This window comes from Hydrogenophaga intermedia, assembly GCF_023715105.1.
GTDB lineage: Bacteria > Pseudomonadota > Gammaproteobacteria > Burkholderiales > Burkholderiaceae_C > Hydrogenophaga > Hydrogenophaga intermedia_A.
This window is the reverse complement of the sequence record NZ_JAMBNO010000012.1, coordinates 1-56,220: the sequence shown is the minus strand read 5'-3', so window position 1 is coordinate 56,220 and position 56,220 is coordinate 1. Positions and strand designations below refer to the sequence as shown.

56 protein-coding genes (1 of these 56 only partly in view) are annotated in these 56,220 nt (G+C 66.9%); 31 read left to right on the top strand and 25 right to left on the bottom strand.

The features are described from left to right. Window positions 1–685: the 5' portion of an SAM-dependent methyltransferase gene (locus tag M3149_RS12730; RefSeq protein ID WP_251709913.1), read on the bottom strand. It extends 89 nt beyond the left edge of the window; the window shows 685 of its 774 coding nt (coding positions 1–685); it begins with the start codon at window positions 683–685; its stop codon lies beyond the left edge, outside the window. Continuing rightward, window positions 682–1,281, bottom strand: a complete 600-nt coding sequence (locus M3149_RS12725; protein ID WP_251709912.1) for a Maf family protein — start codon at window positions 1,279–1,281, stop codon at window positions 682–684. Before M3149_RS12725 ends, M3149_RS12730 begins: the two co-directional genes overlap by 4 nt. Before the next feature lie 37 nt (window positions 1,282–1,318). Here M3149_RS12725 and M3149_RS12720 point away from each other — a divergent pair, with 37 nt between their 5' ends. The 22 genes from M3149_RS12720 to nagZ all read left to right on the top strand — a co-directional run bounded on the left by M3149_RS12720 (window position 1,319) and on the right by nagZ (window position 20,596). After that, window positions 1,319–1,891: a YceD family protein gene (locus M3149_RS12720; RefSeq protein ID WP_251709911.1), complete on the top strand. Its 573-nt coding sequence runs from the start codon at window positions 1,319–1,321 to the stop codon at window positions 1,889–1,891. A gap of 99 nt (window positions 1,892–1,990) precedes the next feature. Further along, window positions 1,991–2,173, top strand: coding sequence for a 50S ribosomal protein L32 (gene rpmF, locus M3149_RS12715; RefSeq protein ID WP_251709910.1), 183 nt, complete (start codon window positions 1,991–1,993; stop codon window positions 2,171–2,173). A gap of 118 nt (window positions 2,174–2,291) precedes the next feature. Then, window positions 2,292–3,350 (top strand): phosphate acyltransferase PlsX, encoded by a 1,059-nt coding sequence (plsX, locus tag M3149_RS12710; protein ID WP_251709909.1) that lies wholly within the window; start codon window positions 2,292–2,294, stop codon window positions 3,348–3,350. A gap of 45 nt (window positions 3,351–3,395) precedes the next feature. Then, entirely contained in the window at window positions 3,396–4,373 is a 978-nt protein-coding gene (locus tag M3149_RS12705; protein ID WP_251709908.1) for a beta-ketoacyl-ACP synthase III, read from the top strand. A gap of 44 nt (window positions 4,374–4,417) precedes the next feature. Further along, a complete protein-coding gene (gene fabD / locus M3149_RS12700) occupies window positions 4,418–5,368 on the top strand; it encodes an ACP S-malonyltransferase (RefSeq protein WP_251709907.1) in 951 nt (316 codons plus the stop codon). A gap of 14 nt (window positions 5,369–5,382) precedes the next feature. Beyond that, the gene (fabG, locus tag M3149_RS12695) at window positions 5,383–6,144 is read left to right on the top strand and encodes a 3-oxoacyl-ACP reductase FabG (RefSeq protein WP_251709906.1); all 762 of its coding nucleotides are present in this window, start codon (window positions 5,383–5,385) and stop codon (window positions 6,142–6,144) included. Between the two features lie 85 nt (window positions 6,145–6,229). Continuing rightward, on the top strand, window positions 6,230–6,469 hold the full coding sequence (acpP, locus tag M3149_RS12690) for an acyl carrier protein (RefSeq protein ID WP_251709905.1): 240 nt from the start codon (window positions 6,230–6,232) through the stop codon (window positions 6,467–6,469). A gap of 7 nt (window positions 6,470–6,476) precedes the next feature. Further along, window positions 6,477–7,721, top strand: a complete 1,245-nt coding sequence (gene fabF, locus M3149_RS12685; protein WP_251709904.1) for a beta-ketoacyl-ACP synthase II — start codon at window positions 6,477–6,479, stop codon at window positions 7,719–7,721. Between the two features lie 18 nt (window positions 7,722–7,739). Then, complete coding sequence (locus M3149_RS12680; RefSeq protein ID WP_251709903.1) at window positions 7,740–8,192, top strand: hypothetical protein; 453 nt, start codon at window positions 7,740–7,742, stop codon at window positions 8,190–8,192. A 39-nt stretch (window positions 8,193–8,231) separates the two neighbouring features. Then, complete coding sequence (gene rpoE / locus M3149_RS12675; protein ID WP_251709902.1) at window positions 8,232–8,879, top strand: RNA polymerase sigma factor RpoE; 648 nt, start codon at window positions 8,232–8,234, stop codon at window positions 8,877–8,879. Window positions 8,880–8,905: 26 nt separating this feature from the next. Beyond that, window positions 8,906–9,571, top strand: a complete 666-nt coding sequence (locus M3149_RS12670; RefSeq protein WP_251709901.1) for a sigma-E factor negative regulatory protein — start codon at window positions 8,906–8,908, stop codon at window positions 9,569–9,571. Next, window positions 9,561–10,616, top strand: coding sequence for a MucB/RseB C-terminal domain-containing protein (locus M3149_RS12665; RefSeq protein ID WP_251709900.1), 1,056 nt, complete (start codon window positions 9,561–9,563; stop codon window positions 10,614–10,616). The genes M3149_RS12670 and M3149_RS12665 overlap by 11 nt, the downstream gene beginning before the upstream one ends. Before the next feature lie 85 nt (window positions 10,617–10,701). After that, window positions 10,702–12,189 (top strand): Do family serine endopeptidase, encoded by a 1,488-nt coding sequence (locus M3149_RS12660; RefSeq protein WP_251709899.1) that lies wholly within the window; start codon window positions 10,702–10,704, stop codon window positions 12,187–12,189. Between the two features lie 519 nt (window positions 12,190–12,708). Further along, window positions 12,709–14,517: a translation elongation factor 4 gene (lepA, locus tag M3149_RS12655; protein ID WP_251709898.1), complete on the top strand. Its 1,809-nt coding sequence runs from the start codon at window positions 12,709–12,711 to the stop codon at window positions 14,515–14,517. An 11-nt stretch (window positions 14,518–14,528) separates the two neighbouring features. Continuing rightward, window positions 14,529–15,494, top strand: coding sequence for a signal peptidase I (lepB, locus tag M3149_RS12650; protein WP_251709897.1), 966 nt, complete (start codon window positions 14,529–14,531; stop codon window positions 15,492–15,494). Window positions 15,495–15,519: 25 nt separating this feature from the next. Continuing rightward, entirely contained in the window at window positions 15,520–15,867 is a 348-nt protein-coding gene (locus M3149_RS12645; protein WP_251709896.1) for a DUF4845 domain-containing protein, read from the top strand. Between the two features lie 19 nt (window positions 15,868–15,886). After that, complete coding sequence (rnc, locus tag M3149_RS12640; protein WP_251709895.1) at window positions 15,887–16,570, top strand: ribonuclease III; 684 nt, start codon at window positions 15,887–15,889, stop codon at window positions 16,568–16,570. A 7-nt stretch (window positions 16,571–16,577) separates the two neighbouring features. Then, complete coding sequence (era, locus tag M3149_RS12635; RefSeq protein ID WP_251709894.1) at window positions 16,578–17,585, top strand: GTPase Era; 1,008 nt, start codon at window positions 16,578–16,580, stop codon at window positions 17,583–17,585. Continuing rightward, window positions 17,582–18,370 carry a DNA repair protein RecO gene (gene recO, locus M3149_RS12630; protein ID WP_251709893.1) on the top strand — a complete coding sequence of 263 codons (789 nt, stop codon included), beginning with the start codon at window positions 17,582–17,584 and terminating at the stop codon, window positions 18,368–18,370. The genes era and recO overlap by 4 nt, the downstream gene beginning before the upstream one ends. A 2-nt stretch (window positions 18,371–18,372) precedes the next feature. Continuing rightward, on the top strand, window positions 18,373–19,125 hold the full coding sequence (locus M3149_RS12625) for a pyridoxine 5'-phosphate synthase (RefSeq protein ID WP_251709892.1): 753 nt from the start codon (window positions 18,373–18,375) through the stop codon (window positions 19,123–19,125). Next, window positions 19,122–19,520 carry a holo-ACP synthase gene (gene acpS / locus M3149_RS12620; RefSeq protein WP_251709891.1) on the top strand — a complete coding sequence of 133 codons (399 nt, stop codon included), beginning with the start codon at window positions 19,122–19,124 and terminating at the stop codon, window positions 19,518–19,520. The genes M3149_RS12625 and acpS overlap by 4 nt, the downstream gene beginning before the upstream one ends. After that, window positions 19,517–20,596 (top strand): beta-N-acetylhexosaminidase, encoded by a 1,080-nt coding sequence (gene nagZ / locus M3149_RS12615; RefSeq protein WP_251709890.1) that lies wholly within the window; start codon window positions 19,517–19,519, stop codon window positions 20,594–20,596. Before acpS ends, nagZ begins: the two co-directional genes overlap by 4 nt. A gap of 25 nt (window positions 20,597–20,621) precedes the next feature. Here the strand turns inward: nagZ and M3149_RS12610 are convergent, their stop codons facing one another. The 19 genes from M3149_RS12610 to M3149_RS12520 all read right to left on the bottom strand — a co-directional run bounded on the left by M3149_RS12610 (window position 20,622) and on the right by M3149_RS12520 (window position 39,321). Further along, window positions 20,622–21,314, bottom strand: coding sequence for an LON peptidase substrate-binding domain-containing protein (locus tag M3149_RS12610; protein ID WP_251709889.1), 693 nt, complete (start codon window positions 21,312–21,314; stop codon window positions 20,622–20,624). Beyond that, on the bottom strand, window positions 21,311–22,189 hold the full coding sequence (accD, locus tag M3149_RS12605) for an acetyl-CoA carboxylase, carboxyltransferase subunit beta (protein ID WP_251709888.1): 879 nt from the start codon (window positions 22,187–22,189) through the stop codon (window positions 21,311–21,313). The genes M3149_RS12610 and accD overlap by 4 nt, the downstream gene beginning before the upstream one ends. A gap of 37 nt (window positions 22,190–22,226) precedes the next feature. Continuing rightward, window positions 22,227–23,036 carry a tryptophan synthase subunit alpha gene (gene trpA, locus M3149_RS12600; RefSeq protein ID WP_251709887.1) on the bottom strand — a complete coding sequence of 270 codons (810 nt, stop codon included), beginning with the start codon at window positions 23,034–23,036 and terminating at the stop codon, window positions 22,227–22,229. After that, on the bottom strand, window positions 23,033–24,319 hold the full coding sequence (trpB, locus tag M3149_RS12595) for a tryptophan synthase subunit beta (protein WP_251709886.1): 1,287 nt from the start codon (window positions 24,317–24,319) through the stop codon (window positions 23,033–23,035). Before trpB ends, trpA begins: the two co-directional genes overlap by 4 nt. 47 nt (window positions 24,320–24,366) lie before the next feature. Beyond that, on the bottom strand, window positions 24,367–25,056 hold the full coding sequence (locus tag M3149_RS12590) for a phosphoribosylanthranilate isomerase (protein ID WP_251709885.1): 690 nt from the start codon (window positions 25,054–25,056) through the stop codon (window positions 24,367–24,369). After that, window positions 25,053–25,841, bottom strand: a complete 789-nt coding sequence (truA, locus tag M3149_RS12585; protein ID WP_251710008.1) for a tRNA pseudouridine(38-40) synthase TruA — start codon at window positions 25,839–25,841, stop codon at window positions 25,053–25,055. Before truA ends, M3149_RS12590 begins: the two co-directional genes overlap by 4 nt. Window positions 25,842–25,892: 51 nt before the next feature. Continuing rightward, the gene (locus tag M3149_RS12580; protein ID WP_353056814.1) at window positions 25,893–28,499 is read right to left on the bottom strand and encodes a FimV/HubP family polar landmark protein; all 2,607 of its coding nucleotides are present in this window, start codon (window positions 28,497–28,499) and stop codon (window positions 25,893–25,895) included. Window positions 28,500–28,714: 215 nt separating this feature from the next. Next, a complete protein-coding gene (gene asd / locus M3149_RS12575) occupies window positions 28,715–29,845 on the bottom strand; it encodes an aspartate-semialdehyde dehydrogenase (protein WP_251709884.1) in 1,131 nt (376 codons plus the stop codon). An 80-nt stretch (window positions 29,846–29,925) separates the two neighbouring features. Further along, the gene (gene leuB / locus M3149_RS12570; RefSeq protein WP_251709883.1) at window positions 29,926–31,014 is read right to left on the bottom strand and encodes a 3-isopropylmalate dehydrogenase; all 1,089 of its coding nucleotides are present in this window, start codon (window positions 31,012–31,014) and stop codon (window positions 29,926–29,928) included. Window positions 31,015–31,030: 16 nt separating this feature from the next. Next, a complete protein-coding gene (gene leuD, locus M3149_RS12565; protein ID WP_251709882.1) occupies window positions 31,031–31,681 on the bottom strand; it encodes a 3-isopropylmalate dehydratase small subunit in 651 nt (216 codons plus the stop codon). Next, window positions 31,682–31,813: an entericidin A/B family lipoprotein gene (locus tag M3149_RS12560; RefSeq protein WP_251709881.1), complete on the bottom strand. Its 132-nt coding sequence runs from the start codon at window positions 31,811–31,813 to the stop codon at window positions 31,682–31,684. 22 nt (window positions 31,814–31,835) lie between these two features. Beyond that, on the bottom strand, window positions 31,836–33,257 hold the full coding sequence (gene leuC / locus M3149_RS12555; protein WP_251709880.1) for a 3-isopropylmalate dehydratase large subunit: 1,422 nt from the start codon (window positions 33,255–33,257) through the stop codon (window positions 31,836–31,838). Between the two features lie 118 nt (window positions 33,258–33,375). Continuing rightward, window positions 33,376–34,686 carry a citrate synthase gene (locus M3149_RS12550; RefSeq protein WP_251709879.1) on the bottom strand — a complete coding sequence of 437 codons (1,311 nt, stop codon included), beginning with the start codon at window positions 34,684–34,686 and terminating at the stop codon, window positions 33,376–33,378. Next, window positions 34,683–34,988 carry a succinate dehydrogenase assembly factor 2 gene (locus tag M3149_RS12545; RefSeq protein ID WP_251709878.1) on the bottom strand — a complete coding sequence of 102 codons (306 nt, stop codon included), beginning with the start codon at window positions 34,986–34,988 and terminating at the stop codon, window positions 34,683–34,685. The genes M3149_RS12550 and M3149_RS12545 overlap by 4 nt, the downstream gene beginning before the upstream one ends. Before the next feature lie 20 nt (window positions 34,989–35,008). Next, a complete protein-coding gene (locus tag M3149_RS12540) occupies window positions 35,009–35,710 on the bottom strand; it encodes a succinate dehydrogenase iron-sulfur subunit (RefSeq protein WP_251709877.1) in 702 nt (233 codons plus the stop codon). Between the two features lie 20 nt (window positions 35,711–35,730). Then, on the bottom strand, window positions 35,731–37,536 hold the full coding sequence (sdhA, locus tag M3149_RS12535) for a succinate dehydrogenase flavoprotein subunit (RefSeq protein WP_251709876.1): 1,806 nt from the start codon (window positions 37,534–37,536) through the stop codon (window positions 35,731–35,733). Window positions 37,537–37,540: 4 nt separating this feature from the next. Beyond that, a complete protein-coding gene (gene sdhD / locus M3149_RS12530; protein WP_251709875.1) occupies window positions 37,541–37,906 on the bottom strand; it encodes a succinate dehydrogenase, hydrophobic membrane anchor protein in 366 nt (121 codons plus the stop codon). A gap of 18 nt (window positions 37,907–37,924) precedes the next feature. Further along, window positions 37,925–38,356, bottom strand: coding sequence for a succinate dehydrogenase, cytochrome b556 subunit (gene sdhC / locus M3149_RS12525; protein ID WP_251709874.1), 432 nt, complete (start codon window positions 38,354–38,356; stop codon window positions 37,925–37,927). Window positions 38,357–38,526: 170 nt separating this feature from the next. Further along, entirely contained in the window at window positions 38,527–39,321 is a 795-nt protein-coding gene (locus M3149_RS12520) for a GntR family transcriptional regulator (RefSeq protein WP_251709873.1), read from the bottom strand. 199 nt (window positions 39,322–39,520) lie between these two features. On the opposite strand from M3149_RS12520, the gene M3149_RS12515 reads away from it, so the two are divergent. From M3149_RS12515 to acnB, 3 genes are all read left to right on the top strand, one after another. Further along, window positions 39,521–40,507 carry a malate dehydrogenase gene (locus M3149_RS12515; RefSeq protein WP_251709872.1) on the top strand — a complete coding sequence of 329 codons (987 nt, stop codon included), beginning with the start codon at window positions 39,521–39,523 and terminating at the stop codon, window positions 40,505–40,507. A 61-nt stretch (window positions 40,508–40,568) separates the two neighbouring features. Then, entirely contained in the window at window positions 40,569–41,507 is a 939-nt protein-coding gene (locus tag M3149_RS12510) for an HpcH/HpaI aldolase/citrate lyase family protein (RefSeq protein WP_251710006.1), read from the top strand. Between the two features lie 32 nt (window positions 41,508–41,539). Beyond that, a complete protein-coding gene (acnB, locus tag M3149_RS12505) occupies window positions 41,540–44,140 on the top strand; it encodes a bifunctional aconitate hydratase 2/2-methylisocitrate dehydratase (RefSeq protein WP_251709871.1) in 2,601 nt (866 codons plus the stop codon). A gap of 103 nt (window positions 44,141–44,243) precedes the next feature. On the opposite strand, the gene M3149_RS12500 is transcribed toward acnB, so the two are convergent. The 3 genes from M3149_RS12500 to M3149_RS12490 form a co-directional block, all read right to left on the bottom strand. Further along, window positions 44,244–45,866: a hypothetical protein gene (locus M3149_RS12500; protein ID WP_251709870.1), complete on the bottom strand. Its 1,623-nt coding sequence runs from the start codon at window positions 45,864–45,866 to the stop codon at window positions 44,244–44,246. Window positions 45,867–45,894: 28 nt separating this feature from the next. Continuing rightward, on the bottom strand, window positions 45,895–46,365 hold the full coding sequence (locus M3149_RS12495) for a hypothetical protein (protein ID WP_251709869.1): 471 nt from the start codon (window positions 46,363–46,365) through the stop codon (window positions 45,895–45,897). 107 nt (window positions 46,366–46,472) lie between these two features. Then, the gene (locus M3149_RS12490) at window positions 46,473–47,294 is read right to left on the bottom strand and encodes a helix-turn-helix domain-containing protein (RefSeq protein ID WP_251709868.1); all 822 of its coding nucleotides are present in this window, start codon (window positions 47,292–47,294) and stop codon (window positions 46,473–46,475) included. 111 nt (window positions 47,295–47,405) lie between these two features. On the opposite strand from M3149_RS12490, the gene M3149_RS12485 reads away from it, so the two are divergent. The 6 genes from M3149_RS12485 to M3149_RS12460 all read left to right on the top strand — a co-directional run bounded on the left by M3149_RS12485 (window position 47,406) and on the right by M3149_RS12460 (window position 54,781). Next, window positions 47,406–47,816 (top strand): hypothetical protein, encoded by a 411-nt coding sequence (locus M3149_RS12485; protein WP_251709867.1) that lies wholly within the window; start codon window positions 47,406–47,408, stop codon window positions 47,814–47,816. 91 nt (window positions 47,817–47,907) lie between these two features. Further along, window positions 47,908–50,634 carry an aconitate hydratase AcnA gene (gene acnA / locus M3149_RS12480; protein WP_251709866.1) on the top strand — a complete coding sequence of 909 codons (2,727 nt, stop codon included), beginning with the start codon at window positions 47,908–47,910 and terminating at the stop codon, window positions 50,632–50,634. 69 nt (window positions 50,635–50,703) lie between these two features. Continuing rightward, entirely contained in the window at window positions 50,704–51,621 is a 918-nt protein-coding gene (locus M3149_RS12475; RefSeq protein WP_251709865.1) for a S1C family serine protease, read from the top strand. 28 nt (window positions 51,622–51,649) lie between these two features. Continuing rightward, window positions 51,650–52,651 (top strand): AAA family ATPase, encoded by a 1,002-nt coding sequence (locus M3149_RS12470; RefSeq protein ID WP_251709864.1) that lies wholly within the window; start codon window positions 51,650–51,652, stop codon window positions 52,649–52,651. 16 nt (window positions 52,652–52,667) lie between these two features. Beyond that, window positions 52,668–53,702, top strand: a complete 1,035-nt coding sequence (locus M3149_RS12465; protein ID WP_251709863.1) for a DUF58 domain-containing protein — start codon at window positions 52,668–52,670, stop codon at window positions 53,700–53,702. Window positions 53,703–53,728: 26 nt separating this feature from the next. Beyond that, window positions 53,729–54,781 (top strand): VWA domain-containing protein, encoded by a 1,053-nt coding sequence (locus M3149_RS12460; protein ID WP_251710005.1) that lies wholly within the window; start codon window positions 53,729–53,731, stop codon window positions 54,779–54,781. A gap of 63 nt (window positions 54,782–54,844) precedes the next feature. Here the strand turns inward: M3149_RS12460 and M3149_RS12455 are convergent, their stop codons facing one another. After that, entirely contained in the window at window positions 54,845–56,140 is a 1,296-nt protein-coding gene (locus M3149_RS12455; protein ID WP_251709862.1) for a hypothetical protein, read from the bottom strand. Between the last annotated feature and the right edge of the window lie 80 nt (window positions 56,141–56,220).

Sequence of the window (56,220 nt, the reverse complement as noted above, 5' to 3'; positions counted from 1 at the left end):
TGCGAACCGCTTGCTGCGGCAGGCCCAGCGCGCAAGCCACGGCCAGCCGTGTGCCCGCCTGCAGATGCTCCAGCAGCGCTTGCAGGAGCGCGACGTTGCGGTAGGGCGTCTCGATCAGGATCTGGGTCTGGCCGCTGCGCGTGGCGTGCGCCTCCAGTTCGCGCAGCCGTTTGCTGCGAGCCGCCGCGTCCTGCGGCACGTAGCCGACAAAAGCAAAGTGCTGACCGTTGAGGCCGCTGGCGGCCAGCGCCAGCATGAGCGACACCGGGCCCGCCAGTGGCACCACAGTCAACCCCATGGCGTGCGCGGCCCGAACCACGCTGCTGCCCGGATCGGCCACGGCGGGCATGCCAGCTTCGCTCAGCAGGCCGATGTCGTGGCCCTGCACGGCCGGGGCGAGCAGGGCGCGCGCTGCTGTGTCCAGTGCGCCGGCGGCGTGGTCGCCCTGCTTGTGCGCCTGGCGCGGCAGCTCGGCGATCTGCTGGGCCTGCAGCGGCACGGCGAGCGGGGCGATCGCGTCCACGCGTTTGAGGAAGGCGCGCGCGCTCTTGGCGTTCTCGGCGATCCAGTGCGTCAGCCGCGCCGCCGTGTCAACCGTCTCCCCCGGCAGGGCGAGGGCCAGGGGTTGCGGGTCGGCGCCGAAATCCAGCGGCGTGGGCACCAGGAAGAGGCGAGCAGGCGTCATGGCAGGTGTACGCCCGCCGCGCGCAGCAGCCGGCAGGTGCGGATGAGCGGCAGGCCGACCAGTGCGGTCGGGTCGTCGCTGTCGATGCGCTCGAGCAGGGCGATCCCCAGGCCCTCGCTCTTGGCGCTGCCGGCGCAGTCGTAGGGTTGCTCGGTGCGCAGGTAGCGCTCGATTTCGCCATCGTCGAGGTCGCGGAAGCACACCCGCACCGGCGCCAGGTCGGCGGCCTCGAAGCCGCTGTCCAGGCACACGACGGCCAGTGCGGTCTGGAACACCACGGTCTGCCCGCGCATGCGCTGCAACTGCTCGACGGCCCGTTCGTGCGTACCAGGCTTGCCCAGTGGTTCGCCGTTCAGGTCGGCCACCTGGTCACTGCCGATCACGATGGCAGCGGGCCGCTGGCGCGCCACGGCGCGCGCCTTGGCCAGGGCCAGGCGCTGCGCCAGCGCGGCGGGTGTTTCGCCAGGTTCGGGGGTTTCGTCCACGCCGGGAGCCAGCACCTCAAAGGGCAGGCCCAGGCGTTGCATCAGTTCACGGCGGTACGGGGAGGTGGAGCCAAGCACCACCGGGCGGGCGGGGGAGAGAAGGGCGGTCATGGGCGTATTGTGAAGACCCCTTGCCTACAATCACCGGATGGCCTCCGCTCAGAAGCCCTCGACGGGCCCTTTCAACTTTCGCCGCCTCGATGCCCAGCGGTTCGCGCAGGCCGGTGACATCCTGGCGGGCGAAATACCGCTTGCCGACCTGGCCCGCCTGGGCGAGGACCTGCATGGCCCGATCGATCCGCAGGCCGTGGTGGGTTGGTCGGCCCGGGGGGAATGGCGCAACGGCACCACCGGTGCGGCGCCCGAGGTCTGGCTGCACCTGCAAGCCCGGGGTGAGGTTCCACTCACCTGCCAGCGCTGTCTGGGCGCGGTTTCCACCGAGTTGTCCGTGGACCGCTGGTTCCGTTTCGTGGCCGATGAGGCGACCGCCGAGGCACAGGACGACGATTGCGAGGAAGATCTGCTGGCGCTCGATCCCCGCCCCGACATGCAGGCGGTGGTCGAGGACGAACTGATCATGGAACTGCCCCTGGTGCCCATGCACGAGCAATGTCCGGACACGCCGGCGGCGCTGGGGCCTGCGGCCGACGCGGCCATGGACGAGACACCGCAACGCCCGCACCCGTTTGCTGCGCTGCAAAAGCTCAAGGGTCGTCCGTGACGGTCGGCTTGGACGGGCAAAGGCGATCGGGCTATAATGCTTGGCTTTGCGCCAGGGCGGGCCACTTCCGTCCCAAACCAACTTTCCCAGGAGCCCATCATGGCCGTCCAGCAGAACAAGAAGTCGCCCTCCAAGCGTGGCATGCACCGCTCGCACAATGCGCTGGGCACGCCCGGCATTGCCGTCGAGCCCACCACCGGCGAGACGCACCTGCGTCATCACATCAGCCCCAACGGCTTCTACCGCGGCCGTCAGGTGCTCAAGAACAAGTCCGAAGCCTGATCCAGGGGCTGGCCGCGGCGCGCGTCATGGCGCGCGCGGATGCACGGAACGACGGGCCCGCATGCGGGCCCTTTTCATTGCAACCGGCACACCTCATGTGCCTGTTCGGGATGCCGACATGATCACCGTCGCAGTGGATTGCATGGGAGGAGATGTCGGGCCGGCCGCGACCTTGCCGGCCTGCGCGGCGTTCCTCGCGTCGCACGCCGACGCGAGGCTGCTGCTGGTGGGGCGACCCGATGTCATGCGCGCTTGGCAGCGCGTGCTCGACCACCCGCGCTGCACCCTTGTGCCGGCCAGCGAGGTGGTGGCCATGGACGATCCGATCGAGATTGCCCTGCGCCGCAAGAAGGATTCGTCCATGCGCGTGGCGATCCAGCAGGTCAAGGACGGGCACGCCCAGGCGGCGGTGTCGGCGGGCAACACCGGCGCGTTGATGGCGATCGCGCGCTACCTGCTCAAGACGCTCGACGGGATCGAGCGCCCGGCCATCGCCACCCAGTTGCCCAACGCGGCGGGCGGTGCCACCACCGTGCTCGATCTGGGCGCCAACGTGGATTGCGATGCCGAACACCTGCTGCAGTTCGCGGTGATGGGGTCGGCCCTGGTGGCGGCCATGACCGGTCGCGATGCGCCCTCGGTGGGACTGCTCAACGTGGGCGAAGAGGTCATCAAGGGCAGCGAGGTGATCAAGCAGGCGGGGCAGCTCCTGCGCAATGCCGCTTCGGCAGGCGATTTGAATTTCCACGGCAACGTGGAAGGCAATGACATCTTCAAGGGCACGACCGACATCGTGGTCTGCGACGGTTTCGTCGGCAATGTCGCGCTCAAGGCCAGCGAGGGCCTGGCCTCGATGATCGCCGGTTTCATCCGCGAGGAATTCACGCGCAGTCTCTGGCGCAAGATGGCCGCTCTGGTTGCCATGCCGGTGCTCAACGCGTTCCGCCATCGCGTCGATCACCGCCGCTACAACGGTGCCGCGCTGCTCGGCCTGCAAGGGCTCGTGTTCAAGAGCCACGGCTCGGCCGATGCCGTCGCTTTTGAACATGCCCTGGCGCGCGCTTATGATGCGGCCTCCCGAGGGTTGCTCGACAACGTGCGGCAACGCATCGCACACGCCCGGCCGCTGCTCTCGCCCGAGACGGTGAGTGAACTGGGCCACATTCCGACCATCTGAGTTCGACCTTCTGAGTCCGACCCGCTGAGCGACTCCGCGCCAGACATGACCCGTTTCTCCCGCATCACCGGCACCGGCAGCCACCTGCCGCCGCGCCGGCTCACCAACGACGACATGGTGGCCCTGTTGGCGCCGCGTGGTGTCGAAACCAGCGACCAGTGGATCATCGAGCGAACCGGCATCCGTGCGCGGCATTTCGCCGACGATGGCGTGTTCGCGAGCGACCTGGGCGTTCACGCGGCGCGTGCCGCCCTGCAGGCCGCTGGCCGCGCCGCCGAAGATGTCGACCTGATCATCGTGGCGACGTCCACGCCGGACATGGTCTTCCCTTCCACGGCAGCCATCGTCCAGCACAAGCTCGGTATTGCCGGTTGCCCGGCGTTCGACGTGCAGGCCGTGTGCAGCGGCTTCGTGTACGCGCTCACGGTGGCCGACGCCATGATCCGCACCGGCAGCGCCAACTGCGCGCTGGTCATCGGCAGCGAGATCTTCTCCCGCCTGCTTGACTTCAACGACCGCACCACCTGCGTGCTGTTCGGCGACGGCGCGGGTGCCGTGGTGCTCGAGGCCGCCAACGAGCCCGGTATCCTCGCCAGCGACCTGCATGCCGATGGCAAGCATGTCGGCATCCTGTGTGTGCCGGGCCATGTGGCTGGCGGGCAGGTCACGGGCGATCCTTTGCTCAAGATGGACGGGCAGGCTGTGTTCAAGCTGGCCGTCGGTGTGCTCGAGCAGGCCGCGCGCACAGTGCTCTCCAAAGCGGGTCGCAGCGAGCAAGACATCGACTGGCTGATTCCGCACCAGGCCAACATCCGAATCATGCAGGGCACGGCGAAGAAGCTGAAGCTTCCGCTGGACAAGTTGATCGTCACCGTGGACCAGCATGGCAACACGTCAGCCGCTTCCATTCCGCTGGCGCTCGACCATGCGGTGCGTGCAGGCAAGGTCAAGGCCGGCGACACCGTGATGCTGGAAGGCGTGGGCGGTGGCTTCACCTGGGGCGCCGTGCTGCTCGACTTCTGAGCCAGCGGCGTTGCCCTCATAACAACACAAGAGACATCTCGACCATGAAAGCGTTTGCATTCGTCTTTCCCGGCCAGGGATCGCAAGCCGTGGGCATGCTCGATGCCTGGGCGGATCACCCTGCCGTGCTTGAAACCCTGCGCGAAGCCTCCGATGCGCTCGGCGAGGACGTGACCAGACTGATTCATGAAGGCCCGAAGGAAGCACTTGCGCTGACCACCAACACGCAACCCGTGATGCTGGTGGCGGGTGTGGCTGCCTGGCGCGTGTGGCGTGCCGAGGGTGGTGCCCTGCCGGCCGCTGTCGCCGGACATTCGCTGGGTGAGTACAGCGCGCTGGTGGCCGCGGGCTCGCTCACGCTGGCTCAGGCTGCCCCGCTGGTGCGATTCCGCGCCGCTGCCATGCAGGAGGCCGTGCCGGTCGGTACGGGCGCCATGGCCGCCATCCTCGGCATGGACGCGACGCTCGTGAAGGCCGGTTGCGCCGAGGTGCAAGCCGGTTTTGCCGCGGACAGCGGCGAGGTCGTGGAGGCGGTCAATTTCAACGACCCGGCGCAGACCGTGATCGCGGGCAGCAAGGCCGCGGTGGAAAAGGCTTGCGAAGTGCTCAAGGGCAAGGGTGCCAAGCGCGCCTTGCCGCTGCCGGTGTCGGCACCGTTCCATTCCAGCCTGATGAAGCCTGCCGCCGAGCGCCTGCGCGAAAAGCTCTCGCAAACGGTATTGCTTGCGCCGCAGATTCCGCTCATCAACAACATCGACGTGGCGGTCGAGACCGATCCCGACCGCATCCGCGATGCGCTCTACCGCCAGGCCTTTGGCCCGGTGCGCTGGGTGGAGTGCGTGCAGGCCATCCGTGCGCGCGGCATCGACACCCTGATCGAATGCGGCCCGGGCAAGGTGCTCGCCGGCATGGCCAAGCGCATCGACCCGACCCTGCAGGGTGCTGCGTTGTTCGACCCGCCCACGCTGGGTGAAGTCAAGGGCCTGCTGGCCTGAGCCTGGAGGCACACATGTCTGACGTGAAATTCTCGGGCCAGGTGGCCCTGGTCACCGGCGCATCGCGTGGTATCGGCGCAGCGATTGCGCACGAGCTCGCCCATCAGGGGCTGATCGTCATCGGCACGGCCACAAGCGCCGAGGGCGCCGCCAAGGTGGACGCCGCCCTCAAGGCGGTGCCGGGGGCGGGTGCCGGCAGTCGCGGTGCCGTGCTCGACGTCAACGACGTCGCGGCCTGTGACGCTCTTGTCGACGAGATCGTCAAGGCGCAAGGGTCACTGCACGTGCTCGTGAACAACGCGGGCATCACGCGCGACATGCTTGCCATGCGCCTGAAGGACGCCGACTGGGATGCCGTGCTGGACACCAACCTGAAGGCCGTCTTCCGCCTCAGCCGCGCGGTCATGCGGCCCATGATGAAACAGCGCTACGGCCGCATCATCAGCATCACCAGCGTGGTCGGCGCTTCGGGCAATCCGGGCCAGGCCAACTACGCCGCCGCCAAGGCCGGTGTGGCTGGCATGACGCGCGCCCTTGCGCGCGAGCTCGGCAGCCGCAACATCACCGTCAACTGCGTGGCGCCCGGCTTCATCGAGACCGACATGACCGCCTCGCTGCCCGAAGAGCAGCAAAAGGCCTTGTTGGGCCAGATTCCCCTGGGTCACCTGGGCAAGCCGGCCGACATCGCGCACGCCGTGGCCTACCTCGCCAGCCCGCAAGCGGGCTACGTCACGGGCCAGGAACTCCACGTCAACGGCGGCATGTTCATGGCCTGAGCGGGACGTTTGTCGCCCCGCCGCCCCACCACCATCCCCCGGCTAAAATGCCGGGCTTGCATTCCAACCACCCTTTGAGGGACCTATGAGCGATATCGAAGCACGCGTCAAGAAGATCATTGCCGAGCAACTCGGCGTTGAAGAAGGCCAGGTCACGAACGAGAAGGCCTTCGTCGCCGACCTCGGTGCTGATTCCCTGGACACCGTGGAGCTCGTGATGGCCCTCGAAGACGAGTTCGGCATCGAGATCCCCGACGAAGAGGCGGAGAAGATCACCACGGTGCAGAACGCCATCGATTACGCCGTCAAGCATCAGAAGGCCTGATTCGCCCATGAGCCGCCGTCGCGTCGTCGTGACCGGCCTGGGTTGCATCAGCCCCGTGGGCAACACGGTGGCTGACGCCTGGGCCAGCCTCATTGCCGGGCGTTCCGGCATCGCCGCAATCACCAAGTTCGACGCGTCGAACATGGCGTGCCGCATCGCGGGTGAGGTCAAGGGTTTCGAGCTGGAGTCCTACATGAGCGCCAAGGAGGCGCGCACGATGGACACGTTCATCCACTACGGTATCGCCGCCGCTCATCAGGCGGTGATCGACTCGGGCCTGCCCACGGGCGAGGCACTGGATGAAGAAACCGCCACGCGCATCGGCTGCATCATCGGCTCGGGCATCGGTGGCTTGCCGTTGATCGAAGAGACTCATTCGGAGCTGGTCAACCGCGGGCCGCGGCGCATCTCGCCGTTCTTCGTGCCGGCCTCGATCATCAACATGATCTCCGGTCATGTGTCGATGCGTTTCGGCTTCAAGGGGCCCAACCTGGCGGTCGTCACGGCCTGCACCACCGGGCTGCACGCCATCGGTGAAGGCGCGCGCAAGATCGAATACGGCGACGCCGACGTGATCGTGGCCGGTGGCGCAGAGGCCACCGTGTCGCCCCTGGGCATCGGCGGTTTCGCGGCGATGCGCGCACTCTCCACACGCAACGATGACCCGGCCACCGCGTCCCGTCCCTGGGACAAGGACCGCGACGGCTTCGTGCTCGGCGAGGGCGCGGGCGTGATGGTGCTCGAGGAATACGAACACGCCAAGGCACGCGGTGCAAAGATCTATGCCGAGCTTTCGGGCTACGGCATGAGCGCCGATGCCGGCCACATGACGGCCCCCAACATGGACGGCCCCCGCCGTGCCATGGTCAACGCGCTGCGCAATGCTGGTGTCAATGCCGACGAGGTCGACTACCTCAACGCGCACGGCACCTCCACGCCGCTCGGTGACGTGAACGAGTCGAACGCCGTCAAGGCGGCGCTGGGCGAACATGCCAGAAACATGGTCATCAGCTCCACCAAGTCCATGACGGGCCACCTGCTGGGTGGCGCTGGCGGTATCGAGAGCGTGTTCACCGTGCTGGCGGTCCATCACCAGCAGATCCCGCCAACGATCAACATCTTCAGCCAGGATCCCGAGTGCGACCTGGATTACTGCGCCAACACCGCGCGCGATCGCAAGGTGAACGTCGCGCTGAAGAACAACTTCGGCTTCGGCGGCACCAACGGCACGCTGGTGTTCAAGCGCGTCTGATCGGCGCATCCCGCCACCATGCGGAACGCCCCATCGGTGAACTTCCCGGTGGGGCGTTGTGCCATTCGGGCGCTGATGCTCGGCTGCTTCGGTATCTTGCTTGCGGGTGCCCTGGCCCTGGGCTGGAACGGCCTGGCCCGGTGGCAAGCCTTGTGCCTGGCAACAGCCGTTCTGGCCTGGTGGGGGGCTGCCTTGTGGACCCTGTGGCGCCAACCCTGCGGCTGGCTGTGCTTCGGTGGCGGCGCCTCATCGCCGTTGCCGGGCGATACCGGCTGGGCGTGGCGAGATCAGCCAGGCAGCGAGGCCTTGCCCCTGGCGGCGCCACGCATCGTGCTGGACCTGCAGCAATGGCTGTTGCTGCAGTTTCGCGGTGCCGCGGGCGCGCCCGCCTGGATCTGGCTGGAAGCACGGAGTGCCCCCGGCGACTGGCTGGCGCTGCGCCGCGCCTTGATGGTGAATGCGGCGCGCTGAGCCTGCTGCTTCACGCCCTTCGGGTATATTGCCGCGCGCATGAGCATTAATCCGGAAGACCACACCGCGCCGCCACCGCCCGACAGCGACGCCATGCTGGTGCAGCGGACCCTGGCCGGCGAGCAGCGGGCCTACGACCTGCTCGTGATCAAGTATCAGCGCCGTGTCGAGCGCCTGATCGGGCGCATGGTGCGCGATGTCGACCTCGTGCAGGACATCGCGCAGGAAACCTTCATTCGCGCCTACCGTGCCCTGGCGCAATTCCGGGGCGACGCCCAGTTCTACACCTGGCTCTACCGGATCGCGGTCAACACCGCCAAGAAGCAACTGCTCGAACTCAAACGCGACCCGTTGGTCTACCAATCGCAGCTCAAATCCGCGGACGATGATGAAACTTCCGCTCCGGAGCGCGAACTAAACGCCCATGTTGCCGATGCCGAGACGCCAGAAGCGGTGTTGGCGAGCAAGGAAATCGCCAATGCGGTCAACGCCGCGATGGACGCCTTGCCCGAGGAACTGCGCATGGCTATCACCCTGCGCGAAATCGAAGGCCTGAGTTACGAAGAGATCGCCCAAGCCCTGGAATGTCCGATCGGTACGGTGCGCTCACGCATCTTCCGGGCGCGCGAAGCCATCTCCGCGCGCATCAAGCCGATGCTCGAGCGTCAGTCGGGCAAACGCTGGTGAGCCCCGCATCCACAGAGGTAGTCACGATGAATCCGCTGCACGAATCCGACCGCAATGCCCCGCAGGGCGAACAGGTCTCCGCCCTCTGTGACGGCAGCCTCGATCCGCAGGAGCTGGACGTGCTGCTTGCGCGTTGCCACGCCGACGACGAGGTCCAGGCACGCTGGCACGGCTATCAGCTGATCGGGGAAGTGCTGCGTGGTCAGACGGGCGTTTTGCCCTCGCGTGCCCCCAGCGAATTCCTGCAGCGTTTGCATGCCGGCCTGGCGGCCGACGCGCAGGCTCCGGCGGCGCCCGTGCCGTCGCGCCCCGCAGTTGCCGTGCGCGGTGAAGCGGCCAATGACGCCCTGTTCCGCTGGAAGCTGGCGTCGGGTTTTGCCAGCGTCGTTGCCGTTGCCGCGATCGGCTGGAACGTCCTTTCCACGAGCGTGCCGGTGGGCGCGGGCGGCACGCAACTGGTCCAGTCTTCCCCTGCGGTGGTGCCTGTCGCCACGGGTGGACCGACCGGGGCGGCGGTGGCGCCAACCGCTGAGGTGCGCCCGGTGGTGGTGGCCACACCGCAAGGCCGGGTCATCCGCGATGCCGAACTCGAGCGCCTGCTGGCCGCGCACCGCCAGCACGGCAGCATGTCCGCCTTCCAGACGTCAACCGGTTTCATCCGCAACGCCACCTATGACGCCGATGCCCGCTGATTCCGCCGTTGCGCGTCGTCTCCCGGCATCGCGCCGCCTGGCGGTGCGTCGCTGGAGCGCTGCGCTGCTCGTGACCGCCTGCACTGGCCTGGCGTTGCCGGGTGCCCTGGCCCAGGAGACAGCTGCTGCGTCGTCCAACCCGCGCAGCGTCAATGAATGGCTCACCCGCATGCACGAGGCCTCGCGCATGCGCGCGTACACCGGCACGCTGGTGGTCAGCGCCGGGTCGGCCATGTCGGCCTCGAAGATCTGGCACGTGTGTGACAGAAACCAGCAGATGGAGCGCGTGGACACGCTCACTGGCACGCCGCGCACCACCATTCGCCGCAACAGCGAAGTCATCACCTTCGAACCCGAGACGCGCAAGGCCGTGATCGAGAAGCGCGAGGCGCTGGGGATGTTCCCCGATCTCGTGCGGGCACCGAAGAACCTGATCGCGCAGTTCTACGGATCGCGCGAGGTGGGCGCGCAACGTGTGGCCGGGCACCTCTCGGACATGGTCGAGATCCTGCCGCGCGACGAACTGCGTTTTGGTTACCGGATCTGGTCGGAACAGAAGACCGGGCTGGTGGTGAAGCTTCAGACCCTGGACCCGCGAGGCCGCGTGCTGGAGCAGGTGGCGTTTTCCGAGCTGCAACTCGATGCGCCGGTCAGCATGGACAAGCTGGCGCGTCTCATGAAAGACACGCGCGGCTATGAGGTGAGCAAGACCAGTTTGCGCAAGACCACGCCCCAGGCTGAAGGCTGGCGCCTGCGGGAAGACGTGCCGGGCTTCACCGCGATGAGTTGCCACACGCGCGATGCGAACGGCCCCGCCGCGCCTGGGCAGGCACCCATGCAGTGGGTGTTCTCGGACGGCCTGGCCTCCGTGTCGCTGTTCGTCGAGCCGTTTGATGCCCAGCGCCACGATCAGGAGGGCGATGCCGCCCAGGGCGCGACGCATTCCGTGAGCCGCCGCGTGGGTGAACACTGGGTGACCGCCGTCGGCGAGGTACCCGTCGTCACGTTGCAGCGCTTCACGCAGGCGCTTGAACGCATCCGGTGAGTGCCGGGGTTGTGCCCCTTCACAGCGCGCGCCTCGGCACGCTGGCACGCCGCCTCTTTGTTGAATTGTCTGGAGGAAGTTTCTGATGACGCTGCCGTTCTCCCGTTCCCTGCTTTCCCTCGCCCTGGCGGCCGCTCTGGGCGCTGCCGGATCGATGGCCCTGCTCGCGCATCAGCCTTCGGTGGCCCAGCCGGTGGCAACGAATGCGCGCGGGCTGCCCGACTTCACCGATCTGGTCGATCTGGTGGGGCCCTCGGTGGTCAACATCCGGACGCTGGAGCGCAGCACCAATCGTGGCCCGCAAGGCGGCGCTCCCGACGAGGAGATGCTGGAGTTCTTCCGCCGCTTCGGCATTCCCATCCCGCCGGGCGTGGTGCCGCGCGGCCCGCGTCAGCAGGAGCCGGGGGGCGGCGAGGCGCGTCCGCGTGGTGTGGGCTCGGGCTTCGTGCTCAGCGCCGATGGCTTCATCATGACCAACGCCCACGTCGTGGAAGGCGCCGATGAACTCCTGGTCACGCTCCCGGACAAGCGCGAGTACAAGGCGCGCGTCGTCGGTGCGGACAAGCGCACCGACGTGGCGGTCGTGAAGATCGAGGCCACCGGGCTCAAGCCGGTCAAGGTCGGCGACGTGAATCGCCTGCGCGTGGGCGAATGGGTGATGGCCATCGGCTCTCCCTTCGGCCTGGAGAACACCGTGACCGCTGGCATCGTGAGCGCCAAGCAGCGCGACACCGGTGACTACCTGCCCTTCATCCAGACTGATGTGGCGATCAACCCCGGCAACTCGGGTGGACCCTTGATCAACATGCGCGGTGAAGTGGTGGGCATCAACAGCCAGATCTACTCGCGCTCTGGGGGCTTCCAGGGCATCTCGTTTGCCATTCCCATCGACGAGGCCGTGCGCGTCTCGGACGAACTGCGCACGAGCGGGCGCATCACGCGCGGCCGCATCGGCGTGCGCATCGATCAGGTCAGCAAGGAAGTGGCCGAGTCCCTCGGTCTGGGTCAACCCAAGGGCGCTCTCGTGCGCGGGGTGGAGCCCGACTCACCTGCTGCGAAGGCGGGCGTCGAGCCAGGCGACATCATCCTCAAGTTCGACGGCAAGGAGATCGAAAAATCGGTCGACCTGCCGCGCCTCGTGGGCAACACCAAGCCGGGTACCCGCAGCGCCATGACCGTGCTTCGCCGCGGGGCGCAACGCGATCTCAACGTGGTGGTGGCAGAGCTCGAACCCGAGCAGCCCACGGCCCGCGCGCCAGGCACCCCGGAAGCCGCGCCCGCACCGGCGGGTGGCGCGGTGCAGTCCATGGGTTTGCTGCTGGCCGAGCTGAGCGAGGCGGACGCCAAGAGCCTCAACGTCCGCGGTGGCGTGCGGGTGGCCGGCGCCACGGGTGCGGCGGCGCGCGCCGGTGTGCGCGAGGGCGACGTGATCGTCGCGATCGCCAACACGGACGTCGCGTCGGTCAAGGACGTCGAGTCCGTGCTGTCGCGACTGGACAAGAGCCGCCCGGTGACACTGCTGTTGCGACGGGGCGAGTGGGCTCAGTACGCGGTGATCCGACCGCAGCGCTGATGCCGCGATCGGGCCGGTTCAAGGAATGCCCCCTGTACGGCCTGGGTCATCTGCTCCGTCCGTCGTCGGGTGGTCGATACGCCACAGCGTGGCGGTGACCCGATCGTCATGGGGCACACCGGAAAAGTTTGTGTACGCTAACTTTTCAATCATCAGTCTTGACCGTATTCGATAAAATCCGGGCTGCCTGACGACGATTGATGCGAGACCGGGGTCCTTTGGTTCATGATGCGGGAAGGCGGACGAACGGTGGGTCGTTCATCCACAAGCGGTTCACAGCTTGTCCGGAAAAATTGTGAACAAGTTGTTGATAAGTACCCTTGTTGCGGCCCGGCGACAAGGGCTTCAAGGTGTGCGGCGGCTGTGCGGGGGGGGCTTTTTGCCTACAATGAAACTCCAACTATCGCAGTTGCCATTGATTGTTGGTTACGGGCGCGTCAGCAGCTGACGCGCCCTTTTTTATGGTCTCGCGTGCCGCATGGGGACGCAGTGGACCGTGAGTGAGAGCCTGGTTTTTCGATGAATCACATCCGCAACTTTTCCATCATCGCGCACATCGACCACGGCAAGTCCACGCTGGCCGATCGCATCATCTCGCGCTGTGGTGGCCTGTCCGATCGAGAGATGAGCGAGCAGGTGCTCGACTCCATGGACATCGAGAAAGAGCGCGGCATCACGATCAAGGCCCAGACGGCTGCCTTGAAGTACCGCGCCCGCGACGGCAAGACCTACAACCTCAACCTCATCGACACGCCTGGCCACGTCGACTTCAGCTACGAGGTCTCCCGCTCACTGTCGGCTTGCGAGGGTGCGCTGCTCGTGGTGGACGCCAGCCAGGGTGTCGAGGCGCAGACGGTGGCGAACTGCTACACGGCGCTGGACCTCGGTGTCGAGGTGCTGCCTGTGCTGAACAAGATGGACCTGCCGAACGCCGATCCCGACAACGCCAAGCGCGAGATCGAGGACGTCATCGGCATCGACGCCAGCCACGCCATCCCGTGTTCGGCCAAGACCGGCATGGGCGTTGAAGACATTCTCGAGGCTGTGGTGGCCAAGGTGCCCGCGCCGCGCGGCAACCCCGATGCACCGCTGCGCGCCATGATCATTGACAGCTGGTACGACGCCTACGTGGGCGTGGTGATGCTGGTGCGCGTGGTTGACGGCCGCCTGCCCAAGGGCGAGCGCATCAAGTTGATGGCCACCAACGCCGTCTACAACGCCGACAACCTTGGCGTGTTCACGCCGGCCAACGAGGCGCGCGATTCGCTCGAAGCGGGCGAGGTGGGTTACATCATTGCCGGCATCAAGGAGTTGCAGGCCGCCAAGGTCGGCGACACCGTGACGCTGGAGAAAAAGCTGCCCAACAACGCCGGGCCCGCCAGCGAGCCGCTGCCGGGCTTCAAGGAAGTGCAGCCCCAGGTGTTCGCCGGCCTGTACCCGACCGAGGCCAACCAATACGACGCACTGCGCGACGCGCTGGAAAAGCTCAAGCTCAACGACGCGTCGCTGCACTATGAGCCGGAGGTTTCGCAGGCGCTGGGCTTCGGCTTTCGCTGCGGCTTCCTCGGCCTGCTGCACATGGAGATCGTGCAGGAGCGCCTGGAACGCGAGTTCGACCAGGACCTGATCACGACCGCACCCAGCGTGGTCTACCAGGTGGTGCGCGGCGACGGCGAGGTGCTCATGGTGGAGAACCCGTCCAAGATGCCCGACGCCGGCCGGATCGAGGAAATCCGCGAGCCCATCGTGACCGTCCACCTGTACATGCCGCAGGAGTATGTGGGCCCGGTCATGACGCTGGCCAACCAGAAGCGCGGCGTGCAGATGAACATGGCCTACCACGGCAAACAGGTCATGCTGACCTACGATCTGCCGCTGGGCGAGATCGTGCTGGACTTCTTCGACAAGCTCAAGTCCGTCAGCCGCGGTTATGCCTCCATGGACTACGAGTTCAAGGAGTACCGCAAGTCCGATGTGGTCAAGGTCGACATCCTGCTCAACGGCGAGAAGGTCGACGCACTGTCCATCATCGTGCACCGCACACAGGCGCAATACCGTGGCCGGGCGGTGGCTGCCAAGATGCGCGAGATCATCAGCCGCCAGCAGTTCGACGTGGCCATCCAGGCGGCCATCGGCGGCAACGTCATCGCGCGCGAGACCATCAAGGCGCTGCGCAAGAACGTGCTGGCAAAATGCTACGGGGGTGACATCACCCGCAAGCGCAAACTTCTCGAAAAGCAGAAAGCAGGCAAGAAACGCATGAAGCAGATCGGCTCCGTCGAGGTTCCGCAGGAGGCATTCCTGGCCATTCTTCAGGTGCAGGACTGATGCAGGCGGCGATGGGATCGATCACCGGCGTGGTGCTGGCCGCCTTCCTGGCTTACGGGGCGGCCTGGTATGCGGGGGCCGTCGAGGGCAACTTCTCCCTGTTGCTGTTCCTGGCGACGGCGGTGACGGGTGTCTACTGGGTGGCCGAGCGCCTGGTGTTCCTGCCGCAGCGCCGGCGTGCGGCGCAACGGTTGCTGGCGGAGCACGACCAGCGCAAGGCGGCGCTCGAGAAACAGGGCTTCAGCCAGATCGAGGGCGACATCGAGTCGGCGCGCCAGAAGGTGCTGGCCCAGCCCTGGTGGCTCGACTGGACCGCAGGGCTGTTCCCGGTGATCCTGGCGGTGTTCCTGCTGCGCTCCTTCCTGTTCGAGCCGTTCAAGATCCCCTCGGGCTCGATGATCCCGACGCTGCGCGTGGGCGACCTGATCCTGGTCAACAAGTATCACTACGGCGTCCGGCTGCCGGTGCTCAACACCAAGGTCTGGAGCAACCATTCCCCACAGCGCGGTGACGTGATGGTGTTCCGCTATCCGCCGCAGCCCAGCCTGGACTACATCAAGCGCGTGATTGGCCTGCCCGGCGACGAGGTGGCCTACCTGAACAAGCAGCTCAGCGTGAACGGGCAGCCGGTTCCGCGCGTGGCACAGACCGATTTCTTCGACAAGGACTCGATGCGCTACGCCAAGCAATGGCAGGAGACGCTGGGTGGCAAGACGTACAGCACGCTCAACGATGCCGACCGCCCGGCCTTCGTGCCCGGCGCTACCGAGTTTCCCTTCGCCGACGGCTGCCGCTACAGCGTCGAAGGCGTGGTCTGCAAGGTGCCCGAGGGCCACTACTTCATGATGGGCGACAATCGCGACAATTCGCTCGACTCACGGTATTGGGGCTTCGTGCCCGAGGCGAATATCGTTGGCAAGGCCTTTTTCGTGTGGATGAACTTCGGCGACCTGGGTCGCATCGGTTCCTTCGAGTGATTTCAAGCGCCTCAGGAGAAAGCGTATGAAGTTGAAGCGGCAACAGCGTGGCCTGACGTTTTTGAGCCTGGTCGTCGTGGGCACGGTGCTCGCGCTGGCCGGCCTCGTGGCGGCACAGGTCTTTCCCACCTACCTCGAGTACATGGCGGTGCAGAAGGCGGTGAAGAAGGCCTCGGCCGGCTCCACCGTGGCCGAGGTTCGTAGCATTTTCGACAAGGCCGCGGCCATCGACGACATCCGCACCATCTCCGGCAAGGACCTGACGGTGGGCAAGTCCGGTGACCAGGTGGTGGTTTCGTTTGACTACGTGCGCGAGATCCACCTGGCCGGGCCCGCCTGGCTCACCATGAAGTACCAGGGCAACTCCCAGTGAGTGCTGCCCACCGGATGGTTTGAGCCCCGAACTGACCGCGCTGCAGGCCAGGCTGCAGCACCGCTTTGCCAACCCGCGCCTGCTTGAGCGGGCGCTGACCCACCGCAGCTTCGGCGCTGACCACAACGAGCGCCTGGAATTCCTGGGCGACTCAGTGCTCAACCTGGCGATCTCCGGCTTGCTGTTCGAGAAGCTGGGCGCGCTGCCCGAGGGCGACCTCTCGCGCGTGCGGGCCAACCTCGTCAAGCAGGACACCCTGTTCGACCTCGCTCAGGCCCTGGGGCTCTCGGCCTGTTTGCGTCTGGGCGATGGCGAGAAGCGCTCGGGCGGGCACAAGCGTCCCTCCATCCTGGCCGATGCACTGGAGGCGGTCATCGGCGCGGTCTTCCTGGACGGTGGCTTCCAGCCAGCGTCGGCGCTGGTGCAACGCCTGTACGCGGGCGTCGAGCTCAACGCCCGCATGAGCGCCCTCGGCAAGGACCCGAAGACCGAGTTGCAAGAGTGGCTGCAGGGGCGCAAGATGAAACTGCCCGTCTACCGCGTGGTGGCCACGCTGGGCGAGGCGCACAAACAGACCTTCGACGTGGAGTGCACCGTGCAGGAAACCGGTCATAGCGAACGTGGCATCGGCGCCTCGCGTCGTGCGGGCGAGCAGGCCGCTGCCGCCGCGATGCTGCAGCACCTGCACGGCAAGGGCCTCTGAGGAAACCATGGCCAAACCGACCGCACCCGCACCCGCACCCGCTGCGGCGTCTCCCGAACTCGAGTCCATGCTGGCACGGGCGCTCGGCAAGGAGGGCGCAGCGCCCGCCGCCGAACCCGCCGCGGTCGACCCGGCCACACAGCGCTGCGGCTACGTGGCCATCGTGGGCAAACCCAACGTGGGCAAGTCCACGCTGCTCAACGCGCTGGTGGGTCAGAAGGTGAGCATCACCTCGCGCAAGGCACAGACCACGCGCCACCGCATCACGGGCATCCGCACGGTGGGGGCGGCACAGTTCATCTTCGTAGACACGCCTGGCTTCCAGACGCGACATGGCAACGCCTTGAACCGTTCGCTCAACAAGACCGTATTGGGCGCGGTGGCCGATGTCGACCTGATCCTGTTCGTGGTCGAGGCCGGGCGTTTCAACCTGGCCGATGCCAAGGTGCTGTCGCTGCTGCCTCCTGATGTGCCGGTGATCCTGCTGGCCAACAAGCTCGACCAGGTGCACCGCCGGGGTGAGCTCGCGCCCTGGCTGCGCTCGATGCAGGAGCGTCATGCCTTTGCCGAATACGTGCCCATGTCGGCCAAGGCCGCCAAGGACATCGAGCGCCTGTTCGGCATCTGCGAGAAGTTCCTGCCACAGCAGCCCTGGATCCACGACGCCGAGGACCTCACCGACCGCAGCGAGCGCTTCATGGCGGCCGAGATGGTGCGCGAGAAGCTGTTCCGACTCACGGGCGACGAACTGCCCTACACCTCCACCGTGGTGATCGACCGCTTCGAGGAAGAGGGCAACCTGCGTCGCATTGCCGCCACCATCGTCGTCGAGCGCGACGGCCACAAGGGCATGGTGATCGGCGACAAGGGTGAGAAGCTCAAACGCATCGGCACCGAGGCGCGTGTCGAACTCGAAAAGCTCTGGGGCGGCAAGGTGTTCCTCGAGCTTTGGGTCAAGGTCCGCTCGGGCTGGGCCGACGACGACGCCCGCGTCCGCTCTTTCGGCTACGAGTGAGCACACGTCGCTTCGCGGACGAGCCAGCCTTCGTGCTGCATCGCTACGACTGGAGCGAGTCCAGTCTGGTGCTGGAGGTCTTCACGCGCCACCATGGACGCGTGGCCCTGGTGGCCAAGGGCGTGAAGCGGCCCACCTCGCAGTACCGTCCTGTGCTGCTGCCTCTGCAGCCCTTGCAGATCACCTGGACCGGTGACGCCGAGGTGCGCACGCTCAAGGCAGCGCAGTGGAGCGGCGGCCATGTGATGCCCACGGGTGAGGCGCTCATCGCAGGCGGTTACCTGAACGAGCTGCTCATGCGCCTGCTGGCGCGCGACGATCCACATCCCCGCCTGTTCGACCACTTCAGCACCGCCGTGCAATTGTTGGCCGAACGCCCCGAGACTCAGGCGGTCGTGGTGCGCGCCTTCGAGCTGCTGCTGCTGCGCGATGCAGGCCTGCTGCCCGACCTGGCGAGCGAAGGCCAGACCTTCGCGCCGCTGGATGCGGCCACGGCCTATGTGTTGCTGCCCGAGGCGGGCCTGCGAGGGGCACACGACGACGACCACCATCCCTTGCCCGGTGAGCGCTGGCTGGCGTTGCAGGCCGCGCTGGACGAACCTGCGCCATTCGTGCCCGTCATGAAGGCCTGTGCCGAGGTGGCGGCCACCCTGCGCATCCCGCTGCGCAACCTGCTGCACTACCATGGGGGCGTGCGCGTGTTCCGCACCCGTCAGTTGCTGCTCGATGTGCAGGCCATCAGCCGCCACCGGGGCAGTGCACCAACCCCACCGAACGAGCCTTGAGCATGGCCCACCCCCGCACCGCACTGTCGGTCAATCTCAACAAGGTCGCCCTGGTGCGCAACACGCGCCACCTGGGCATTCCCTCGGTCACGCGCGCGGCCACGCTGTGCCTGCAGGCCGGTGCCGCCGGCATCACCGTGCACCCGAGGCCCGACGAGCGCCACATCCGCGCGCACGACGTGCACGACCTGGCCGCGTTGCTCAAGGCCTGGCCCGACCGCGAATACAACATCGAGGGCAATCCCTTTCACAACCTGATGGACTTCGTGCGCGCGGTGCGGCCGCATCAGGCCACCTTCGTGCCCGACGCCGAGGGCCAGTTCACGAGCGACCATGGCTGGCGCTTTCCCGACGATGCCGAGCGCCTGCGCCCGCTGATCGCCGAGTGCCAGGCGCTGGGGGTGCGCGTGAGCCTCTTCATGGATGCCGAGCCCGGACAGATGGCCGCGGCCCGCGCAGTCGGTGCCGATCGCATCGAGCTCTACACCGAGCCCTACGCTGCAGCCCATGCCACGCCGCAACGCGCGCATCAGCTGCAACGCTTCGCCGCCGCAGCGCAGGCGGCACTCGACGCGGGCCTGGCCGTCAACGCCGGGCACGACCTCAACCGGGACAACCTGAGCGATTTTCTGCGCGCGGTACCTGGTGTGCGCGAGGTGTCGATCGGCCATGCGCTGATCTCGGACGCGCTGGAGCTCGGCTACGAGCAGACCATCCACGCCTACAACGCCTGCATCGACGCCGCGTTCGCATGATCTACGGCATCGGCACCGACATCTGCGACGTGCGCCGCATGGCGGCCACGTTCGAGCGCCAGGGCGAGCGTTTCGCGCGCAAGGTGCTCAGCGACGCCGAGTTCGAGGTCTGGCAACGCCGCCGCGCGCGCTGGCCCGCACGCGGCCTGCGCTACCTGGCCACACGCTTCTCGGCCAAGGAGGCGTTTTCCAAGGCCATCGGCCTGGGCATGCGCATGCCCATGACCTGGCGCCGCTGCGAGATCGCCAACCTGCCCAGTGGGCAACCGGTGATCGTGCTGCATGGCGAGCTCAAGGACTGGTTCGATGCGCGCGGCCTGCGGGCGCATGTGACCGTGACCGACGAAACCGACTACGCCGCCAGTTTTGTCGTGGTCGAGAAAGACACCCCATGACCCAACACGCCCCGCTCATCATCGACGTCGCCGGTCTGACACTCACCGACACCGACCGCCAACGCCTGTCGCACCCACTGGTGGGCGGCGTCATCCTGTTCGGCCGCAACTGGAATAACCGCGAGCAACTTGCAACGCTGTGCGCCCAGATCAAGGCGGTGCGGGATGACCTGCTGATCGCGGTGGACCATGAAGGTGGCCGCGTGCAGCGTTTTCGCACTGATGGCTTCACGCACCTGCCGCCCATGTCGGCGTTCGGCGAGATGTGGATGGTGGGCGATGCGGGGGGCGACGGCGCCATGCGCGCCATGGACGCTGCCACCGCCGCGGGTTATGTGCTCGGTGCCGAACTGCGCGCCTGCGGGGTGGACCTGAGCTTCGCGCCCGTGCTTGACCTCGACCACGGCGGCAGCTCCGTCATCGGCGATCGCGCCTTCGGCCGCGATCCGCGTGTCGTCGGCATGCTGGCCCAGGCACTGATGCACGGGATGCGCCAGAGCGGCATGGCCAACTGCGGTAAGCACTTCCCCGGGCACGGCTTCGTCAAGGGCGACACGCACCACGAGATTCCACGCGATGCGCGTTCGCTCAAGGCGATCCTGGCCGACGACGCGCGACCTTACGCGTGGCTCTCGGCCAGCTTGTGCGCTGTGATGCCCGCCCACGTGATCTACCCGCGTGTGGACAGCCGCCCGGCCGGCTTCTCGGCCCGCTGGTTGCAGGACGTGCTGCGCGGCCGGTTGGGTTTCACCGGCGCCGTGTTCAGCGATGACCTCGGCATGGCTGCGGCACGGCAGATCGATGGCCGCCCGGTGAGCTTCAGCGATGCCGCCCTGGCCGCCTTGCAGGCAGGCTGCGACATGGTGCTGCTGTGCAACCAGTGCGTGGTGGAGGAGGGCGCTCCGATCGACGAGGCCATCGAGGCCTTGTCGCGTGCGGCGGTGCGTGGCGAGTGGCAACCCTCGCCCGCGAGCGATGAACGCCGCCGTGCGCTGCTGCCCGAGGCCAGGGCGATGGGGTGGAGCGAACTGATGGTGAGCGCGCGCTACATGCACGCGCTTTCGCTGCTGCCGTAAGGGCAGTCGGCCTCGAGCAGGCCGCTCAGCGGTCCAGTCCGAGCTTGTCGAGCAGGTCGGCGACGAGTTCCAGCCGCAGCAGCGGGTTGTCCAGCGCCATCAGCCGCTGCTTGAGCTCCACCGGCGCGGGCAGCAGCTCGGCCCAGCGGTTGGCCACCCAGCCAGCGTCGTCCCAGTGGTAGGGCGGCTGGATCGGCAGCTGATCGATGGATTCCGCATGCCGTTCCTTGAGGTTGGCCAGCACGCGCTGCAAGCTGTCAACGACCGAGCGCAGTTCCTCGGGCGGGGCCACGGGCAGGTCCGCAGGGAGCAACGCCACATCGGCCACCCACAGGCCGTGCGGCAGTTGGCTGCGGCGATTGACCTGGAAGCGCTGCAACCCACGGCAGCGAATCATGTAGAGGCCGGGTTGCGGTTTCTCCAGCGATTCGATCTGCGCGAGCACGCCCACCGGGTGGAATACCTCTTTCGCGAAACCATCCCCGGCAGGCGGCGCGCCTGGCGTCTGCGTTGCGGGGCGGCGCACCTCGCTGCCCTCGCTCAGGCAGACCACGCCGAAGGGTGCGCCCGCCTTGTGGCAGCGCCCGATCATGTCGAGGTAGCGCACCTCGAAGATGCGCAAGGGCAACCAACCGCCCGGAAACAGGACGGTCTGCAGCGGAAAGAGGGGCAGCTGCGTGAGCTTGAGCGCTTCAGCGGCCGAAGGGCCACCGCTCAATCGTTCACCACCGCGTCGGCACTCTGGCGCTGCAGCATGGCGAGCACACTGGCCACGGTGCCGGCCAGTTCCCGGCGATCGCAGATGAAATCGACGGCGCCTTTGGTCTGCAGGAATTCGGCGCGTTGAAAGCCCTCGGGCAGCTTCACGCGCACGGTGTTCTCGATCACGCGCGGGCCGGCAAAACCGATCAGCGCCTTGGGTTCGGCGATCACCACATCACCCACGAAAGCGAAGCCTGCGCTCACGCCGCCCATGGTGGGATCGGTCAGAACGCTGATGTAGGGCAGGCCTTTCTTGGCCAGGCGCGTGAGCGACGCGTTGGTCTTGGCCATCTGCATGAGCGAGAGCAGGCCTTCCTGCATGCGCGCGCCGCCGGTGGCGGTGAAACACACGAAGGGCACCTTCTGCGCGATCGCTTCCTCGACACCGCGCACGAAGCGTTCGCCGACCACCGAGCCCATGGAGCCGCCCATGAAATCGAACTCGAAGCACGCGGCCACCAGGCTGATGCCCTTGACCGCCCCGCCCATGACGATGAGCGCGTCGGTTTCGCCGGTGGCTTCCAGCGCTTCCTTCAGGCGCTCGGGGTACTTGCGGCTGTCCTTGAATTTCAGCGCGTCGACCGGCAGCACCTCCTGACCGATCTCGTAGCGCCCCTCGGCGTCGAGAAAGGCGTTGAGCCGCGCGCGCGCGCCGATGCGGTGGTGGTGTGCGCAGTGCGGGCACACGTTCTGGTTCTTCTCGAGATCGTTCTTGTAGAGCACGGCCTCGCAGCTCGGGCACTTCACCCACAGGCCTTCGGGCACGCTGCGCCGCTCGGTGGGGTCGGTCTGGGTGATCTTGGGAGGGAGCAGCTTTTCGAGCCAGGACATGCGGTTCTCCAGGGGGAGGATGGGCGGCGAGGCGGGATTATGCGTCCAGCGCTTTTCGGATGGTGCGCAGGAACTGCACGGCAACCGGCACCACTTTTTCGTGCGGTTCGTCTTCTACGAGCTGGATCAGCTTGCTGCCGATCACCACCGCATCGGCGGTGCGGCCGATGGCGCGAGCGGTTTCGGCATCCCGTATGCCGAAACCCACGCCGACGGGAATGCTCACGTGGGCGCGGATGCGCGGCAGCATGGCTTCGACCTGCGAGACATCGAGCGTCCCGGCCCCGGTAACGCCCTTGAGCGAAACGTAGTAAACGTAGCCGCTGGCCACGCGCGCCACCTGCGCCATGCGCTCGTCGGTGGAGGTGGGTGCGAGCAGGAAGATCAGGTCCATGTCGCGTGCGCGAAGGGCACGGGCGAAATCCTCGCATTCCTCGGGCGGGTAGTCGACGATCAGCACCCCGTCCACACCGGCCCCGGCCGCGTCGTTCACGAAGGCACCGGCGCCGTGCTTCTGGTCGTAGCGCTCCACCGGGTTGGCGTAGCCCATCAGCACAACGGGCGTGCTGGTGTTGCGCTCACGAAAGCGCCGGACCATGGCCAGCACCTGCGTGAGGCCGATGCCCGCGGCCAGGGCGCGCTCGCCCGCCCGCTGGATCACCGGGCCGTCGGCCGACGGGTCGGAGAACGGCACGCCGAGTTCGATGACATCGGCGCCGGCTTCCGCCATGCCGTGCATCAGCTCGGGCGTGATGTCGGCGTAGGGAAAGCCGGCGGTGACGAAGGGGATCAGCGCCTTGCGGTTTTGCGCTTTCAGCGCGGCCAGCGTGGTGTCGATGCGGCTCATCGCTTCACCTCGATCGTGGCTTCGCCACCCTTGACGGACTGACCGCGGCAGCTGGGGCGGCAATAGAAGTCTGCCTTGGAGAGATCGGCGACGGTGCCGATGTCCTTGTCGCCGCGGCCCGAGAGGTTGACGAGGATGGACTGCGTGGGCTTCATGGTCTTGGCGAGCTTCATGGCATAGGCCACCGCGTGGCTCGATTCGAGGGCGGGGATGATGCCCTCGGTGCGGCACAGGTAGTGGAAGGCGTCGAGCGCCTCGGCGTCGGTGACGCCCACGTACTCGGCGCGGCCGATGTCCTTGAGGAAGGCATGTTCGGGGCCGACCCCGGGGTAGTCCAGGCCGGCGCTCACGCTGTGCGTCTCGGTCACCTGGCCGTCGTCGTCCTGCAGCACGTAGGTGCGGTTGCCGTGCAGCACGCCCGGGCTGCCGCGCTGCAGCGAGGCCGAATGCTTGCCGCTGTCCAGGCCTTCGCCGGCGGCTTCCACCCCGATCAGGCGCGTGCCTTCGTGGTTGATGTACGGGTAGAAGATGCCCATGGCGTTGCTGCCGCCACCCACGCAGGCGATCACCGCGTCAGGCTGCTCGCCCACGCAGTGCGCTTCACGCAGCATCTCGGGCATCTGCTTGAGGCACTCTTCGCCAATCACGCTCTGGAAGTCGCGCACCATCATCGGGTAGGGGTGCGGGCCGGCCACGGTGCCGATGATGTAGAAGGTGTTGTCGACGTTGGCGACCCAGTCGCGCATGGCCTCGTTGAGTGCGTCCTTGAGCGTCTTGCTGCCGCTCTCCACCGGCACCACGGTGGCACCCAGCAGCTTCATGCGGTAGACGTTGGGGCTTTGGCGCTTCACATCCTCGCTGCCCATGTAAACAACGCACTCCAGGCCGTAGCGCGCGCAGATGGTGGCCGTGGCCACGCCGTGCTGGCCAGCGCCGGTCTCGGCAATGATGCGCTGCTTGCCCATGCGGCGCGCCAGCATGGCCTGGCCGATGGTGTTGTTCACCTTGTGCGCCCCGGTGTGGTTGAGGTCCTCGCGCTTGAGGAAAATCTGCGCGCCACCCATCTCGCGGCTCATGCGCGCGGCGTGGTACACCGGGCTGGGCCGGCCCACGAAGTGCGCGAGCTCGCGCCGGAATTCGGCCAGGAACTCGGGGTCGTGCCGGTACTTCTCGTAGGCCGCCTTCAGTTCGTTGATGGCGTGCGTGAGCGTCTCGCTCACGAAACTGCCGCCGTAGATGCCGAAGTGGCCGCGGTTGTCGGGTTGCTGGTAGGGGGTCTGCATGGTCGGGAATCCTTTTCGGTGGATGGCCCGCGCGACCCGTGAAAAGGTCAAGGTCGCTGCGGGGGCGGTGGCGTCGCGTCGGCGGCGCGCACGGCGGCCACGAAGGCCTGCATCTTGTCGGCACTCTTGATGCCCTTGGACACCTCGATGCCGGAGCTCACGTCAACGGCCCAGGGCCGCACGAGGCGAATGCCATCGATCACGTTTGCAGGCGTGAGTCCACCAGACAAAACGAGGCGAGAGCTGGCGTTTAGTCGCGGATGTGACCAAGGAAATACCGTCCAGTCGAAGGAATGGCCGCCGCCCCCGAAACCGTCAACATGGGCGTCGAGCAGGATGGCCTGCGCGGGGACAAAGCGGTCAGCGAATTGTAGGAGATCGAAGCCCCGGCCAGCCTCGCCCAGGGGGATTCGGGCCGCCCGAAGGAAAGGCCGCCGAGCGGCCATGCAGTCCTCGGGTGATTCGTCGCCATGGAACTGCAGCACGGCCTGCGGCACGGCCTGTGCGCCGCGGGCGATCCACTCCGGGCTGGCGTTGACGAACAGCAGCACCGGCGTCACGAAGGCGGGTAGCCGCCGCGCCAGTTCGCCGGCACGATCGGGTGACACGTAGCGTGGGCTGGGCTCGTACAGCACGAAGCCCACGGCATCGGCCCCGGCCTGCACGGCGGCGTCCACGTCGGCCTCGCGCGTGAGGCCGCAGAACTTGATGCGGGTGCGGTGGAGGGGCGAGGTCATGGAAGCCAGTCGAAGGCGGGGGTGCGTTGCGGCAGGCCCCACTGCGCATCGTAGACCGGACCCAGGAAATACAGGCCATCGGGGGCAAAGGTGGGCGCGGCGGCGTCGCGGCTGCGCGCGGCGAGCACCTCGGCCATCCAGTCAGGTGGGCGGTTGCCGCTGCCGATCGCGATGAGGCAACCCATGATGTTGCGGATCATGTGGTGCAGGAAGGCGTTGGCCTCGAACTCGAAGCGCCAGTAGGCGCCGCGGCGCGCGATCTCGATGCGGCGCATCGACTTCACCGGGGTGTGCGCCTGGCACTGCGAGGCGCGAAAGGACGTGAAGTCGTGCTCGCCCAACAGCAGTGCGGCTGCCGCCTGCATGGCTTCAAGCGACAGCGGGCGGAACACCCAGCCCACCTGGCCGTTGTCCACGCTCGGGCGCACGGGGGATTCGAGCAGCACGTAGGCATAGCGCCGCGCGAGCGCACTGGCCCGTGCGTGGAAACCCGCGGGCACCGCTTGGGCCCATTGCACCGCGATGTCGGGCGGAAGAAAGCTGTTGGTACCGCGCACCCAGGCGTAGGCATCGCGCTGCAAGGGCGTGTCGAAGTGCACCACCTGCATGAGGCCGTGCACGCCGGCATCGGTGCGGCCCGCGCACAGGGTGTTCACGCGCGACACGGCGCAAAAGCTGGCCAGCGCCGACTCGAGCTTGTCCTGCACCGTGTTGCCACTGGACTGGCTCTGCCAGCCGTCGTAAGCGCGGCCGTTAAAGCTCACGCCCAGCGCGATGCGTTGCATCGGGCTGGGCGTGTCGGGGGAAGCGTGTTGCGGAACGCTCAAGCGATGGCGTCAGGCCAGATCGGCCAGGAAGGTGCTTGCCTTGGTCTTGAGCGGCCCCGAGGCCTCGGCCAGCACCTCTTCGGCCAGGGAGCGCGCGCCCTCGAAGTCGCCGATCGCGCGGAATTCCTCGGCCAGCGAGAGCTTGGTCTCGAGCGGGTTTTCCTCGCTGAGATCGGCGGGCGTGGGGGCCGCGGTCACCTCTCCTTGCGCCTTGTCGCCCCCGAGATCGAGGTTGAGGTCACCGAGGTTGAAATCCATCATGCCGGACACGGGGGCCGAGGCCTCCACCGCAGGTGCGGCGGGCGCTGCCGTGCCCAGATCGAGGTCGAAGCTCGGGGCAGCCACAGCATCGGACGCGCCGAAATCGAGGCTGGGCACCTCCAGCGTGACGGGCGCGGTCTCGGCGCGCTCGTTGCTGGCGGAAGCGCTGTCGTCCGGCAGGTCAAGGTCGAAGTCCATCGGCGCCGGCGCGCTGGCGGCTGGCGGTGTGGTCAAGGCTTCGGTGGAAGCGAGGTCGTCCAGGTTGGAGACAGGCGCGGAGGGCTGGGCAGGTGCCGGGGCATCGTCCAGCGCGAAATCGAGGTCGAGATCGAGCGCGCCGGCGCCCGTGGCCGGGCCCGCCAGGTTGACCGTGCTCGGGCCGAAGGGCATGGTCTGCAGCCCGCCCGGTGCCGTGGGTGCGCCTGGCTTGGGTGCAGGGTGTCCACCAGGCTGGTACAGCGGGTTGGCGGGGTCGAGCTCGCGGCCGAGCTCGCAGGCGCGCTCCCACTCGGGGCCCAGGCCCTGCGTGAGACCAAAGGCCTCGCTCGCAACGACCTCGAATGCGCGTGCATCGCGGCGCTTGGCGTAGATCTCGAGCAACTTGGTGTGGATGGCCACGCGCGTGGGCGTGCTGCGCATCGCTTCCTTGAGGATCTCTTCGGCCTGCAGATCGCGACCGTAGGCCAGGTACACGTCGGCCTCGGCCACCGGGTCGACGTCGCCGGCGGCGTCGAGCTGGCTCGGCGAATAGACCATGGATGAACCCGAGGCCATCGCCTCGGCGGTGTCGATACGTTGACCGCCACTCGAGCCGAAGAAGGAGTCGGGCTGCAGTCGGCTTTCCAGAAACGAGCTGTCGACGTTCGAAGCGGCCTTGCGCTGGCGCATGCGCCACAGGCCGAAGCCGGCCAGCAGGGCCAGCAGGCCACCGGCCGCAGGCAGCACCAACGGGTTCTCACTGAGGCTGTCGATCAGGCTCGGTTCTTCAGGCACCGGAGCGGGCGGGCGCGGGGCCGTGACGGTCGGTGCCGGCGTGGGTGCTGGTGCTGGTGCCGGAGCGGCGGCAGCCGGGGCTTCGGCCACAGGTGCCGCTGCGGCTGGAGCCGCCGGCTCGGCCGCCGGGGCCGCAGCAGCGGGTGCGGGTGCGGGTGCGGGGGTCGCCGCAGCAGGCTCGGCCGCCGGTGCCGTGGGCGCAGCCGGCGCGGGCGCGGGTGCCGCAGGCGTGCCCGCCTGCTGCCCGAGTTTGGACAGCTCCTCGATGTTTCGCGAGAGTTCGGCCGAGCGTTGGGCAGCGTCCTGCGACTGCCGCTGCTGCGCGATCTGTGCCTCGGGCGCGCTGCCTGCCGCGGCCTGTGGCGGCTGGCTCAGGGTGAGCCGATCGGCGGAGGGCGCCGGTGCCGCGCGATCCTGGACTTCGGTTTGCACGCGTCCGGCGGCCGCACGATCGGGAGCCTCCACCTGGGCTGCGGGTGCGGCACCGGCGAGCCGGCGTCGGTATTCGTCGAAGTCGCGGCTTTGCGCGGCGATCGTCTGCCGTGCCTCCGAAGCACTCACCGAGGCGGCCGCATCGCGGCCGGGCAGGTCGATCACGGCACCCGCGCGCAGGCGGTTGGCGTTGCCGTCGATGAAGGCGCTCGGGTTGGCTTGCAGCATCGCGACCAGCATCTGGTCGAGCGACACGTCCGCGGGTTTGTTGGCTGCGGCAATCGCGCCGGCTGTGTCGCCGCGCTGCACCGTGACCTGACGCGGCCCCTCGGTGGCGGGGGCTGCGGCGGGCGCGGGTGCACGGGCCGCGGGAGGTGTTGCGGGTGCAGGTGCCACGACAGCAGGTGCGGGAGCAGGAGCTGGCGCCGGTGCAGGCGTTGCGGCACGGGGAGCCGGCGCGGGCGCCACCGGCGTGATCGGTGTCGGTGCGGTTGCGCGCAGGTTCGGCGGATCGAACAGCAGGGTGTAGTCGCGAACCAGGCGTCCGGTGGACCAGTTGGCCTCGATGATGAGGTCCACGAACGGCTCGGAGACCGGGTTGGGGCTGCGCAGACGCAGATAGGGACGCCCGCTGGCGCGGCGTTGCAGGGTGATCTCCAACTGATTGAGCGCGGGGCTCACATCAACGCCGGCCGCGCGGTACGTGTCGCCGCTGGCAAGGCCGACGCGCAGGCTGGCTTCCTCGGCCGCGCTGATTTCGGGCACGTCGATCTCGGCGCGCAACGGTTCGCCGAGTGCCGACTGCACCGTGATGCGCCCCAGGGCGAGCGCCAACGCGTCGCCGGGTTGCAGCATCAGGGTCGACACCAGCGCCGCCGCCGCAACGGCATGAAGGCTCGCAAGGCCCCGTCGGCCCGTGGTTTTCGACACGGATGCGCTCAGGGGCGATGGGGTGTGGCGGGGGTGGGCTGGCACTGGTACCTCGACGTCAAAAACCGAGAATTGACCATAACATCAACGGATTACGGTTACAAGCTGAGAATCCGCTTGAGTTTCAGAGGCTACCGCTCGTCACTGAACGTGCGGGTTGTCACGTTGCTGGTGTGCAACGTGACGCCGTTCACCAGCCCGCCCGGGCATCGCTGTCAGCCTTGCAGCAGGATGCGCAGCATGCGCCGCAGCGGTTCGGCCGCGCCCCACAGCAGCTGATCGCCAATGGTGAACGCGCCCAGATACTCTGGGCCCATGGCCATCTTGCGCAGGCGCCCCACAGGGATGGTCATGGTGCCGGTCACGGCCACGGGCGTGAGATCGCGAATCGTCGCTTCGCGCGTGTTGGGCACCACCTTCACCCACTGATTGTCAGCGGCGATCATGGCCTCGATGTCGGCTAGCGGCACGTCCTTCTTCAGCTTGAAGGTGAGCGCCTGCGAGTGGCAGCGCATGGCGCCGACGCGCACGCAGAAACCGTCCACCGGCACCGCGGGGCTGCCGAAGCCCTCGCCCTGCCCGAGGATCTTGTTGGTCTCGGCCATGCCTTTCCACTCTTCCTTCGACATGCCGTTGCCCAGGTCCTTGTCGATCCAGGGAATGAGCGAGCCGCCCAGGGGCACGCCGAAGTTGGCGGTCTCCGCCTCGGTGAGTGCACGCTGCTTCGCGATGACCTTGCGGTCGATCTCGAGGATGGCGCTCTTGGGGTCGTCGAGCAGTGCCTTGACCTCGGCATTGAGCGTGCCGTACTGCGTGAGCAACTCGCGCATGTGCTGGGCACCGCCGCCACTGGCGGCCTGGTAGGTCTGCGTGCTCATCCATTCAACCAGGCCGGCCTTGTAGAGCGCGCCCACGCCCATGAGCATGCAGCTCACGGTGCAGTTGCCGCCGATCCAGTTGCGCCCGCCCTTGGCCAGTGCGTTCTGGATCACGGGCAGGTTCACCGGGTCAAGGATGATGACCGCGTCGTCTTTCATGCGCAGCGAGGAGGCCGCGTCGATCCAGTGGCCGTTCCAGCCGGCGGCGCGCAGCTTGGGGAACACCTCGTTGGTGTAGTCCCCGCCCTGGGCCGTGATGATGATGTCGCAGCGCTTGAGCGCAGCGATGTCATGCGCGTCCTGCAGCCGGGTTTCGTTCTTCGCCATGGCCGGGGCGGCGCCGCCGGCGTTGGAGGTGGAGAAGAACAGGGGTTCGATGAGGTCGAAGTCTTTTTCTTCGACCATGCGGTCCATCAGCACGGAGCCGACCATGCCGCGCCAGCCCACGAGTCCCACGAGTTTCGTCATGACGTTGCCCTTTTCAGTTGAATAACCGTTGCGCCCCGGCTCGTCGTGCCGGGGGTGGGCGTGACGAACCGGAGCTGAGATCAGCCCTTGGTAATGGTTTTGGTGATGGCGGCCACGACGGCGTCACCCATTTCGCGGGTGCTGACCTTGGTGGTGCCCTGCGACCAGATGTCGGCCGTGCGCAAGCCAGACGCGAGCACGCCCGCCACCGCAGATTCAATGCGGTTGGCAGCCTCGGGCTGGTTGAGTGAGAAGCGGAGCATCATGGCAGCAGACAGGATTGTAGCCAGCGGATTGGCGATTCCCTTGCCGGCGATGTCCGGTGCGCTGCCGTGGCTGGGCTCGTAGAGCCCCTGGTTCTTCGTGTTCAGCGAGGCCGAGGGCAGCATGCCGATGGAGCCGGTGAGCATGGACGCTTCGTCGGACAGGATGTCACCGAACATGTTGCCGGTGACGACCACGTCGAACTTCTTCGGCGCGCGCACCAGCTGCATCGCGGCGTTGTCGACGTACATGTGCTCCAGCTCCACATCGGGGTACTGGGCATGCACCTCGGTCACCACGTCCTTCCAGAACTGGAAGGTCTCGAGCACGTTGGCCTTGTCGACGCTGGTGACTTTCTTGTTGCGCTTGCGCGCGGCCTGGAAAGCCACGTGCGCGATGCGCTCGATCTCGGGCTTGCTGTAGCGCATGGTGTCGAAGGCTTCCTCGGCACCGGGGAAGTGGCCATCGACGGCGGTGCGGCGCCCGCGCGGCTGGCCGAAGTAGATGTCACCGGTGAGCTCGCGAATGATGAGGATGTCCAGCCCCGCGATGATCTCGGGCTTGAGGCTGGAGGCATCTACCAGCTCGGGGTAGCAGATGGCCGGGCGGAAGTTGGCGAACAGGCCCATGTGCTTGCGCAGGCCCAGGATGGCCTGCTCGGGGCGCAGCGGCCGATCGAGCTTGTCGTATTTCCAGTCGCCCACGGCGCCGAAAAGCACCGCGTCGGCCGCCATGGCCAGCTTGAGCGTGGATTCGGGAAGCGGGTGGCCGTGGGCTTCGTAGGCCGCGCCGCCGACGAGGGCGGTTTCCATCTCGAACTTCAGGTCCAGTGCGTTGAGGACCTTCACCGCCTCGGCGACGATTTCGGTGCCGATGCCGTCACCGGGGAGAACTGCGATTTTCATGTAACAGGGGCGTGGGTCAGCCGTTGAGGGTGTGGGCCAACCAGGGCTTGGTGGCAAGGCGCTGCGCTTCGTACTGGGCGATCTTGTCCTTGTGGCGCAGCGTCAGGCCGATGTCGTCGAGCCCGTTGAGCAGGCAGTACTTGCGAAACGGCTGCACCTCGAAGGGAATCTCGTTGCCCTGTGGCTCCACGATGACCTGGCGCTCCAGGTCGATGGTCAGGCTGTAGCCGGGGAAGGCAGCCACCTCGTCGAACAGGCGCGAGACCGTGGCCTCGGGCAGCACGATGGGCAGCAGGCCGTTCTTGAAGCAGTTGTTGAAGAAGATGTCGGCAAAGCTCGGCGCGATCACGGCACGGAAGCCGTACTGATCGATGGCCCAAGGCGCGTGCTCGCGGCTGGAGCCGCAGCCGAAGTTCTTGCGCGCCAGCAGCACCGAGGCGCCCGCGTAGCGCGGCTGGTTGAGCACGAAATCCGGGTTGGGCTTGCGCGACGCTGGGTCCTGCCCCGGCTCGCCCTTGTCGAGGTAGCGCCACTCGTCGAACAGGTTGGGGCCGAAGCCCGTCTTGCGGATCGACTTGAGGAACTGCTTGGGGATGATGGCGTCGGTGTCGACGTTCTCGCGGTCCATCGGGGCCACGAGCCCCTTGTGCACGGTGAAGGGCTTCATTTACTTCTTCTTCGCAGCGTCCTCGATCACCTGGCCACCCTTCTGGATGTCCTGGCCGATGCCCTGGAAGGTGTTGCAGCCGGCGGCCAGCAGGGCCAGACCGATGGCAATCAGGGAAGCGAACTTCTTCATGGTGGTTCCTTTCGGTGTGGGTTCAGGCGAATTGACGGACGTCGACGAAATGCCCGTGCACGGCTGCGGCGGCCGCCATGGCGGGTGAAACCAGGTGCGTGCGGCCACCAGCGCCCTGGCGGCCTTCGAAATTGCGGTTGCTGGTGGAGGCGCAGCGCTCGCCCGGCTCCAGGCGGTCGGCATTCATGGCCAGGCACATGCTGCAGCCCGGCTCGCGCCATTCGAAGCCTGCGGCCTTGAAGATCTCATGCAGGCCTTCGCGCTCGGCCTGGGCCTTCACCAGACCGGAGCCAGGCACCACCATCGCGAGCTTGACGTTCTTCGCCACCTTCTGGCCAAGCTTCTTGACCATGGCAGCGGCCTCGCGCATGTCTTCGATGCGGCTGTTGGTGCAGGAGCCAATGAAGACCTTGTCGACAAAGATGTCGTTGAGCGGCTTGCCGGGCTCCAGGGCCATGTACTGCAGGGCGCGCTCGATCGCGCCGCGCTTGCTGGCGTCCTTTTCCTTGTCGGGGTCGGGTACGCGGCCGTCGATGCCGAGCACCATCTCGGGCGAGGTGCCCCAGGTCACCTGCGGCACGATCTTCGTGGCATCGAGCTCGACGACCGCATCGAACACCGCATCGGCGTCGGAATGCAGCGTGCGCCAGTACGCCACGGCCTGCTCCCATTCGACGCCGCTGGGAGCCAGTGGCCGACCCTTGATGTACTCGATGGTCTTGTCGTCCACCGCCACCAGGCCGGCGCGTGCGCCGGCCTCGATGGCCATGTTGCACACCGTCATGCGCCCTTCCATGCTCAGCGCACGGATGGCGCTTCCGGCGAACTCGATGGTGTAGCCCGTGCCGCCGGCGGTACCGATGCGCCCGATGATGGCGAGCACGATGTCCTTGGCGGTCACGCCTTTGGCGAGCTGGCCCTCGACCTTGATCAGCAGATTCTTCGCCTTCTTGGCCAGCAGCGTCTGCGTGGCGAGCACGTGTTCGACCTCGCTGGTGCCGATGCCGTGCGCGAGCGCGCCGAAGGCGCCGTGGGTGCTGGTGTGCGAGTCGCCACACACCACCGTCATGCCAGGCAGGGTTGCACCGGTCTCGGGCCCGATCACGTGCACGATGCCCTGGCGTTGCGACAGGAAGGGGAAGAAGGCCGCGGCGCCGAACTCGGCAATGTTCGAGTCCAGCGTGGTGATCTGCTCCTTGCTGATCGGATCGGCGATGCCGTCGTAGCCGAGCTCCCAGCCGGTGGTGGGCGTGTTGTGGTCGGCCGTGGCGACGACCGAGCTCACACGCCAGACCTTGCGGCCGGCCTGGCGCAGGCCCTCGAAGGCCTGCGGGCTGGTGACTTCGTGCACCAGGTGGCGGTCGATGTAGAGAACGGCGGTACCGTCCTCTTCGGTGTGGACGACGTGTTCGTCCCAGATCTTGTCGTACAGCGTGCGGGGCATGGCTTGTCTCGGCTCGGCCACTCGTGGGTGGGCCGGTGATTTTACGGTCTGGTGAAAGACAACGCCCGCCGTGGCGACGGGCCAGGGCGGGCGTTGCGGGTTCAGGCAGGCAAGGCGATCACTTCTTCATCGCCGCCGGCACGTCACGGCGCGGCGAGCCGGTGAAGAGCTGGCGCGGACGGCCGATCTTGTACTCGGGGTCGCCGATCATCTCGTTGAGCTGGGCGATCCAGCCCACGGTACGCGCAAGCGCAAAGATGCCGGTGAACAGGTTGACCGGGATGCCGATGGCGCGCTGCACGATGCCGGAGTAGAAGTCCACGTTCGGGTAGAGCTTGCGCTGCACGAAGTAGTCGTCTTCCAGCGCGATCTTCTCGAGTTCCTTGGCGAGCTTGAACAGCGGGTCGTTCTCGAGGCCGAGTTCCTGCAGCACCTCGTTGCAGGTTTCCTGCATGAGTTTGGCGCGCGGGTCGTAGTTCTTGTAGACGCGGTGGCCGAAGCCCATGAGCTTGACGCCCGAGGACTTGTCCTTGACCTTCTCCATGAACTCGCCGACCTTGGCCACGCCGCCGTTGCGCTGGATGTCCTCCAGCATGTTCAGGCAGGCTTCGTTGGCGCCGCCGTGGGCAGGGCCCCACAGGCAGGCCACGCCGGCCGCGATGGCAGCGAACGGGTTGGTGCCCGAGGAGCCGCACAGGCGCACGGTCGAGGTGGAGGCGTTCTGCTCGTGGTCGGCGTGCAGGATGAAGATGCGGTCGAGTGCGCGCTCGAGCACCGGGTTGACCTGGTAGTCCTCGCACGGCACGCCGAACATCATGCGCAGGAAGTTGCCCGCGTAGGACAACTCGTTGCGCGGGTACATGTAGGGCTGGCCGATGCCGTACTTGTAGGCCATCGACACCAGCGTCGGCATCTTGGCGATCAGGCGGATCGCTGCGATCTCGCGGTGCGTCGGGTTGTTGATGTCGGTGCTGTCGTGATAGAAGGCCGAGAGGCCGCCGACGAGGCCGGTGAGCACCGCCATCGGGTGCGCATCGCGGCGGAAGCCGCGCAGGAAGAACTGCATCTGCTCGTTGACCATGGTGTGGTTGGTCACGAGCTTGTGGAAGTCGGTGCGCTGCTTCTCATCGGGCAGTTCGCCCTTGAGCAGCAGGTAGCACACGTCGAGGTAGTCGCAGTGCATGGCCAGTTGCTCGATGGGATAGCCGCGGTACAGCAGTTCGCCCTTGTCGCCATCGATGTACGTGATGGCGGACTGGCAGGAGGCCGTCGAGAGGAAGCCCGGGTCGTACGTGAACATGCCCGTCTGCGCGTACAGCTTGCGGATGTCGATGACGTCCGGGCCGATGTTGCCGGCGTACACCGGCAGCTCCACACTGGGGCTGCCGTTGGAGAACGTCAAGGTGGCTTTGTTGTCGACGAGTTTCATGCGGGTTCCTCGGTTCTTGGGGTTGGGCTGACGGCGCGCAGCAGGGCAAGCACCTGCAACACGTCGTCGCGTGCGAGATCGCCCTCAAGGGGCTTTCGGCCGAGCAGCAGATCGAGCAGGTCGTTGTCCGACAGGTCCATCAGCAGGCCCAGGGCATCGGCCTGACGCACCGTCAGGCCGGCGGCGTGACGGGCGAAGAAGCGCTCGATGAACAGATCGTTCTCGAGCAGACCACGGCGGCACCGCCAGCGCAGCTTGCTGAAGCTGCGCTCGTCGAGCAGGGCGTCATCGGTGCCGTTCATGGGTTTCGGATGGGTCTCGCTCAAACCGAGCGCAGCACCATCATTTCCTTGATCTTGCCGATCGCCTTGGTGGGGTTGAGGCCCTTGGGGCAGACGTCGACGCAGTTCATGATGGTGTGGCAGCGGAACAGGCGGTACGGGTCCTCGAGGTTGTCCAGGCGCTCGCCGGTGGCCTGGTCGCGGCTGTCGGCGATGAACCGGTAGGCCTGCAGCAGGCCGGCCGGGCCCACGAACTTGTCGGGGTTCCACCAGAAGCTCGGGCAGCTCGTGGAGCAGCTCGCGCACAGGATGCACTCGTACAGACCGTTGAGCTCCTCGCGCTCCTCGGGCGACTGCAGGCGCTCCTTCTCGGGCGCGATGCTGTCGTTGATGAGGTACGGCTTGATGCTGTGGTACTGCTTGAAGAACAGCGTCATGTCCACGATCAGGTCGCGCACCACGGGCAGGCCGGGCAGCGGCTTCAACACGATGTCGCCCTTGAGCGTGTTCATGTTGGTCAGGCAGGCCAGGCCGTTCTTGCCGTTGATGTTCATGGCGTCCGAGCCGCACACGCCTTCACGGCAGGAGCGGCGGAACGAGATCGACGGATCCACGGCCTTGAGCTTCATGAGCGCGTCGAGCAGCATGCGCTCGTGCCCGTCCAGCTCGACCTGGATGGTCTGCATGTACGGCTTGGCGTCCTTCTCGGGGTCGTAGCGGTAGATCTTGAAAGTGCGAAGCATGGGGGTCTCCGTGAGAAGGCTCAGAACGTGCGGACTTTGGGCGGCACGGACTCGACGGTCAGCGGCTTGAGGTTCACCGGCTTGTAGGTCAGCGAGTTGTTCGCGCTGTGCCACAGGGTGTGCTTCATCCACTCGGCGTCGTTGCGGCCGAGCGGGAACTGCGGGTCGTCGGCCGGACGCTCATAGTCGTAGACGGTGTGTGCACCGCGGCATTCGCGGCGGGCAGCGGCCGAGGTCATGGTGGCCTGGGCGCACTCGATCAGGTTCTCGACCTCCAGCGCCTCGATGCGTGCGGTGTTGAACACCTTGGACTTGTCCTTGAGCTCGATCTTGCCCACGCGATCGCGCAGGGCGTTGATCTTGGCCACGCCCTCGTCCATGCCGGCCTGGGTGCGGAACACGCCCGCGTGCTGCTGCATGGCCGAGCGGATGTCGTTGGCGACGTTCTGTGCGTATTCGCCGCTGGTGGTGCCGTCCAGACGCGCCAGGCGGGCGAGCGTGAGATCGGCGCCGTCCTTGGGCACGGGCTTGTGGGTCTTGTTCTTGTCGTTGTACTGCACGATGTGGTTGCCGGCCGCACGGCCGAACACCAGCAGGTCGAGCAGGGAGTTGGTGCCCAGGCGGTTGGCGCCGTGCACGCTCACGCAGGAGCACTCACCCACCGCGTACAAGCCGTTGACCACCTTCTGGCCACCCGCACCATCGGGCACGACGACCTGGCCGTTGATGTTGGTCGGGATGCCACCCATCTGGTAGTGAATGGTGGGCACCACGGGAATCGGCTCGCGCGTGATGTCGACGTTGGCGAAGTTCACGCCGATCTCGTACACCGAGGGCAGGCGCTTGTGGATGGTGTCGGCGCTGAGATAGCTGAAGTTCAGCATCACGTAGTCCTTGTTGGGACCACAGCCACGGCCTTCCTTGATTTCCTGGTCCATGCAGCGCGAGACGAAGTCGCGCGGCGCCAGGTCTTTCAGCGTGGGGGCGTAGCGCTCCATGAAGCGCTCGCCCTCGCTGTTGACGAGGAAGGCGCCTTCACCGCGGCAGCCTTCCGTGAGCAGCACGCCCGCGCCGGCCACGCCGGTGGGGTGGAACTGCCAGAACTCCATGTCCTGCAGCGGGATGCCCGCGCGCGCGGCCATGCCGAGGCCATCGCCGGTGTTGATGAAGGCGTTGGTGGAGGCCGCAAAGATGCGGCCGGCGCCGCCGGTGGCCAGCAGCGTCGTCTTGGCCTCGAGCATGTAGACCTCGCCGGTCTCCATCTCGAGGGCGGTCACGCCCACCACGTCACCCTCGGCGTCGCGCACCAGGTCGAGCGCCATCCACTCGACGAAGAAGGTGGTGCGCGCCGCCACGTTCTGCTGGTACAGCGTGTGCAGCATGGCGTGGCCGGTGCGGTCGGCTGCGGCGCAGGCGCGCGGCACGGCCTTCTCGCCGTAGTTGGCGGTGTGGCCGCCGAAGGGGCGCTGGTAAATCGTGCCGTCGGGGTTGCGGTCGAACGGCATGCCCATGTGCTCGAGCTCGTACACCACCTTGGGTGCTTCGCGGCACATGAATTCGATGGCGTCCTGGTCACCGAGCCAGTCGGAGCCCTTGATGGTGTCGTAGAAGTGGTAGTGCCAGTTGTCCTCGCTCATGTTGCCGAGCGAGGCACCGATGCCACCCTGAGCGGCCACGGTGTGCGAGCGGGTGGGGAAGACCTTGGACAGCACGGCCACCTTGAGGCCGGCGCGCGCCAGTTGCAGCGACGCTCGCATGCCGGAGCCGCCGGCTCCAACGATGACGACGTCGAACTGTCGCTTGGGAAGGGATGCGTTGGCGGACATGGCGTCAGACTCTCCAGAGAACTTGGACCGCCCAGCCCAGGCAGGCGAGCAGCCAGACGATGGTGAACACGTGCAGCACGAGGCGCAGCGCGGCGGGCTTGACGTAATCCATCCAGATGTCGCGCACGCCGACCCACACGTGGTAGGTCAAGGCGAAGAACATCGCGAAGGTGAGCGCCTTCATCCACTGCGGCGCGAAGATGGCGGACCAGTTGTCGTAGCCGATGGGCCCGCTGCTGAAAAGCACCTGCGCCAGCAGGATGAGGGTGAACAGCGCCATGAGGGCGGCGGTGATGCGTTGCGCGAGCCAGTCGCGCATGCCGTAGCCGGCGCCGGTGACGACGCGCTTGGAACCGTAGTTGACGGACATGGTGGGTGACCTCGCGAATCAGTACAGGCCGAACAGCTTGGCGCCCAGCACCACGGTCAGGCCGATGCTCAGCACCAGCGTGACGATGGCCGACGACTTGCCGAATTCCTTGGTGACAGCATGCGTGGCGTCCATCCAGAGGTGGCGCACGCCGGCGATCAGGTGGTGCAGGTAAGCCCAGATGAGCGCGAGCACCACCAGCTTGAGCAGCCAGGCAGGCACGAAGCCCAGACCACCTGCAAAGGCGGCGACAAAGCGCTCGTAGGAAATCTCGGACGAAACCGAGGTGTCGAACAGCCACACGATCAGGGGCAGCAGCAGGAACATCAACAGGCCGCTCACGCGGTGCAGGATCGACACCCAGCCGGCAGCGGGCAACCGGTACGTGGTGAGGTCCTTGAACGCGTTGATGTTGCGGAACTCGGGCCGCTTGGTGGTCAACTCGGGCATGGGAAGGGCTTTCGTGGGAAAGGCGCTCGGGCGGGGGAGGGGCTTGGTAACTCGCTGGTAACTCGTGCCAGGAGCGGGCAAATTCTATTGCAACGCAGCACGCCATCGTGTCGCGCCCGGGGTCTTGCCCGAGCATTGCGCTGCGACGGCCCGCACAGTTGCCGCTGACTTCAGCTCAATTCATTGCGGTAATGGCGCGTATCGGTGCGGTACAGGCCGCGTCGCAGCTCCATCGGTGTGTCGTTGTAGGTGTAGGCCAGGCGCTCCACGCTCAGCAGGGGGTGGCCAGGCGTCACCGCCAGCAGCCCGGCGGCTTCGTCGTCCGCGCTCACGGCCTTGATCTTTTCCACCGCGCGAACCATCCGCACGCCGAACTGCGACTCGAACAGCGCATACATCGGCCCCTTGTCGCTGGCCAGGGTGTCGAGCGTGAGGCCCTTGAACGGGCCGCCGGGCAACCAGATCTCCTCGAGGATGGCCGGCGTGCCGCCGAAAGCCAGCACACGGCGCACCAGCAGCACGCCATCGCCGGTGCGCAGGCCGAGCTGGCGCGCCACCTCGGCACTGGCGCGCAGGCGCCTGCAGTCGATGATGCGGCGCTCGGCCAGTCCTTGCTCTTCGAGGGAGCCCTGATCGGGCAACAGGCGCAGGAAGCGGAACTGGATGTGCTGCTCGGCGTGCGTGGCCACGAAGGTGCCCTTGCCCTGGCGGCGCACCACGAGGTTGTCGGTGGCGAGCTCGTCGATCGCCTTGCGCACGGTGCCCTGACTGACGCGGTAGCGGGCAGCCAGCTCGAGCTCGCTGGGGATCATGTCGCCCGGCTTCCATTCGCCGGCCTGCAGGCTGCGCAGGATCAGCACCTTGATCTGCTGGTACAGCGGGCTGAACGCGGGCGCGCCTGCCTCAACGGCAAAGCCGCTTTCGCCCGCCGGTGGGGCTTCGGATGAAGAGGGTTGAGTGGCCATGGGAATGCTCGTCGCGGCTTGGCCGTGCGGTGCAATCATATCTTATATAAGACATAAGACAAATTGACCGGCTAGGGTTTACGCGGGTACACTCACGACCTGACCCGACCCCAGACCAACGCCGCTGAACAGGCGCTGCGTGCCGGTCCCGCGGCCTCGGTCTCTGCACATTCCAACACCCATCCCTGGAGCTCCCACCATGACCAAGAAGCCCGTTCGCGTCGCCGTCACCGGCGCCGCCGGCCAGATCGGCTACGCCCTGCTGTTTCGCATCGCCTCCGGCGAAATGCTCGGCAAGGACCAGCCGGTGATCCTGCAACTGCTGGAAGTGCCGGCGGAGGGCCCGCAGAAGGCGCTCAAGGGCGTGATGATGGAACTTGAAGACTGCGCCTTCCCGCTGCTGCACGGCATGGAAGCCCACAGCGACCCGATGACGGCGTTCAAGGACACCGACTACGCCCTGCTGGTGGGTTCGATGCCCCGCAAAGCCGGTATGGAGCGCGCCGAGCTGCTGTCCATCAACGGCCAGATCTTCATCGGCCAGGGCAAGGCCCTCAACGCCGTGGCCAGCCGCGACGTGAAGGTGCTCGTGGTGGGCAACCCGGCCAACACCAACGCCTGGATCGCCATGAAGAGCGCGCCCGACCTCAAGCGCGAGAACTTCACCGCCATGCTGCGCCTGGACCACAACCGCGCGCTCAGCCAGATTGCCGCCAAGACCGGCAAGCCGGTGGCGTCGATCAAGAAGCTCGGCGTGTGGGGCAACCACAGCCCCACCATGTACGCCGACTACCGCTTCGCCACCATCGACGGCGCCTCGGTCAAGGACATGATCAACGACCACGCCTGGAACAAGGACGTGTTCCTGCCCACCGTGGGCAAGCGCGGCGCCGCCATCATCGAAGCGCGCGGCCTGTCATCCGCCGCCTCGGCCGCCAACGCCGCGATCGACCACATGCGCGACTGGGCCCTGGGCACCAACGGCGGCTGGGTCACCATGGGCATCCCGTCCAACGGCGAATACGGCATCCCCAAGGACGTCATGTTCGGCTACCCCGTCACCTGCGAAGGCGGCCGGTACAAGATCGTTGAAGGTCTGCCGATCGACGAGTTCAGCCAGGGCTGCATCGACAAGACCCTGGCCGAGCTGATTGCCGAGCAGGACGGCGTCAAGCACCTGCTCTGATCGCCGGACCATCTTGCGCGTGAACCCACGTTCCATCCTGCTCGGGCCCCAGGCCGGCGCCATGGCGCTGCCGGTCTGTGACCACTACAGCGGGGTCGAGGTGCGCATGCGCAAAAGCCTGGCGCTGCAGGCCGAACTCACCGCCGAGTTCGGGGCCTGCGTGTTCGACGTCACGCTCGATTGCGAGGACGGCGCCCCGGTGGGCGGCGAGGCCGAGCACGCCGCGTTGGTCACCGAACTTGCGCTGTCGGCCCCGGCCGGTGCGCGCGTCGCCGTGCGCGTGCACGCGGTCGACCACCCGGCGTTCGAGGCCGACATTGAACACATCGTGCGCCGTGCCGGTGCACGGCTGTGCCATGTGATGCTGCCCAAGGTCGAGACCGTGGCCGACGTGGGGCGCGCGGCCGCGCTGCTCGACGCCGCGGGCGCGCACAACCTGCCGCTTCACGCGCTCATCGAATCGCCCGCTGCGGTGCACCGCGCTTTCGACATCGCGGCCCACCCGCGCATCCAGAGCCTGAGCTTCGGCCTGATGGACTTTGTCTCCGCCCACGGCGGTGCCATCCCGTCTGCCGGCATGACGTCGCAAGGCCAGTTCAGCCACCCGCTGGTGCTGCGCGCCAAGCTCGAGATCGCAAGCGCGTGCCACGCGCACGGCAAGGTGCCCGCGCACGGCGTCGTCACCGAGTTCAAGGACGCCGCCGCGCTGCAGGCCGCAGCACGCCGCGCCGCGCACGAACTCGGCTTCACCCGCATGTGGAGCATCCACCCCGACCAGATCCGCCCCATCGTCGCGGCCTTTGCGCCCGCGGCCGACGAGGTGGACGAAGCCGCCACCGTCATCGAGCGCGCCGCTGCTGCGGCCTGGGCGCCGGTGCAGGTGGCCGGCCGATTGCACGACCGCGCGAGCTACCGCTACTACTGGCAGGTGCTCGAGCGCGCCCACCGCACCGGGCGCAGCCTGCCTGCACCGGTGCAGAGCCTGCTCGCCCTTCATTGAACCCGAATCACCCACGCTGTCTGGAGAAGACCATGTCCACCTTCCTCGCCGACTACCGCGCCCACGCCGCCGAACGCGCCGCGCTGGGCATTCCGCCGCTGCCGCTCGACGCGAAGCAGGTGGCCGCCCTGATCGAGCTGATCAAGTCGCCCCCCGCCGGTGAGGACGCCTTCCTGCTGGACCTGCTCACCCACCGTGTGCCACCGGGCGTGGACGACGCGGCCAAGGTCAAGGCCAGCTTCCTGGCGGCCGTGGCGCACGGTGACCTGAAGGTCGGCTTGATCAGCAAGGCCAAGGCCACCGAGCTGCTCGGCACCATGGTGGGCGGCTACAACGTGCACCCGCTGATCGAGCTGCTCGACGACGCCGAGGTGGCGGGCGTGGCCGCCGATGCGCTGAAGAAGACGCTGCTGATGTTCGACTTCTTCAACGACGTGGCCGCCAAGGCCAAGGCCGGTAACGCCAAGGCACAAGAGGTGATGAAGAGCTGGGCCGACGCCGAGTGGTTCACCACGCGTCCGGAGGTGCCGAAGTCGATCACCGTCACGGTCTTCAAGGTCCCCGGTGAGACCAACACCGACGATCTCTCGCCCGCGCCCGACGCCTGGAGCCGCCCCGACATCCCGCTGCACTACCTGGCGATGCTCAAGAACACGCGCCCGGACGCGGCGTTCAAGCCCGAGGAAGACGGCAAGCGCGGCCCGATGCAGTTCATCGAGGACCTCAAGAAGAAGGGCCACCTCGTGGCCTACGTGGGCGACGTGGTGGGCACCGGCTCCTCGCGCAAATCGGCCACCAACTCGGTGATCTGGGCCACCGGCCAGGACATCCCCTTTGTGCCCAACAAGCGCTTTGGCGGTGTCACGCTGGGCGGCAAGATCGCGCCCATCTTCTTCAACACGCAGGAAGACTCGGGCTCGCTGCCGATCGAGGTGGACGTGAGCAAGCTCGAGATGGGCGACGTGATCGAGGTGCTGCCCTACGACGGCAAGATCACCAAGGGCGGCGCCACCGTGGCCGAGTTCAAGCTCAAGAGCGATGTGCTGCTCGACGAGGTGCGCGCCGGCGGCCGCATCAACCTCATCATTGGCCGCAGCCTCACCGGCAAGGCGCGTGAATTCCTGGGTCTGCCGGCCAGCACGGTGTTCCGCCTGCCGCAGGCGCCGGCCGCCACCAAGGCTGGCTTCACGCTGGCGCAGAAAATGGTGGGCCGCGCGGTCGGCCTGCCCGAAGGCCAGGGCGTGCGCCCCGGCACCTACTGCGAACCGAAGATGACGACCGTGGGCAGCCAGGACACCACCGGCCCCATGACCCGCGACGAGCTGAAAGACCTGGCCTGCCTGGGCTTCAGCGCCGACCTGGTGATGCAGAGCTTCTGCCACACCGCGGCCTACCCCAAGCCGGTGGACGTGAAGACCCACCGCGAGCTGCCGGCCTTCATCAGCAACCGCGGCGGCGTGGCCCTGCGCCCGGGCGACGGCGTGATCCACAGCTGGCTCAACCGCCTGCTGCTGCCCGACACCGTGGGCACCGGCGGCGACAGCCACACGCGCTTCCCCATTGGCATCAGCTTCCCCGCGGGCTCGGGCCTTGTGGCCTTCGGTGCCGCCACCGGCGTGATGCCGCTGGACATGCCCGAGAGCGTGCTGGTGCGCTTCAAGGGCCAGATGCAGCCCGGCGTGACGCTGCGCGACCTGGTGCACGCCATTCCCTACGCGGCCATCAAGGCCGGCCTGCTCACCGTGGCCAAGGCCGGCAAGAAGAACATCTTCTCGGGCCGCATCCTCGAGATCGAAGGCCTGCCCGACCTGAAGGTGGAGCAGGCGTTTGAGCTGAGCGACGCCAGCGCCGAGCGCTCGGCTGCCGGCTGCACGATCAAGCTCAACAAAGAGCCCGTCATCGAGTACCTCACCTCGAACGTCGTGCTCATGAAGAACATGATCGCCGACGGTTACGCCGACGCGAAGACATTGGCGCGCCGCATCGAGAAAGTGGAAGCCTGGCTGGCCAACCCGCAGCTGCTCGAGGCCGACAAGGACGCCGAGTACGCCGCCGTCATCGAGATCGATCTCAACGAGCTGAAAGAGCCCGTGCTCTGCTGCCCCAACGATCCGGACGACGCCAAGCTGCTGTCCGAGGTGGCGGGCACCAAGATCGACGAGGCCTTCATCGGCTCGTGCATGACCAACATCGGCCACTTCCGCGCCGCGGCCAAGCTGCTCGGCGGCCAGCGCGACATCCCGGTCAAGCTCTGGGTGGCCCCGCCCACCAAGATGGACCAGAACGAGCTGATCAAGGAAGGCCACTACGCCGCGTTCGGCACCGCCGGCGCGCGCACCGAAATGCCCGGCTGCAGCCTGTGCATGGGCAACCAGGCCCAGGTGCGCGAAGGCGCCACCGTGGTGAGCACCAGCACCCGCAACTTCCCCAACCGCCTCGGCAAGAACACCAACGTGTTCCTGGCCTCGGCCGAACTGGCGGCCATCGCGTCCAAGCTGGGCCGCATCCCCACCGTGGCCGAGTACCACGCCGAGATGGGCATCATCAACCAGGACGCCGCCAGCGTGTACCGCTACATGAACTTTGACCAGATCGAGGAGTATGCGGAAGCGGCCAAGGGCGTGGCGGTCTGACCGCTCCTCGAATACCGCGCACGACCTCCACGGACGCAAAAGGGCGTCACCTCGCGGTGACGCCCTTTTGTCCTCTTGGGCGCTTAAGTGTGATGTCCCATGATCACCTACGAAACAAGCGCGAGACGATGGAAGATTTCGAGGGTACGGGGCTTACGTCCGTCGAAGGAGTCGAACCCATGGATTGCATGATTTGCTGAGATTGCTCGTTCGAGCGCTCAACGAGCTTGTTCGTTTCGCCAGTGAGTTCACTGGATATGCGTTGCTGTGCACGCCGCTCATCGTCCATCCGATCGATGTTCTCTTGATGTTCTTTTGTCTCGGCACGGTATTGGTCAATATCCGCATCCAGGCGCTGTTTTATCTTTCGGGCGTTTGTATCGAGATAGTCCAAAACTTCTTCGGTTGTCATCGTCCCCGGCTCTTTGGTCCTCTCCCGAAAAGCCTTGGGAACACCGTTGTACGCCTCGCTTCCAGGGAGCTGGGGGAGGGGAATCTTCGTGGCGTTCTTTTCTTCGGGCGGCTGCCCGGTGATCTCGCCACTTGGCGCCTTGCCCACGCCATCTTCATTGGTTGTTTCGGATGGCGCCGGTAGCGGTGGTATCACTCGCGGCTGGTCGTCGGGCAGCTTGAACGCCTGCTGATCCGCGCCGACTTCAGAACCGCCGGTGTGACTGAATGGTTGTTCGACGACTGCCTCCTCGTCTGATGAATTCGGCGCAGAAGGAACAGTCGGAACGGCAGACGAGTCCGCTTGCGAAGTCCGCACGTCAATGATCTTGTGCGCACATTCGACGGCTTGCTCCACAATTTGCTTGTCATTGCCGTTGAGTTGGTCGATGACGTTGCGCAGTGGCTTGTCCTCGGGCAGTAGCGATCCCGGAGCTGCGCCGCTTGCGTCACAAGGTTTCTCCCCCCGGGCAAGCTCAGACAAGCGCATGGCCTCTAACGTATGCGTCCGCAATGACTCCGAGAGGGTCTTCTCCCGCACCATCGAGTTATCCAGACGCTGCTGACATACCTGCTGCGCGTGCTGAAAAAGGTCTCGCAACGGCGCCAGATCCTCCGCCGTCAGCTTGGGGTATTGGGTCAGCAGGCCGTCGACGAACTTCTGCATGTTGACCATGAAGGCCACCATCTTCGTATCTTGCTCGATGGCCTTCTTGTTCGCCTCCAGCGCCGCGCTGCTTTCGGCCACCTTATCGTTGGCGACTTTCAAATCGTCGGCGGCCACGGGAGGTGTGTCCAGCGATGCTTCGTCGATGTCGTCGCTGGCGTCGGGTGTATCGGGCTGCTGCGTCGCAGCCGTGGGAATGGGCAGTGGCGTTTCAGCCGGGTTCTGGTCGGCGTGGGCAGCGTTTTCTGGCTGAGGTTTCTCCGGCGCGACGGGCACCGATTCGGTCCCGGAACCCGTTTCGTTCACCCCCTCGCCTGAGGAACCGGTGGACCATTCAAAATCGTTGCACCCCCCGGGGGGCGTGCCACCCTCGGCGGTCACTGCGACCACCCCCGTCGCGGTTGGCTCTTGCAGCGTTTGTCCCTGCGTCGACGGCTGCAGATGGGATGCGTTGGGTTGTTCAAGCTTTTGCGGTTCACCCGCCGTCACGGGCTTGAACTCCCCTGTCGCGCCCCCGAGCGATTTGCTGTCCGTGAGAGGGGCGGGGTCCTTGGGCGGCTTTTGCGATACCGAGGAGGACGAATTGCGTATGACGCTGTGGCTGTTCATGGCGTGCAAGTGAGAGAAGTCAAGGCTTTCAAGCCCGCAGCGAGGCGTGCTGCAGGAAGTCGTGGGAGGACAGGGGAGCCGCTGTGGCCTTGCCGCCGCTCTCCAGCAGTTGGTGCCGCCAGGCGCGCACCTGGCTGGCCGTGTCGCGCAGCAGCCGGGCCATCCAGGCGTCGGGCGTTGCGTCATTGCGCGGTGGCGTGGCGCTCAGGCAGAGCAGGGTGGTGCTGCGCGTGGGGTGATAGCCGAAGCGCAGGTTCGGGTGGTCGGGCGTGCTGAGCTGCAGGGCCAGCAGGTGCTCGTGCACCGTGGCGCGGGTTTCCTCGGGAAAGCGGGCGATCTCGGCCAGCAGCAGGAAGCCGGGGCTCGACAGGCGGTTCTGCGCTTCCAGGTGCACCTCGTCGAGCGTGACGGTGTGGCCTTTGCCCAGGGCGTAGGGGTCGGCCAGGCCCAGCGCCAGGCAGGCGCGGTGGCACAGCGTTTCGAAGGCTTGGGGCGTCATGGCGGGTGGGGTGCAACGAAGGAAGGTCCTGCGTTGTGTAACCCGCCTCGGGCGGCGGTTCCCGTTGCTGCGGGCCCCTGGTGCCCCTGGGGCCGCCGGTCAGCCGGTCAGGCGTGGCTGGCCAGCGCCCTCAGCCGCTCGGCCGTTTCATCGTCGGCCGGAAAGAAGGTCTCCAGCGCCAGTTCCTGCAGCGTGATGTCCACCGCCGTGCCGAACACGGTGGTGGTGCTGATCAGGTTGAGCACGCCCAGCGGCGTGTCGAAGCGGAACGGCATGAGCACGCCGAGGTGTTCGCCGGGGAGGGCGTGGGCGGCGTGCTCCGGGGCGCCGGGCAGGGCGCGCAGTTCCTCGGCCAGGGCGGCCAGGGTGCTGTCGCCAGTGGCGGTGATCTGCTGGCGCAGGCGCTCCAGCAGGTGTTCGCGCCACTGCGGCAGGTTGTGGATGCGAGGCGCCAGGCCCTGCGGGTGCAGGCTCAGGCGCAGCACGTTCACGGGCGCCTTCAGGAGCTCGGGCGCCACGCCCTGCAGCAGCAGCGGCACCAGGCGGTTGTGCATCACCAGGTTCCAGTGCCGGTCCATCGCCAGGGCGGGCCAGGGCGCGTGCGCGTCCAGGATGCGCTGCACCGCGTTGCGGGCGGCGGCCATGGCCGGGTCGTCCAGCGCGCGCTCGCGGTACATCGGCGCGTAGCCGGCGGCCACCAGCAGCGCGTTGCGTTCGCGCGGTGGCAGCTGCAGCCGCTCGGCCAGGCGCAGCACCATCTCGCGGCTGGGGCTGGCACGGCCGGTCTCCACGCAGCTCAGGTGGCGGGTGGACACCTCGGCCTGCAGGGCCAGTTCGAGCTGACTCAGGCGGCGGCGCTGGCGCCAGTGGCGAAGGCGCTCGCCGAAAGGGGCGGGGGCGCTGGGGTGCGGGAGGTGGTGGGCGTGCATGGGCGCATGGTAGGGCGGCCCGGTGGCGCCGCCATGACCTCGCAGGTCATGGACCCGGTGCAGCCCGGTGGCCACGATGTGAACCCTGTTCAACGCCCTCAGGAGCCCACCATGACCCTCGCCGACCTTCACCTTCCCACCCCGTGGCTGCGCCGCGTGCTCGCCCTCGATGCGGCTTCGGGCGCCGCGCTCGCGCTGCTGCACCTGTTGTTGGCCGGTTCCCTGGCCGGCTGGTTCGGTTTGTCCGAGGGGCTGGTCAGCGCTGCCGGCTGGGCCCTGCTCGCCTACGTGCTGCTGGCTGGCCTGTTGGCGCGCCAGGCGCAACCGTCGCGCGGCGGCCTGATGCTGTTGATCGTCGGCAACCTGCTCTGGGGCCTGGCCTGCCTGGCCCTGGCCTGGGGCGGCCCGGGGGTCACGGCACTGGGCCAGGCCTACCTCACCGTGATGGCCGTGGCGGTGCTGGCCCTGGCCGATCTGGAGTTTCTCGGCTGGCGGGCGCCCGCGTTGCGGCTGGCGGCCTGAGTCCGCGTCGGGGCAATCGCCCCCGCGTTTGCGGCGGCGCCGGAAGGTCGCAGAATCGGTTCATTCTTGGTCGACCTTCAGGAGCTGCCCCATGGATGCCCCCACGCGTATTGCCCACCCGTTCGCCCACACCGTCAAGACCTTCACGCCCACGGCCGGCAAGAGCGGCCGTTTCCATTCGCTGCCCGAACTGGCGCGCGAGTTCCCCAACATCAAGCGCCTGCCGCATTCCATCCGCATCGTGCTGGAGAGCGTGCTGCGCCACTGCGACGGCGAGCGCGTGACGCGCGAGCACGTGAAGCAGCTCGCGAACTGGAAGCCCAGGGCCGCGCGCACCGACGAGATTCCCTTCACCGTGGCGCGTGTGGTGCTGCAGGATTTCACGGGCGTGCCGCTGCTGGCGGACCTGGCCGCCATGCGCAGCACCGCGCAGCGCCTGGGCCATGACCCGAAAAAGATCGAACCGCTGGTGCCGGTAGACCTCGTGGTGGACCACTCCGTGATGGTCGACCACTACGGCACCAAAGACGCGCTGGACTTGAACATGCGGCTGGAATTCAAGCGCAACCTGGAGCGCTACGGTTTCATGAAGTGGGGCATGCAGGCCTTCGACACCTTCGGCGTCGTGCCCCCCGGCTTCGGCATCGTGCACCAGGTGAACCTGGAGTACCTCGCACGCGGCGTGCACATGAAGGGCGGCCTGTACTACCCCGACACGCTGGTGGGCACCGACAGCCACACCACCATGATCAACGGCATCGGCGTGGTGGGCTGGGGTGTGGGCGGCATCGAGGCCGAGGCTGCGATGCTCGGCCAGCCGGTGTACTTCCTCACGCCCGACGTGGTGGGCTTCCAGCTCACCGGGCGGCTGCGCGGCGGCGTGACGGCCACCGATCTGGTGCTCACCGTCACCGAAATCCTGCGCCAGCACAAGGTGGTGGGCAAGTTCGTCGAGTTCTTTGGCGAGGGCACGGCCTCGCTCTCGCTGCCCGATCGCGCCACCATCGCGAACATGGCACCCGAGTACGGCGCCACCATGGGCTTCTTCCCGGTCGACGGCAAGACGCTCGACTACTTCCAGGGCACCGGCCGCAGCAAGGCCGAGATCGACGCCTTCGAGGCGTACTTCAAGGCCCAAGGCTTGTTCGGCGTGCCCAAGCGTGGCGAGATCGATTACTCGCAGGTGATCACGCTCGACCTCGGCACCGTGGCGCCCAGCCTGGCCGGCCCCAAGCGCCCGCAGGACCGCATCGAACTCGGCCATGTGGCGCGCCGCTTCACCGAACTGTTCAGCGCGCCGATGGAGGCCGGTGGCTTCAAGCAGCCGCCGCAGAAGCTTGCGCCACCCGTCAAGACCGCCGGCGGGCTGGAGGTCAGGAACGGCGACGTGCTGATCGCCGCCATCACCAGTTGCACCAACACCAGCAATCCCGGCGTGTTGCTCGCTGCGGGTCTGCTGGCGAAGAAGGCGGTGGAAAAGGGCCTCACCGTCAAACCGCACATCAAGACCTCGCTCGCGCCGGGCTCGCGCATCGTCACCGAGTACCTCACCAACACCGGTCTGCTGCCGTACCTGGAACAGCTGGGCTTCGCGCTCGCGGGATACGGTTGCACCACCTGCATCGGCAACGCGGGCGACCTCACGGCAGAACTCAATGCGGCCATCACCGGCAACGACCTGGTGTGCGCCGCCGTGCTCTCGGGCAACCGCAACTTCGAAGCGCGCATCCACCCCAACCTCAAGGCCAACTTCCTGGCCAGCCCGCCGCTGGTGGTGGCTTACGCCATCGCCGGCAACGTCACGGTGGACCTCATGACCCAGCCCGTGGGCACGGGCGAGGGCGGCAAGCCGGTCTATCTGGGTGACATCTGGCCCAGCGGCGAGGAAATCCACGCGCTGATGAAGAGCGCCATGAACGGCAAGGCCTACCGCGAGAACTACGCGCGGGTGAAGACCGAGCCCGGGGAACTCTGGGAGCGCATTCCGGGCTCTAGCGGCACCACCTACGACTGGCCGGGCAGCACCTACATCGCCGAGCCGCCGTTCTTCGAGGGCTTTGCGCTGGAGCAGAAGGACGCACACCGCCCCGTCTCGGTGCACGGCGCGCGCATCATGGCGCTGTTCGGCGATTCGATCACCACCGATCACATCTCGCCCGCGGGCAACATCAAGGCCAGCTCGCCGGCGGGCCAGTGGCTGCAGGCGCGCAAGGTGCTGCCGGCCGACTTCAACAGCTATGGTGCGCGGCGCGGCCACCACGAGGTGATGATGCGCGGCACCTTTGCCAACGTGCGCATCAAAAACCTGATGATCCCGCCGCGGGACGACGGCACGCGCGAGGAGAGCGGGTTGACCTTGCACCAGCCGTCGGGCGACAAGCTGCCGATCTACGACGCCGCCATGCGCTACGTGGCGTCGGGCGTGCCCACGGTGATCTTCGCGGGCGAGGAGTACGGCACCGGCTCCAGCCGAGACTGGGCTGCCAAGGGCACGCAGCTGCTGGGCATCAAGGCGGTGGTGGCGCGCAGCTTCGAGCGCATCCACCGCAGCAACCTGGTGGGCATGGGCGTGCTGCCGTTGCAGTTCAAGCCCGGTGATTCCTGGGAGTCCCTGGGGTTGCGTGGGGACGAGACGATCGACGTCATTCCGCATCCTGAACTCAAGCCGCAGAGCGACGCCACGCTCACGATCGTCAGCCCCGACGGCCTGCGGCGCGAGATCACCGTCACCCTGCGCATCGACACCCCGGTGGAGGTGGACTACTACCGTTCGGGGGGAATCCTGCCTTACGTGCTGCGGCAATTGTTGACTGCTTGAGCCGGGCGCCGGATCGCTGCATCATGTGACCCACGGGTGAGTTCTCACCTCGGTTCTTCGGGGGTCGCCATGCGCCAGTCAGCGAAGTACAGCCCGTCGCGACGCCCGACGCCTGCGGTGATCGAGTCGCCCGCGACGGATGCCGGCAGCGAGCCGGTCACGCCAGCGCGCCCGCCGCGGCGCTGGCGCTCTGCCGTGGCGCGCCAGCTCACGCAGCAGCGCCTGCTGTGGATGGCGGTGGCCTTGCTGTCGGTGCCGCTCATGGCCATGGTGTGGCAGCAGCGCCAGGGTGGGGCGGCCGCGCTCACGCAGAAGGACATCGACGCTGCCGTGCTGCGCACACTCACCACGCAGGTGATGCCCTCGCCCGCGGCACGCGCGGCCGAGAAAATCCGCCCCTCGGTGGTGCGCGTGTTGTCCTACGGCAAGGACAAGGACGGCAAGGAAGAAGAGCAGGGCGTGGGCACCGGCGTGGTCATCGTCGACAAGGGCATCATCCTTACGAACCTGCACGTGGTGCAGGGCGCCGAGCGGCTCAAGATCACCTTTGCCGACGGCAGCGAGTCAGGCGCCAGTGTCACCGGTGCGCAGCCCGAGAACGACCTGGCGGTGCTGCAGGCGCACACCATTCCCGACGATCTGGCCGCGGCCACCATGCGATCCACGAACGACCTGGTCGCTGGCGATGAGGTGGTGGCGGTGGGGTTCCCCTTCGGCATCGGCCCGTCGGTGTCGGCCGGCGTCATCTCCGGCTTCGACCGCGAGTTCAAGTCGCCCGAGGGCAAGCAGGTCATCGGCAACCTGATCCAGTTCGACGCGGCGGCCAACCCGGGCAATTCCGGCGGGCCGTTGGTGACCATGGACGGGGAGGTGGTCGGCATCGTCACCGGCATTCTCAACCCGACCAGCGCCCGCACGTTCGTGGGCATCGGATTTGCTGTACCGATTGAAAGTGCGGCGTCCGCCGCCGGGCTCCCCCCGTTCTGACCACCGACCTCACCACACGGAGACCTTCATGAGCGACCACAACGCCCCTGAAACCGCACAGCTCATGGAGCAGATCCTCTACGAGGTCAAGCGCGTCGTCGTGGGCCAGGACCGTTTTCTCGAACGCGTCATGGTGGCCATGCTCGCGCAAGGGCACCTGCTCGTCGAAGGCGTGCCCGGGCTGGCCAAGACGCTCACCGTCAAGACACTGGCCGACGTGGTGCGCGGACGCTTCAAGCGCATCCAGTTCACGCCCGACCTGGTGCCGGCCGACCTCGTGGGCACGCGCATCTACAACCAGAAGACGGGCGACTTCAGCACCTCGCTGGGGCCGGTGTTCGCCAACCTGCTGCTGGCCGACGAGATCAACCGCGCCCCGGCCAAGGTGCAGAGCGCGCTGCTGGAGGTCATGCAGGAGCGGCAGGTGACGATCGCGGGTGAGACGCACAAGGTGCCCAAGCCGTTCCTCGTGATGGCGACGCAGAACCCGATCGAGACCGAAGGCACCTACCCGCTGCCCGAGGCCCAGGTCGACCGTTTCATGATGAAGGTGGTGGTGGACTACCCGAGCGACGAGGAGGAATACGTCATCGTGGAGCGCGTCACCGGGCCGGCGATCCAGGTCAACGCGGTGGCCACCACCGATCAACTGGCCGCGCTGCAGGCGCAGTGCCGCGAGGTCTACGTCGATCCTTCGCTGGTGCAGTACGCGGTGAAACTGGTCTCGGCCACGCGCACGCCCGACAAGCACGGCCTGAAGGACATGGGCCGCCTCATCACCTTCGGTGCCAGCCCGCGAGCCACGATCGGCCTGGTCGAGGGCGCGCGTGCACTGGCCATGCTGCGCGGGCGCAGCTACGCACTGCCCGAGGACATGGTCGACCTTGTGCCCGACGTGTTGCGCCACCGCGTGGTGCTGTCCTACGAAGGCCTGTCCGAGGGGCTCACGAGCGAGGCGCTGATCGCGCGCGTCATGAAGCAGATCCCGCCCCCGGCGCGCCCGCTGGAAGCCGAGAAGCGTGCGGCTTGAGTCGCCAGGACACACCATGTTCGCTCGGCTCTTCGGCAAACGGCCCGACACCTCGGCAGGCGTTGCTGCGCCTGCCGTGCAGCGCGCCGAGGCGCTGCTGCGGCGCCTGGAGTGGACCGTGCTGCGCCGCCTGGACGGGCTGCTGCAGGGCGATTACCGCACCCTGATGCGCGGCAGCGGCCTCGATCTGGCCGATCTGCGCGAATACCAGTTGCACGACGACGTGCGCCACATCGACTGGAACGTCACCGCGCGGCTGCAGCACCCGCACGTGCGCGTGTTCACCGAAGACCGCGAGATGGCGGCCTGGTTCCTGCTCGACCTCAGCCCATCGGTGAACTTCGGCTCGGGTGAGCAGCGCAAGAGCGAGGTGCTGCTGCAGTTCACCGCGGTGCTGGCGCGCCTCATCTCGCGCCATGGCAACCGCGTGGGCGCACTGGTCTATGGGCAGCGAGGGCTGCCCCGCATCGACGCCGTGCTGCCCGCGCGCGGTGGGCGCAACCATGTGCTGCGGCTCATGCAGTTGCTGCTGCAGCCGCCGGCGCCCGAGGTGCGCAGCAAGCCCGGTGAGGGCGCCACGCGGCTGGGCGACCTGCTGCGCGGTGCCACGCTCAGTGTGCGCCAACGCAGCACCGTGTTCGTGGTGTCCGATTTCATCAGCGAGCCCGGCTGGGAGCAGCCGCTGGGTGAATTGGCGCGCCGCCACGACGTGGTGGCCGTGCGTCTGGTCGATCCGCTGGAACTCGAGCTGCCCGACCTGGGCCTGATCCCGATTCGCGACGCCGAGACCGGCGAGCAATTGATGGTGGACACGCACGACAAAGGCTTTCGCCAGCGCTTTGCGCGCATCGCCGCGCAACGCGAGGCGCAGTTGCGCGAGAGCCTGGCGCGCGCGGGCGTGGACACACTGGAGCTGGCCACCGACGACGACCTGGCGGACGCCGTGCTGCGCTTCGTCGACCTGCGCAAACAGCGTGTGCGGCAGAACCCGGGGGCGCGGCCCGTGCCCACGCAGCTGCCGCGCCGCCAACGAGAAGGAGCCCGCGCATGAACAACCTCCTCGACAACCTGCCGCCCGTGACCTTTCTGTGGCCGCAGTTCCTGTGGTTGCTGTTGGCGCTGCCGCTGCTGATGGTGCTCTATTGGTGGCTCTTGCGCCGCAAGAAGCGCACCGCACTGCGCTACGCCAACCTCGCCATCGTGCGCGAGGCCATGGGCCGCGGGCCGGGCTGGCGGCGCCATGTGCCCCCTGTGTTCATGCTGTTCGCCTTTGCCGCCATGCTGCTGGCCTCTGCGCGGCCCATGGCGTCCATCAGCCTGCCCTCCACGCAGCAGACCATCATCCTGGCGATGGATGTGTCGGGCAGCATGCGCGCCGAGGATGTGCAGCCGAACCGACTGGTGGCTTCCCAGAACGCGGCCAAGGCCTTTCTGGCCGAATTGCCGCGCCACGTGAAGGTGGGCATCGTGGCCTTCGCGGGGGCGGCGCAGGTGGTGCAGCCCGTCACGCTCAGCCGCGAGGACCTCAACACCGCCATCGACAAGTTCCAGCTTCAGCGCGCCACCGCCATCGGCAGTGCCATCGTGGTGTCGCTCTCCGAGCTGTTCCCCGATCAGCGCATCAGCCTCACCGACATGACCTGGAACCGCAACGCCGACCCGTTCGCGCCGCGCGGTCGCTCCATCGACCAACCTCGGGCCGAGGAAAAGCCCTTCCAGCCCGTGGAGCCCGGTTCCTACGGCTCGGCCGCCATCATCCTGCTTACCGACGGCCAACGCACCACCGGCGTCGACACCGCCGAGGCCGCGCGCATGGCGGCCGAGCGCGGCGTGCGTGTCTACACCGTGGGTGTGGGCACGGTCGAGGGCGAGATCATCGGCTTCGAGGGCTGGTCCATGCGCGTGCGGCTCGACGAGGAAACGCTAAAGGACGTGGCGCGCACCACCAAGGGCGAGTACTACTACGCCGGCACGGCCGAGAACCTCAAGCAGGTCTACCAGTCGCTGAGCACCAAGCTCACGGTCGAGAAGAAAGAGACCGAAGTCGCGGGCCTGCTGGCTTTGGTGGCCTCGATCCTGGCGCTCACGGCGGCCACGCTCTCATTGCTCTGGTTCAACCGCATCTTGTGAGAATCGACGATCGGCATTGGTCCTGGGCCCGGTGTGTTCCTTCTGTGATCGCCCGTGCTCGCGTCAATGGCTCGACCGGCGAAGCAGTGCGTCGAAGAGCTTCAGCATCGCATTGCTCAGCACCGGCGGAAGGCGTGACGCCAGTATCGCCAGGTCGAAGGTGAATGTGACTTCGTCGGGAAGACGCTTCATGTGCTGCAATGCATCGGCGAGCATGGGTACGAGCTCGCCAGGCAACGCCTGCGGCTTCGTCATGTATTCAAGCGTCACGGCGAAGGCGAACTCTGCGGCGGCCTCCGCGTTGAGTTGTTGCATCAGTGCGAGCGTCTCCGGGAGACCATGCAAGTTGATTGGGTAGTTGAGGGCACGTGACAGGTCTTGCCGATTGGTGCAGGAGGCAAATGCACTGATGGCCGTGTTGGCCAGACTGGAAACTTTCAGCACACCACTGCGTTTCAGCTCGAGCATTTGACCCATGTAGGCTGCAGGCCCCCAGGTGCGCGCTGCCCGTTGGATGCCGACTGGCTGCGCGGGGATGCCAGGCATCAGCTGGATACCCGGCAGTCTGATTTGAGGCACGGTGCGGGCAATGGCCGTTGGCAGTTGCGGCTCCGTTGTCAAGGATGGGATGCTGATGCCCGTCTCAAACCGATAGGTGGACAGCTGTTCGGTTGGAAGTGTGCGAGCCCGCTTGTTGGTGCCCGATGACGTGCCATCGTCAATGCCGCCCCCGTATTCGTTGATGCTGGTGGGCACCGCGTTTGTGACCGATGCTTTGTGCGTGCGCTTGAGATTCCCAGCTACGAGCTGCTGGTACTTTTGGCTCGCCAGCTCTGTGAAGCGCTTTACGGACAAGGTTTGACTTGCAGAAATGTCTTGCGCCTTGTACTGCCAAAGACGTTGTTGAATGGTGTCCAGTGCTTGGTGTACCCGCCTGCCATCTTCGGTGGTGGGGTCGAAGTCATCGCCCTTGATCTTGAGAATTGCGCTGGTCGCCTGCTCAACAAGCAAGTCTCGATAGGCGTGAAGTTCGGGGGGCAGGGTGGCGGGCAGTGCAGCCGCCAGTTCCTTGTAGTAGTTGACCGTCGTTTTGCCTTTGGGTTCCATTCGAAAGTTGGCGAGACACATGCAGGCGAACACCGTGCCCTCGTCCTGCTTTCTCACGTCCCGCAGCCTGCGAAACAGCCCTACCATGGACGCGACCCTGGGTGCCCCTTTATTTCCACTATTGCGCGCGCTACCAATCAACACCATGGCGTCTTCAAGGGTCTCGCATTGCTTCATACAGCGATGTGCGCTGCCTTTTTCTCTCGGGCGTGTCCGAATTTTTGTGTGTGAGGCGCCGGAAGACTTGTCCACGGTGTCGCTCGTCGCTTGCGACGAACGAGCGACGCGGTGGTCAAGTCGCTGCCGCATGTTACGCGGCGGGTCGGGTGAAG

Coding starts and splice junctions, on each gene's coding strand:
- M3149_RS12725 (WP_251709912.1), bottom strand. CDS start 1,281: ATGACCGCCCTTCTCTCCCCCGCCCGCCCGGTGGTGCTTGGCTCCACC.
- M3149_RS12720 (WP_251709911.1), top strand. CDS start 1,319: ATGGCCTCCGCTCAGAAGCCCTCGACGGGCCCTTTCAACTTTCGCCGC.
- rpmF (WP_251709910.1), top strand. CDS start 1,991: ATGGCCGTCCAGCAGAACAAGAAGTCGCCCTCCAAGCGTGGCATGCAC.
- plsX (WP_251709909.1), top strand. CDS start 2,292: ATGATCACCGTCGCAGTGGATTGCATGGGAGGAGATGTCGGGCCGGCC.
- M3149_RS12705 (WP_251709908.1), top strand. CDS start 3,396: ATGACCCGTTTCTCCCGCATCACCGGCACCGGCAGCCACCTGCCGCCG.
- fabD (WP_251709907.1), top strand. CDS start 4,418: ATGAAAGCGTTTGCATTCGTCTTTCCCGGCCAGGGATCGCAAGCCGTG.
- fabG (WP_251709906.1), top strand. CDS start 5,383: ATGTCTGACGTGAAATTCTCGGGCCAGGTGGCCCTGGTCACCGGCGCA.
- acpP (WP_251709905.1), top strand. CDS start 6,230: ATGAGCGATATCGAAGCACGCGTCAAGAAGATCATTGCCGAGCAACTC.
- fabF (WP_251709904.1), top strand. CDS start 6,477: ATGAGCCGCCGTCGCGTCGTCGTGACCGGCCTGGGTTGCATCAGCCCC.
- M3149_RS12680 (WP_251709903.1), top strand. CDS start 7,740: ATGCGGAACGCCCCATCGGTGAACTTCCCGGTGGGGCGTTGTGCCATT.
- rpoE (WP_251709902.1), top strand. CDS start 8,232: ATGAGCATTAATCCGGAAGACCACACCGCGCCGCCACCGCCCGACAGC.
- M3149_RS12670 (WP_251709901.1), top strand. CDS start 8,906: ATGAATCCGCTGCACGAATCCGACCGCAATGCCCCGCAGGGCGAACAG.
- M3149_RS12665 (WP_251709900.1), top strand. CDS start 9,561: ATGCCCGCTGATTCCGCCGTTGCGCGTCGTCTCCCGGCATCGCGCCGC.
- M3149_RS12660 (WP_251709899.1), top strand. CDS start 10,702: ATGACGCTGCCGTTCTCCCGTTCCCTGCTTTCCCTCGCCCTGGCGGCC.
- lepA (WP_251709898.1), top strand. CDS start 12,709: ATGAATCACATCCGCAACTTTTCCATCATCGCGCACATCGACCACGGC.
- lepB (WP_251709897.1), top strand. CDS start 14,529: ATGGGATCGATCACCGGCGTGGTGCTGGCCGCCTTCCTGGCTTACGGG.
- M3149_RS12645 (WP_251709896.1), top strand. CDS start 15,520: ATGAAGTTGAAGCGGCAACAGCGTGGCCTGACGTTTTTGAGCCTGGTC.
- era (WP_251709894.1), top strand. CDS start 16,578: ATGGCCAAACCGACCGCACCCGCACCCGCACCCGCTGCGGCGTCTCCC.
- M3149_RS12625 (WP_251709892.1), top strand. CDS start 18,373: ATGGCCCACCCCCGCACCGCACTGTCGGTCAATCTCAACAAGGTCGCC.
- acpS (WP_251709891.1), top strand. CDS start 19,122: ATGATCTACGGCATCGGCACCGACATCTGCGACGTGCGCCGCATGGCG.
- nagZ (WP_251709890.1), top strand. CDS start 19,517: ATGACCCAACACGCCCCGCTCATCATCGACGTCGCCGGTCTGACACTC.
- accD (WP_251709888.1), bottom strand. CDS start 22,189: ATGTCCTGGCTCGAAAAGCTGCTCCCTCCCAAGATCACCCAGACCGAC.
- trpA (WP_251709887.1), bottom strand. CDS start 23,036: ATGAGCCGCATCGACACCACGCTGGCCGCGCTGAAAGCGCAAAACCGC.
- trpB (WP_251709886.1), bottom strand. CDS start 24,319: ATGCAGACCCCCTACCAGCAACCCGACAACCGCGGCCACTTCGGCATC.
- M3149_RS12590 (WP_251709885.1), bottom strand. CDS start 25,056: ATGACCTCGCCCCTCCACCGCACCCGCATCAAGTTCTGCGGCCTCACG.
- truA (WP_251710008.1), bottom strand. CDS start 25,841: ATGCAACGCATCGCGCTGGGCGTGAGCTTTAACGGCCGCGCTTACGAC.
- asd (WP_251709884.1), bottom strand. CDS start 29,845: ATGACGAAACTCGTGGGACTCGTGGGCTGGCGCGGCATGGTCGGCTCC.
- leuB (WP_251709883.1), bottom strand. CDS start 31,014: ATGAAAATCGCAGTTCTCCCCGGTGACGGCATCGGCACCGAAATCGTC.
- leuD (WP_251709882.1), bottom strand. CDS start 31,681: ATGAAGCCCTTCACCGTGCACAAGGGGCTCGTGGCCCCGATGGACCGC.
- M3149_RS12560 (WP_251709881.1), bottom strand. CDS start 31,813: ATGAAGAAGTTCGCTTCCCTGATTGCCATCGGTCTGGCCCTGCTGGCC.
- leuC (WP_251709880.1), bottom strand. CDS start 33,257: ATGCCCCGCACGCTGTACGACAAGATCTGGGACGAACACGTCGTCCAC.
- M3149_RS12550 (WP_251709879.1), bottom strand. CDS start 34,686: ATGAAACTCGTCGACAACAAAGCCACCTTGACGTTCTCCAACGGCAGC.
- M3149_RS12545 (WP_251709878.1), bottom strand. CDS start 34,988: ATGAACGGCACCGATGACGCCCTGCTCGACGAGCGCAGCTTCAGCAAG.
- M3149_RS12540 (WP_251709877.1), bottom strand. CDS start 35,710: ATGCTTCGCACTTTCAAGATCTACCGCTACGACCCCGAGAAGGACGCC.
- sdhA (WP_251709876.1), bottom strand. CDS start 37,536: ATGTCCGCCAACGCATCCCTTCCCAAGCGACAGTTCGACGTCGTCATC.
- sdhD (WP_251709875.1), bottom strand. CDS start 37,906: ATGTCCGTCAACTACGGTTCCAAGCGCGTCGTCACCGGCGCCGGCTAC.
- sdhC (WP_251709874.1), bottom strand. CDS start 38,356: ATGCCCGAGTTGACCACCAAGCGGCCCGAGTTCCGCAACATCAACGCG.
- M3149_RS12520 (WP_251709873.1), bottom strand. CDS start 39,321: ATGGCCACTCAACCCTCTTCATCCGAAGCCCCACCGGCGGGCGAAAGC.
- M3149_RS12515 (WP_251709872.1), top strand. CDS start 39,521: ATGACCAAGAAGCCCGTTCGCGTCGCCGTCACCGGCGCCGCCGGCCAG.
- M3149_RS12510 (WP_251710006.1), top strand. CDS start 40,569: ATGGCGCTGCCGGTCTGTGACCACTACAGCGGGGTCGAGGTGCGCATG.
- acnB (WP_251709871.1), top strand. CDS start 41,540: ATGTCCACCTTCCTCGCCGACTACCGCGCCCACGCCGCCGAACGCGCC.
- M3149_RS12500 (WP_251709870.1), bottom strand. CDS start 45,866: ATGAACAGCCACAGCGTCATACGCAATTCGTCCTCCTCGGTATCGCAA.
- M3149_RS12495 (WP_251709869.1), bottom strand. CDS start 46,365: ATGACGCCCCAAGCCTTCGAAACGCTGTGCCACCGCGCCTGCCTGGCG.
- M3149_RS12490 (WP_251709868.1), bottom strand. CDS start 47,294: ATGCACGCCCACCACCTCCCGCACCCCAGCGCCCCCGCCCCTTTCGGC.
- M3149_RS12485 (WP_251709867.1), top strand. CDS start 47,406: ATGACCCTCGCCGACCTTCACCTTCCCACCCCGTGGCTGCGCCGCGTG.
- acnA (WP_251709866.1), top strand. CDS start 47,908: ATGGATGCCCCCACGCGTATTGCCCACCCGTTCGCCCACACCGTCAAG.
- M3149_RS12475 (WP_251709865.1), top strand. CDS start 50,704: ATGCGCCAGTCAGCGAAGTACAGCCCGTCGCGACGCCCGACGCCTGCG.
- M3149_RS12470 (WP_251709864.1), top strand. CDS start 51,650: ATGAGCGACCACAACGCCCCTGAAACCGCACAGCTCATGGAGCAGATC.
- M3149_RS12465 (WP_251709863.1), top strand. CDS start 52,668: ATGTTCGCTCGGCTCTTCGGCAAACGGCCCGACACCTCGGCAGGCGTT.